This is a genomic window from Streptomyces sp. NPDC034086 (genome assembly GCF_055575515.1).
The window spans coordinates 288358-345201 of sequence record NZ_JBVISM010000004.1; the positions used below are offsets into that span (position 1 = coordinate 288358).

Genomic DNA, 56844 nt, shown 5'->3' on the forward strand with positions numbered 1-56844 from the left:
AGCGGTACCCCATGCCCGGTTCGGTGACGAAGTGCCGCGGGCGGGAGGGGTCCGCCTCCAGCTTGCGGCGCAGCTGGGCCATGTAGACCCGCAGGTAGTTGGTCTCCGTCCCGTAGGCGGGCCCCCAGACCTCCTGGAGGAGCTGCTTCTGGCTGACCAGCTTCCCGCGGTTGCGCACGAGCACTTCCAGCAGGTGCCACTCGGTGGGGGTGAGGCGTACGTCGCGCCCCTCGCGCACCGCCTTCTTGGCGGCGAGGTCCACCGTGAAGCCCTCGGTCGCGACGACCACCTCGTCCCCGCCCGTCCCGGCGGACGGCTCGGCCCGGCGGACGGCGGCGCGCAGCCGGGCCAGCAGCTCGTCCATGCCGAAGGGCTTGGTGACGTAGTCGTCGGCCCCGGCGTCGAGCGCCTCGACCTTCTCGTCGGAGCTGTGCCGGGCGGAGAGCACCAGGATCGGCACCCGCGTCCAGCCGCGCAGCCCCTTGATCACCTCGACGCCGTCCATGTCCGGCAGGCCGAGGTCGAGGACGACCACGTCGGGGTGGCGGGCGGCCGCGAGTTCCAGGGCGCCGGCCCCGTCGGCGGCCGCGTCGACCTCGTACTTGCGCGCCTTGAGGTTGATCACGAGGGCCCGGACGATCTGCGGTTCGTCGTCCACCACGAGCACCCGGGTCATCGGGGACCTGCTTTCTGTCGTCCGGGGAGGTCCCCGGCTCCGGTCGGTTCCTGCGCGTCGGGCCGTGCGCCGTCGGGCCGTGCTCCGGCGTGCGCGGCAGCGGTTCCGGCGGGGGCGGGCGGGCCGCCGCGGGGGGCCGCGCGCAGGGTGAGCACCATCGTGAGTCCGCCGCCGGGAGTGTCCTCGGCGGCGAGGGTGCCGTCCATGGCCTCGGCGAAGCCCCGGGCCACCGCGAGCCCCAGGCCCACGCCGGCCCCGCGCGGGGCGTCCCCGTGGCGCTGGAAGGGGGCGAATATGCGGTCCTTGGCCTCGTCGGGGACCCCGGGTCCGCGGTCGACGACGCGGACTTCGACCCGGTCCCCGAGGAAGCTGGCGGCGACCAGGACCCGCCGGCCCGGGGGGCTGTACTTGACGGCGTTCTCCACCACGTTGGCCACGGTCCGCTCCAGCAGCCCCGGGTCCACCGCCACCATCGGCAGGGTCTCCGGGACGTCGAGCAGCACGCTGTCCTCCGGTACGCCGCCCAGCGCCATCGGGACCACCTCGTCGAGGTCGACCTCCCGGATCAGGGGGGTCACGGTGCCGGTCCGGAGCCGGGACATGTCCAGCAGGTTGCCCACCAGGTGGTCGAGCCGGTCGGCGCCCTCCTCGATGCCGGCCAGCAGCTCGGCGCGGTCCTCCTCGGACCAGTCCACGTCCTCGGAGCGCAGGGAGCTGACGGAGGCCTTGATGGACGCCAGGGGCGTACGCAGGTCGTGGCTGACGGCGGCGAGCAGCGCGGTGCGGATGCGGTTGCCCTCGGCCAGCCGGCGGGCGCCCTCGGCCTCCCCCACGAGGCGCTGGCGGTCCAGCACGACGGCCGCCTGGGCGGCGAAGGCCCCGAGCACCCGGCGGTCCTCGGCGGGCAGCACCCGCCCGGACAGGGCGAGGGCCATGTGGTCGCCGATCGGCATGTCGACGTCGGCGTCCTCGGGCCGGGCCGCCGGGCTCGGGCCGACGCTGCCGGCCCGGGTCCAGGGCTCCACCTCGCCGGCCCGTTCCAGCAGGGCCACCGACTCCATGGCGAAGGTCTCGCGCACCCGCTCCAGCAGCGCGTCCAGGGCGGTCTCGCCGCGCAGCACGCTGCCGGCCAGGGTGGACAGGATCTCGGACTCGGCCCGCAGCCGCGCGGCCTGGTGCGTGCGCCGGGCGGCGAGGTCCACCACCGAGGCCACCGAGACGGCGACGCCGAAGAACACCGCGATGGCCGTGATGTTCTTGGGGTCGGAGACGGTGAACCGGTGCAGGGGCGGGGCGAAGAAGTAGTTCAGCAGCAGGGAGCCGAAGGCCGCCGAGGCCAGCGCCGGCCACAGGCCGCCCAGCAGCGCGGCCGTGACCGTGAGCGCCAGGAAGAGCAGCATGTCGTTGGCGAGGCCGGGATCGGCGTCGATGTGGGTCAGGAGGGCGCAGAGCAGTACGGGGAGGATCACGCCGGCCACCCAGCCGGCCACGAGCCGCGGCCGTCCGAGCCGGGCCGCCGAGCGGGCCACGGGCAGGCCGCGGCCGCGGGCCACCTCCTCGTGGGTGACGATGTGCACGTCGAGGTCGGGCCCCGAGTCGCGGGCCACGGTCGCGCCCACCCCGGGGCCCAGGACGTACTGCCAGGCCTTGCGGCGGCTGGAGCCCAGCACGATCTGGGTGGCGTTGACTCCGCGGGCGAAGGCGAGGAGCGCCTCGGGGACGTTGTCGCCGATCACATGGTGAAACGTTCCTCCTAGGTCTTCGACCAGGGTCCGCTGCACCGTGAGTTCCCTGGGCGAGGCCGAGGTCAGCCCGTCGCTGCGGGCGATGTAGACGGCGAGGACCTCGCTGCCGGAGCCCTTGGCGGCGATCCGTGCGGCCCGGCGGATGAGCGTGCGGCCCTCGGGTCCCCCGGTGAGTCCCACCACGATCCGCTCGCGGGCCTGCCAGGTCGAACGGATCCCGTGCTCGCCCCGGTAGCGCTGGAGGTGCTCGTCGGTCCGGTCGGCGACCCACAGCAGCGCCAGCTCGCGCAGCGCGGTGAGGTTGCCCGGCCGGAAGTAGTTGGAGAGGGCCGCGTCGACCTTGTCCGGCTGGTAGATGTTGCCGTGCGCCATCCGCCGGCGCAGTGCCTGCGGGGACATGTCGACCAGCTCGATCTCGTCGGCGCGCCGCACCACCTCGTCCGGCACGGTCTCGCGCTGGCGCACCCCGGTGATCGTCTCCACCACGTCGCCGAGGGATTCCAGGTGCTGGATGTTGACGGTGGTCACCACGTCGATCCCGGCGCGCAGCAGTTCCTCCACGTCCTGCCAGCGCTTCGCGTGGCGCGAGCCGGGGACGTTGGTGTGCGCGAGTTCGTCCACCAGGGCCACGGCGGGGCGGCGGGCGAGCACCGCGTCCACGTCCATCTCGGTGAAGGCGGCTCCCCGGTGGGACAGCTCGCGCCTGGGCACCTGTTCCAGCCCGTGCAGCATCGCCTCGGTGCGCGGCCGCCCGTGGTGCTCGACGAAGCCGACGACGCAGTCCGTGCCCCGCTCGGCCCGGCGGTGGCCCTCCGCGAGCATGGCGTACGTCTTGCCCACGCCGGGCGCCGCACCGAGGTGGATCCTGAGTCTGCCGCGTCCCATGCGCTCATTCTCGGGGACGTTCCCGCTGCTCACGTACCGGAAGGGCGTCTGCCGGACATCCCTGACGCGTTCCTGACGCGGACCCGCGGGTCCCGGGCGCGCGAAGGCCCGCCGGCCCCGCCCCCTGGGGGAACGGGACCGGCGGGCCGGAGAACGCCCTGGTCCGGACCCGGGTCAGCGGACCTCGGTGATCTCCGGGCCGCGCTCCAGCTGGCCCATGCCGCCGGAGAAGCGCGAACCCTCCTGGTCCTCGGCCGTCTGCACGCCGTCCGGCACCATCTGGGCGTCGTTCGGCAGCTTCAGGACGATCGGGTCGCGCGGGGCCATCGGGCCGTCGCCGCGGACGACGACGGTCTCCCGGAAGATCTGTTCCAGCACCCCGGCCGACTCGGGGCGCACCGCGCCCTGGCCGGAGATGACGCCGCGCAGGAACCAGCGCGGGCCGTCGACGCCGACGAAGCGCACCAGCTGGGCGCCGGTCTGGCCGTCGGGCAGCGGTACGGGGACCTGCGCGCGCAGCTCCCAGCCCAGCGGGCCGTCGACCTCGTCGATGATGCCGCCCTGCTGGGTGATGCCCGAGGCGATCTCGTCGCGGACCTCGCCCCAGATGCCCTCCTTCTTGGGGGCGGCGAAGGCCTGCAGCTGCACGGCGCTGTCGTTCAGGACCACGGTGGCGGCCACGATCGCGTCACCCGCGACCTCGACGCGCAGCTCCATGCCCTCGACGCCGGGTACGAGGATGCCGCCCAGGTCGACCCGGCCGTCCGCCGGGTTGCCGGGCACCTCGGAGATGTCCCACGGGCCGTCGGGCCGCGGGGCGGGGGGCAGGTTCAGCCGGCGCGGGGCGGCGGACTCGTCGCCGTTCCCCTCGTCGGCAGCCACGCCGTCCACGACCTGCTCGGCCGCGCCGCCGTCCTTGGCGGAGTCGTTCTTCTTGCGACGTCCGAACACGTCACTGTCCTTCCCGGTCGGATACGACCGAAGCGTAGCCATTCCCACCCTGCTGCTGACCAGCCCCGGATCCGGCCACGGCCGCATGACCGCCGGTGGAGCCGAACCCCCCGTCGGCCCGGGCCGAGCCGGGAAGTTCCGCCACCTCGTGGAAGCGCACCTTCTCGACCCGCTGGACAACCAGCTGGGCAATGCGGTCGAAGCGCTCGAACCGGACGCTCTCGCGCGGGTCGAGATTGACCACGATCACCTTGATCTCCCCACGGTACCCGGCATCCACCGTCCCCGGGGCATTCACGAGCGCGAGCCCGCAGCGAGCTGCCAGGCCGGAGCGCGGGTGCACGAAGGCCGCGTACCCGTCGGGCAGGGCGATGGAGACGCCGGTGGGCAGTACGGCCCGCTCCCCCGGCTCCAGCTCGGCGGCCACGGTGGTCACCAGGTCGCAGCCGGCGTCGCCGGGGTGTCCGTAGGCGGGAAGGGGCACCTCCGGGTCGACGCGGCGGATCAGCACGTCGACCTCGTGACGGGGTGCGCGGTTGTTCTGGGACATCAGGGGTTCACCTCGAAGGCGCGTGTGCGCCTGACCTGGTCCGGGTCGGACATCGCCGCCCGGATCTCCTCGGGCCGACCGTTGTCGATGAAGTGGTCGACCTTCACCTCGATGAAGAGCGCGTCGGCGCGGACGGCGACGGGGCCGTCCGCGCCGCCTATCCGGCCCACGGCCGTGGAGTAGATCTTCCGGCCGGCGACGGCGGTGACCTCGGCCTCCAGGTACAGCACGGTGCCCACGGGCACGGGCCGTACGAAGTCGGTCTCCAGCCGGCCGGTCACCGCGATGACGCGCAGCAGCCAGTTCAGGGAGCCCAGCGTCTCGTCGAGCGCGGTGGCCAGCACGCCGCCGTGGGCGAGACCGGGTGCGCCCTGGTGGGCGGACTTGACGGTGAACTCGGCGGTGACGCGCACGCCCTCGCCCGCGCGGGCCTCCAGATGGAGCCCGTGCGGCTGGCCCCCGCCGCAGCCGAAGCAGTGGGCGTAGTGCGCGCCGAGGGGCTCCCCGGGCGCGGGGGCATCGGGGTGCCGGACCGGTGCGGAGGCATCGGCCGGAGGTGTCAACGCTGTGTTTCGTCCACTCACAGCCGCTGACCTTACCCGCGCGGCTACCCACCGGTCGCCCCGTGGGAGGCTTGGTCCCATGCAGCTCTCTCCCGCGCACCACGACGAACGCCTCTCCGCTCCCCGCTCCTGGTGGGCCATCGCCGCGCTCACCGGTCTGGCGGGCGCGCTGATGCTGCTGCCGCTGGGCGTCCTGCCGTCGCTGGCGGGCCTGGTCGGCGGCGGCGCGGCGGCGGGGATGCTGGTGAGCGCGTACGGTTCCGCGCGCGTGCGCGTGGTGAACGGCGCGCTCGCCGCCGGCGACGCCCGGATCCCGGTGACGGCCCTGGGCGAGCCCGAGGTGCTGGAGGGCGAGGAGGCCCGCGCCTGGCGCACGTACAAGGCCGACACCCGGGCCTTCATGCTGCTGCGCGGCTACGTTCCCACGGCGGTCCGGATCGAGGTCACCGACCCGGCGGACCCGACGCCGTACGTGTACCTCTCCACGCGCGAGCCGCAGGCCCTCGCGGCGGCCGTCCGCGCGGCGAAGACCGCTGCCGCGGCCGCCTGACCGGCCGCGGCGGGCGCGGTCAGTCCCGGGCGTCCGGGCGGCGGCCCTCGAGTGCGGCTCTGGTGGCCTCGGGAAGGGTCCCGGAGGGGCGCTCCAGGGGCGGCAGGGCGGGGAGGGCGTCCCAGGGCACGGCGCGGCCGCGGAGGTCTCCACGGACCTTCTCCGCGAGTTTCCTGGTGTCCCTGCGGTTCATGACGGCTCCGACGGCCGCGCCGACCATGAACGGCATGAGGTTCGGCAGGTTGCGGATCATCCGCTTCATGATCTGCTGGCGCAGTTCGCGCTTCATCTGCCCGCCGAGCGCCGCGTTCAGCGTGGTCGGCTTGGTCAGGTCGATCCCGCGCTCCTGGGTCCAGGAGGTCAGGTAGGCGAGGCTGCGGTCCTTCATGCCGCCCGGCGGGCGCTGTCCGTACACCTCGTGCAGTTCGGCGATGAGCTTGATCTCGATCGCCGCGACCCCGGTGATCTCCGCGGCCAGCTCCGCCGGCATCGCGGGCGGGACGGGCAGCATGGCCGCGGCGCCGATGCCCGCGCCCACGGTGGAGGTGGCGTTGGCGGCCCCGGCGACCAGCTTGTCGGCCAGTTCATCGGGACCGAGGTCCGGGAACTGCGCCCGCAGGGCGGCGAGGTCCCGCACCGGGACGCGCGGGGCGTTCTCGATGATGAGGTCGGTGATGTACAGGGCGGCGGCCTTCGCGCTCTCGCCGCCCTTGCGCACACCGTTCTTGACGGCTTGCATCCGACGCGTCCCGGGCCTTCCCCGGGACTCCTCGTCCGCCACTGCGGCCGACGGCACCGCCGCGGCGGTGTCGGACGGCACCACAGTCGTCCCGGGGGCCCGGCCGCCGGCGTCCGCGGGACCCGTCTCCGGGCCCGTGGTCACCGCGCGCGCCTGCGCCTCCGGATCGCCAGATTTCCGGAAGCGTCGCTTCCGAAAGGGCGTCGAGCCGGTCACGGCCGTCCTCAGTCGCAGTCGCGGCAGATCGGCTGGCCGTTCTTCTCGCGCGCCAGCTGGCTGCGGTGGTGCACCAGGAAGCAGCTCATGCAGGTGAACTCGTCGGCCTGCTTGGGCAGCACCCGGACGGCCAGCTCCTCGTTGGAGAGGTCGGCCCCCGGGAGCTCCAGGCTCTCGGCGCCGTCGAAGTCCTCGATGTCGACGCTCGACGTGACCTTGTCACTGCGCCGGGCCTTGAGTTCTTCGATGCTGTCGTTGTCGACGTCGTCGTCGGTCTTGCGCGGAGTGTCGTAGTCCGTTGCCATTTTTTCGCTCTCCCCCTCTGGGATTTAGCGGTGTCTCAGCGCACGTAACGCGCGAGAGGCCGGACTTGTGCCCGACCTGAGGCGGAGATTTTGCCTCACATCAAGGTCTGTTACTCAATCGACACCCGGCCCCGCACCCGAAGGACTCCGTGGCCGGGATGTCGAGCGGGACCGTACACGGTCGGGGGGCCGTCCTGCACGAACGCCACCCCGTGTATTTCCCGCCATCCAGGGGGCCGGAAACCCGGACTTCCCGGGCTTTCCGGCCAGCTTGGGGTCACAGAACGCACATGACCCGACACCCGGCACTGTGATCGATCACACAGGAACCGCCCGTGAGAACGGCCGTTCCGTTGCGCCCAGGGCGAACAGAACCCGGGTGGATCAAAGGGGCAACGTGACACGCATCACGAGGCCACCGCCCTCGCGGGGGGTCGCGAGGATGCGGCCGCCGTGTGCGCGCGCCACGGAGCGCGCGATCGACAGACCGAGCCCCACACCCTTGTCACTGCCCGTCCGCTCCGTACGCAGCCGTCTGAAGGGCTCGAAGAGGCTGTCCACCTCGTACGCGGGAACAACGGGACCCGTGTTCGATACGACGAGCACCGCCTGGCCCGGCTGCGCCTCCGTCGTGACCTCCACCCAGCCGTCCGGCACGTTGTACCGGACGGCGTTCTGCACCAGGTTCAGGGCGATCCGCTCCAGCAGCACCCCGTTGCCCTGCACCACGGCCGGCGCCCGCCGGCCGCGGATCTCCACGCCCTTGGCGACCGCCTCGCCGCGGGCCTGGTCGAGGGCGCGCGAGGCGACCTCGGCGAGGTCGACCGGCTTGCGCTCCACGATCTGGTTCTCGCTGCGCGCCAGCAGCAGCAGGCCCTCGACCAGCTGCTCGCTGCGCTCGTTGGTGGCCAGCAGCGTCTTGCCCAGCTGCTGGAGTTCCACCGGGGCTCCGGGGTCGGAGAGGTGGACCTCGAGCAGCGTCCGGTTGATCGCCAGCGGGGTCCGCAGCTCGTGCGAGGCGTTGGCCACGAAGCGCTGCTGGGCCGTGAAGGCCCGCTCCAGGCGGTCGAGCATCTCGTCGAAGGTGTCGGCGAGCTCCTTCAGCTCGTCGTCCGGCCCGTCCAGCTCGATCCGGCGGGTCAGGTCGGACCCCACCACCCTGCGGGCGGTGCGGGTGACCTTGCCCAGCGGCGAGAGCACCCGGCCGGCCATCGCGTAGCCGAAGGCGAAGGCGATCACGCTGAGGCCCAGCAGGGCCATCAGGGACCGGCTGAGCAGGTCGTCCAGGGCGTGCCTGCGCTGCTCGAGGATGCACTGCGCGATCGCCGCGTTGAACTGGTCGATCGACTGGTCGATGCCCACGCCGGAGCAGGTGGTGCTCGAGACCTCGACCTTCTGGCCGCCTACGATCTTGAAGGGGAGCGCGTTGCCCTCCCTCAGGGCCTGGGCGGCCAGCAGGTAGATGATCGACAGCAGCAGGATCCCGGCGATCAGGAACATGCCGCCGTACAGCAGCGTGAGCCTTATCCGGATGGTCGGCCTCAGCCAAGGGAAAGGACCCTCGGGCTCGCCGGGGTCCCAGGTCGGTTTCGGTGGCGCCGCGGGAGGTGCCGGGGTCGAGGCCACCGGGTCAGATCCGGTATCCGGAACCGGGCACCGTCACGATGACGGGCGGCTCCCCGAGCTTGCGGCGCAGGGTCATGACGGTCACCCGGACCACGTTGGTGAACGGGTCCGTGTTCTCGTCCCAGGCCTTCTCCAGCAGCTGCTCGGCGGAGACCACGGTCCCCTCGCTGCGCATGAGCACCTCGAGCACCGCGAACTCCTTCGGCGCCAGCTGCACCTCGCGGCCCTCGCGGAACACCTCGCGCCGGTTCGGGTCCAGCTTGATGCCGGCCCGCTCCAGTACGGGCGGGAGCGCGACGGTGGTGCGCCGCCCGAGGGCGCGTACGCGGGCGGTCAGCTCGGTGAAGGCGAAGGGCTTGGGCAGGTAGTCGTCGGCCCCCAGCTCCAGGCCCTGGACGCGGTCGCTGACGTCGCCGGAGGCGGTGAGCATGAGCACGCGGGTGGGCATGCCCAGTTCGATGATCTTCCGGCAGACGTCGTCGCCGTGCACCAGCGGAAGGTCCCGGTCGAGCACGACCACGTCGTAGTCGTTCACCCCGACGCGCTCCAGCGCCGCGGCGCCGTCGTACACGACGTCCACGGCCATGGCCTCCCGGCGCAGGCCGGTGGCCACCGCATCGGCGAGCAGCTGCTCGTCCTCGACGACGAGTACGCGCACGTCGTTTCCTTCCTTCGAGCCCTCACGGGGCACACGTGTGTTGCGCCCCCATCCTGCCGCTTTCGGCCGTAAACCGGCTGTAAGGCGCCCCTGGGGCCCCTCCGGAGGCGGGCGCACGGGACGGAAGTGAGGATTCCCTCGCCTCACGAGGTTTCTGCGCCCAGGGTGCCGGGGAGGACGAGAGCACACCCCAACCACACCCTGACGCGGCGGACTGCTCCGTGCTCTCCCGCCGCCGACCCACGCAGAGGGGGCGCACCCACCATGGACGCATTCACCGCGGGTCTCCTGCAGCGCATCAAGGCCACGCAGTCGGACCTCAGCAAGGCCCGTGAGACGGGCGACGACTACCTCGCGGATGTGGAGCAGGCCGAGCTGGAGGACCTCCAGCGGCTCGCCGCGGAACACGGCGTGCCGGTCTCGGCCGCCTGACCGGAGGCACCTCCGGACTCACAGCGCACCCACCGGGCCCCGGCCGCCTCTCGGCGGCCGGGGCCCGGTGCTGTCGCCGTTCCCCCCGGCCGTGACGGGCCGGCTCCGGGGCCGCGTCAGTCGTGCCAGGCCCCGGCTTCCTCCAGCAGCGGCTGGAGCGACGCGAACACCGCCGGGGAGGCCGCCAGCACCAGTTCCCCGGAGGCCGGTTCCGAAGGCCGCCCGCCGGTCCGGGCACCCGCCTCACGGGCGATCAGTTCGCCCGCCGCGAGGTCCCAGGGGTTCAGCCCGCGCTCCCAGTACCCGTCCAGGCGCCCGGCCGCGACGTCGCACAGGTCGAGCGCCGCCGAGCCGCCGCGCCGGATGTCCCGCACCAGCGGGATGATCCGCGCGGCGACCTCGGCCTGGTGGGCCCGCCGCGTCTGGACGTACGCGAAGCCGGTGCCGATCAGCGCCTGGTCCAGGGGCGCGGCCGGCCGGCAGGCCAACGGGGTGGTGCCCGACCAGGCCCCGCGGCCCAGCACCGCGTGGTACGTCTCCCCGCGCATCGGCGCCGCCACCACGCCGACCACCGTCTCGCCCCGGTATGCGGCCGCGATGGACACGCCCCAGCTCGGAAGCCCGTAGAGGTAGTTCACGGTGCCGTCCAGCGGGTCGACGATCCAGCGCACCCCGCTCGTGCCGGGGCTGTCCGCGCCCTCCTCGCCCAGCAGCCCGTCCGCGGGCCGCCGCTCGGCGAGGACACCGGTGATCAGCTTCTCGGCGGCGATGTCCATCTCGGTCACCACGTCGATCGGGCTGCTCTTGGTCGCGGCCACCGCCAGATCGGCCGGCCGGCCGTCGCGCAGCAGCTCCCCGGCCCGCCGGGCGGCCTCCAGGGCCACGTCCAGCAGTTCGGTCTTCAGCTCTTCCGGGATCATGCTCTCCCCCTACGCGTACGGGCTGTCCGCGCCGGCGGCGGCCGGCCGGGGCGCGCGGGCCGGGCAGCAGCCCACCGCGCACAGGTCGTGGCTCTGGCCCAGCGTGCCCACCCAGCACTCCTGCGGGCGCTCCCCGCGCTCGCGGGCCGCCCGCTCCAGCACCAGTTCCCGTACCGCTGCGGCGAAGCGGGGGTCGGCGCCGACGGTCGCGGAGCGCCGGGCGGGCAGGGCCAGCTCGGCCGCCTTGGCGGTGGCCTCGGTGTCGAGGTCGTACAGGACCTCCATGTGGTCGGAGACGAAGCCGATCGGGACCATGACCACGGCGGGCGCGCCCTCGGCGTGCAGGGCCTCCAGGTGGTCGCAGATGTCCGGCTCCAGCCAGGGGACGTGCGGGGCGCCGCTGCGGGACTGGTAGACGAGCCGCCAGGGGTGCGCGGTGCCCGTCTCGACCGCGACGGCGTCCGCGATGACCCGCGCCACGTCGAGGTGCTGCTTGACGTAGGCCCCGCCCCCTCCGTCCTCGGTGTGGTCCTCGACCGGGCCTGAGGTGTCGGCCGCGGCGTTCGGGATGGAGTGGGTGGTGAAGGCCAGGTGCGCCCCGTCCCGGACCTCGGCGGGCAGGTCCTCGAGCGAGGCCAGCACCCCGTCGATCATGGGCTCCACGAAGCCGGGGTGGTTGAAGTAGTGCCGCAGCTTGTCCACGCGCGGCGGCTCCAGGCCCTCCTCCGCCAGGGTGGCGAGCGCGTCGGCGAGGTTCTCGCGGTACTGGCGGCAGCCGGAGTAGGAGGCGTAGGCGCTGGTGGCGAGGACGGCGACGCGCCGGCGCCCGTCGCGGACCATCTCCCGCATCACGTCGGTCAGGTACGGGGCCCAGTTCCGGTTGCCCCAGTAGACGGGCAGGTCCAGTCCGTGCCCGGCGAAGTCCCGGCGCAGGGCGTCCAGCAGTTCACGGTTCTGCGCGTTGATCGGACTGACCCCGCCGAAGCCGAAGTAGTGCTGCCCGACCTCCTTGAGCCGCTCGCGCGGGATGCCGCGGCCGCGCGTGACGTTCTCCAGGAACGGCACGACGTCGTCGGGTCCCTCGGGGCCGCCGAAGGAGAGCAGCAGCAGGGCGTCGTAGGGGGCGGCGAGGCCTTCGGCCACCGGCGCGGCGGGTGCACGGAGCTGGTCTGACATGCCTCGAATCCTGCCACTCGGGTTCCGCCGCGCAGAACCGGCCGGTCCGCATCCCGGACGGGGCGTAGGTAAGGTAACCCTAAGCCGATGCGCTGTTTTTTCCCCATGCGGGCGCCTCGCCGGCGGTCCTAACCTGTATGGGCCGATGACGTCCCTTACGGAGCGACCTTGCCCAGTCCCTACCGCGCGATCTTCGCGGCCCCCGGCACCAAGGGGTTCAGCGCGGCCGGCCTCATAGGCCGGCTGCCGATATCCATGGTGGGCGTCGGCATCCTCACGATGATCTCGGAGATGACCGGCCGCTACGCCATGGCCAGCGCCCTCACCGGCACCCTGGCCCTCGCCGCCGCGTTCGTCGGCCCCCTGGTCTCCCGGCTGGTGGACCAGTACGGCCAGCGCCGGGTGCTGCGCCCCGCGACCGTGGTCTCCGTCGCCGCCGTCACCGGCCTGGTGCTGGCCGCGGCGTACGGGCTCCCCGACTGGACGCTCTTCGTGTGCGCCGCCGTCGCGGGCTGCGTGCCGAGCGTCGGTTCGATGGTCCGGGCCCGGTGGACCGAGCTCTACCGGGACTCCCCCCGCGACCTGCACACCGCGTACTCCTTCGAGTCCGTGATCGACGAGGTGTGCTTCATCTTCGGCCCGATCCTCGCCATCGGCCTGTCCACCACCTGGTTCCCCGAGGCCGGACCGGTGATCGCGGCCGGCTGCCTGCTCGTCGGCGTCTGGCTGCTCACCGCGCAGCGCTCGACGGAGCCGGCCCCGCACCCGCGCGCCCCGGACACCGGGCGCGCCTCGGCCCTGCGCTCCCCCGGGCTCCAGGTGCTGACGGCCACCTTCGTGGCGACGGGCGCGATCTTCGGGTCCATCGACGTGTCCACGCTGGCCTTCGCCGACGAGCAGGGCAGCAAGTCCTCCGCCAGCTTCATCCTGGCGATCTGGGCGGCGGGGTCCTGTATCGCCGGAATCGTCTTCGGCCTGCTGCACCTCAAGGGCAAGGCCGAACGCCGCTGGGTCCTGGGCATCTGTGCGATGGCCGTGAGTATGATCCCCCTCCTACTGGCCGGGAACCTTCCGTTTCTGGCCGTGGCGCTCTTCGTCTCGGGCCTCGCCATCGCTCCCACGATGATCACCACGATGGCCCTGATCGAAGCGCACGTACCACGCGCGAAGCTCACCGAGGGCATGACCTGGATCAGCACCGGCCTGGCGGTCGGGGTGGCGGTCGGCTCCTCGGCGACCGGTCTGGTGATCGACGCGGCCGGAGCCCAGCGCGGGTTCGTGGTCTCGATCTCCTCGGGAGTGGCCGCGGCGGCGGTGGCGTTCGCGGGATACCGCCGGCTGACGAGGCCGGCGCAAGGGGAGGAGCCAGCCAGCGATGGCGACGTCGGGGACAGCAGCAGCGAAGAACGCACCGGCCGCGTGGCGTAACTGGGCGGGCAACGTCCGCTCCACGCCCGCGCGCGTGGTGACTCCGGCCTCGGTCGGCGAGCTCCAGGAGGCGGTCCGCCGGGCCGCCGCGGAGGGACTGCGGGTGAAGGCGGTCGGCACCGGCCACTCCTTCACCGCGGCGGCCGCGACCGACGGGGTGCTCGTACGGCCGCAGGCGCTCAGCGGGATCCTGTCGGTCGACCGGGCGGGCGGCACCGTCACCGTGGCGGCCGGCACCGCCCTCAAGGACCTGAACCGGGACCTGGCCCGGCAGGGCCTCTCGCTCACCAACATGGGCGACATCATGGAACAGACCGTCTCCGGCGCCACCAGCACCGGCACCCACGGCACCGGCCGCGACTCGGCCTCCATCGCCGCCCAGGTCCGCGCACTGGAGCTGGTGACGGCGGACGGCCGGCTGATGACCTGCTCCGAGAAGGAGAACCCCGAGGTCTTCGCCGCGGCCCGGATCGGCATCGGCGCCCTGGGCATCGTCACCTCGCTCACCTTCGCGGTGGAGCCGCTCTTCCTCCTGACCGCCCGTGAGGAGCCCATGCGCTTCGAGCAGGTCGCCCGCGAGTTCGACCAGCACGTCGCGGAGAACGAGCACTTCGAGTTCTACTGGTTCCCGCACACCGGCAACTGCAACACCAAGCGCAACAACCGCAGCCAGGGCCCCGCCGCCCCGCCCGGCGCGGTCAGCGCCTGGATCGAGGACGAGCTGCTCTCCAACGGCCTCTTCCAGGCCGTCAACTCCCTGGGCCGCGCGGTCCCGGCCGCCATCCCCTCGATCGCCCGCGTCGCCAGCCGGGCCCTGTCGGCGCGCACCTACACGGACATCCCGTACAAGGTGTTCACCAGCCCGCGCCGGGTCCGGTTCGTGGAGATGGAGTACGCCCTTCCGCGCGAGCGGGCGGTGGAGGCGCTGCGGGAGCTGAAGGCGATGGTCGAGCGCTCCCCGCTGCGGATCAGCTTCCCGGTGGAGGTGCGCACGGCCCCGGCGGACGACATCACGCTGTCCACCGCGTCCGGGCGGGACACGGCGTACATCGCGGTGCACATGTACCGGGGCACCCCGTACCAGGCCTACTTCACCGCCGCCGAGCGGATCTTCACCGCCCACGGGGGCCGGCCGCACTGGGGCAAGGTGCACACGCGGGACGCGGAGTACCTCGCCGCGGCCTATCCGCGCTTCGCCGAGTTCACCGCGCTGCGCGACCGGCTGGACCCGGACCGGCTGTTCGGCAACGACTACCTGAGGCGGGTCCTCGGGGACTGACCCCGGCTCAGGGGGCGCCGGGGACACGCTCCTCGGCGCCCCGGGCGAACGGGGAGTTCCGTTTCTGTGGATCCCGTGAAGCACGACGCCCGCGAACGGCCGTGTCCGCAGGTGGACCCGGCCGCGGACCCGATTCCGGGCAGGCCGGCTCCCACCGCCCGGGACAAGTTCGGCGGCGCGGCGGTCCACCCGGGTGGCCCGAATGGAGTACTGTGGCGAGCCCTGGGGCCGTCCTTCCTCGCGGATGTCCGGACCCGGGGGAGGGGGCCGGCTGATGGAGAAGCGGCACTCAAGACCGGTGATGCCGCGGTATCGCACGGGCTCCTGCTGCGCACAGTAACCATTCGGTCACTGTGCGTGCCCAACAGGTAACCGTGCCATAACGTCGATCAAGGGCGCATGCCCGACACGCCGGTTTAACTCGGCAAGGTTGTGGCAGGCTGCACCCGGGCAGGCCACACTCGACTAGCGGAAGCAGCGACGCACGTGACGTCGGCAGGCACCACCCGGGAGGTCCCCATGCCCGAACTGCGTGTCGTGGCCGTCTCGAATGACGGAACACGACTGGTGCTCAAGGCTGCGGACAGCACGGAGTACACGCTTCCGATCGACGAGCGGCTGCGGGCTGCCGTGCGCAATGACCGCGCGCGCCTGAACCAGATCGAGATCGAGGTGGAGAGCCACCTCCGCCCCCGCGACATCCAGGCCCGCATACGGGCCGGTGCCTCCGCGGAGGAGGTCGCGCAGCTCGCGGGCATCCCGGTCGACCGGGTGCGCCGCTTCGAGGGTCCGGTGCTGGCCGAGCGGGCCTTCATGGCCGAGCGGGCCCGCAAGACCCCCGTGCGCCGTCCCGGCGAGAACACCGGCCCGCAGCTCGGCGAGGCCGTTCAGGAACGCCTCACGCTGCGCGGGGCCGACAAGGATTCCGTGCTGTGGGACTCCTGGCGCCGGGACGACGGCACGTGGGAGGTGCTGCTGGTCTACCGGGTGGCGGGCGAGCCGCACTCGGCGAGCTGGTCCTACGACCCGCCGCGCCGGCTCGTCGTGGCGGTGGACGACGAGGCCCGCTCCCTGATCGGCGAGGCCGACGACCTGCCCTCCACCCCGGAGCCGAGCTTCCCCTTCGTGCCGAGGATCGCCCGGCTGCCCCGCGACCGGCCGCTGGACCGCGCCCTCGACCGGCAGCTGGAACGGCCCGAGAACCGGCCCTCCCCGCCGCCCGCGCCGGAGCCCGAGGAGGAACGGGACACCCTGACCAGCCTGCTGGAGGCGGTCCCGAGCTTCCGGGGCGACCTGGTGGTTCCCGACCGTACGGAGACGCCCGCCGAGGAGGCGGAGTCCGAGGAGCCGCCCGCCGCGGCGGCGTCCGCCGGCGCCGGCGCGGCGTACGCGGACGTGCTGATGCCGCGCACGGTGGCGGGCCACCGCGAGCGGCTGACCGGCACCACCGACCGGCAGGCCGAGGCCGACGGGGTCCGGCCGGGGCGCCGGGCGGCCGTGCCCAGCTGGGACGAGATCGTCTTCGGGACCCGGCGCAAGAAACAGGAGTAGCCCGGCGGCCGGTGGCGCCCCCGAGAGGGCGTCACCGGCCGCGGCACCCTCAGGGGTTGGGGCCGGTGGCCACGGGCCGCGCCGGGTCCGAGGACCACTGCGACCAGCTGCCCGCGTACAGGCTCGCCGCGATGCCGGCCACCTCCAGCGCGAGGACCTCGTGCGCCCCGGAGACCCCCGAACCGCAGTACACGCCCACGGCGGTGTCCCCCGCCGCGCCCAGCTCCGCGAACCGGGCGCGCAGCTCACCGGCCGGCAGGAACCGGCCGTCCGGGCCGACGTTCTCGGTGGTCGGGGCCGACACCGCGCCCGGGATGTGCCCGCCGACCCGGTCGATCGGCTCGACCTCGCCGCGGTAGCGCTCCCCCGCGCGGGCGTCGAGCAGCAGGCCCGTTCGGGCCAGCGTGGCCGCGTCGTCGGCCCCCAGCAGTCCGAACGCCCCCGGCGTTGGCTTGAAATCACCCTCGGCCGGTGTCGCCGTCTCCGCGGTCAGGGCGCCGCCCACCGCCGTCCACGCCGCCAGCCCGCCGTCAAGGACGCGCACGTTCGGGTGTCCCGTCCAGCGCAGCAGCCACCAGGCGCGGGCGGCCGCCCAGCCCAGACCGCCGTCGTACACGACCACCGGCCCGTCGGCGCGTACGCCGGCCCGGCGCATCGCGGCGCCGAAGTCCTCCGGGTCGGGGAGCGGGTGGCGGCCGCCCGCCCCCGGCGGACCTGCCAGTTCGCGGTCGAGGTCGACGTAGACGGCGCCGGGGATGTGCCCGGCTTCGTAGGCGGGGCGCTGGTCGGGGCCGCCCAGCTGCCAGCGGACGTCCAGGAGCACCGGTGGCCGGGGAGCCGCCAGCTCGCTCTTCAGTTCGGAGGCGGAGAGAATCGCAGTCATGGGCCCATCTTCCTCCCGGTCCTCGAACCCGTGTCACAAGCCGGACACCGACGGGCCGCAGTGATTCGGTCATCTCTGTTCTCGCCCCCGCTCGTGCGGCCGGTCGGGGCGCGCCGGATGCCGCGGAGTGGAAGCATCTGCGGGGACCAGGGACACGACGGCAGGAGACGGCTGACATGACGGAGGCATCGGGAGCTTCGCGGCGCGCGTCCGGCACACCGTGCTGGGTGAGTCTGATGGTGCACGGCCTCGGGAGCACGGAGGACTTCTACGCCGACCTGTTCGGCTGGGAGTACGAGCCCGGTCCCAGCCAGCTCGGCCCGTGCGTCCGGGCCTTCCTCGACGGCGAGGAGGTCGCCGGGATCGGCGAGATGCCCCCGGACCGCCATCTTCCGGTGGCGTGGACGACGTACTTCGCCACGGACGACGCCGACTGCACCGCCGAGTCCATCCGGTCGTGCGGCGGCACGGTGGCGGTGGGCCCGCTCGACGCGGGGGCCGCGGGACGGATGGCGATCTGCTCCGACCCGCTGGGCGCGATCTTCGGGATCTGGCAGACCGACGGGCTCCCCGGGCCCCGGCGGGCGGGGGCGCCCGGCACCCCGGTGTGGAACGAACTGCTCACGCAGGACACCTCGACGGTCGGCAAGTTCTACGAGCACGTCTTCGGCCACGACGCCGAACGGCACCCCGACCTGTCGGCCGACTTCGACTACCTGACCCTGCGCCTGGGCGGCCGTCCGGTCGCCGCCGTCCACGGGGTCGGCCGCGGGCTGCCGCACGACCGGGGGCCGCACTGGATGACGTACTTCGAGGTGGCCGACCCCGACGCGGCCGCCGCCCGGGTGACCGAGCTGGGCGGCCGGATCGTCGCACCGCCCCGGGACCGGATCACGGGCAGGCTGGCCATGGTCGCGGACCCGGAGGGGGCGGTCTTCGCCCTGGTGCGGACGGCTGCGCCCTAAGCCGTCTCTTCCGGATCTTGCCTGACCCGCGTCGCCCGGCACCGCACCTCGCCGCGTTGTCGAGGCACCCGGGGACGTCCGGTAATCGGGAGCCTCTCCGCCTTGCGATGCACGGCACCGGACGACCCGGGCTTGACCGGCAAGATCCGAAAGAGCCGGCCTAGGCGGCCCGAACGGGGAGCAGCCGCGGGCGCTTCGGGCCGCGGCCGTCGCCGGAGGAGGTGCCGCGCAGCCGGCGTACCAGCCAGGGGCCGAGGAACCCGGCCACCCAGGCCGCCTCGGCGGCGACCGCCCGGGTGCCGGAGCGCGGCGGCCGGGGCGGCAGCGGCTCCCTCCAGGTCCCGTCGCTGCCGGGCAGCTCCAGGGCCTCCGCCAGGGCCGCGGCGATACGGGCGTGGCCCAGGGGCCCGGCGTGCAGCCGGTCGGCGGTCCACAGGCGCGGATCGGTGGCCACGGCCGCCCGGGCGGTCTCGGCCACCACCACCCCGTGGCGGCCCGCGGCGGCGCGGACGCGGGTGTTCAGCTCGGCCACCCTCGGGCCCAGCGGCCGGGCCAGGGGCGCGAGGCGCGCCACGTCCGGGAAGGTCACGGTGGCCACCCGCGCACCGGCGGCCGTGAGCGCGGCGAACATCTCCTCCAGTTCCCCGGCCACCTCCGCGGCGTCGAAGCGCGGCCGGAGCAGGTCGTTGACGCCGGCGACGACGGTCGCGACGTCCGGCCGCAGCTCCAGGGCGGGCCCGAGCTGTTCCGCGCGGACCTGCCCGGCGAGCCGGCCCCGGACCGCGAGGTTCGCGTACAGCAGTCCGGGAGCGGCGGCTGCGAGGTGTCCCGCGAGCCGGTCGGCGAAGCCGCGCAGGCCCGTCGTGTCGTCGCCGTCCCCGAGCCCCTCGGTCTGGCTGTCGCCCAGGGCGACGTAGCGCGCGTACTCAGTCCTCCGCACGGTCGTTCCCCTCCCTCCGCCTGAGCACGTCCGCCGCGCGCAGGCACCAGTCCCGGTGGCCCTCCTCGAAGGCCACCCCGCGCAGGCAGGTCAGGTACCCGCCGATCCGCTCCCCCCGCAGCAGGTACGCGTCCTCGTCCATCCCGCCGCGCAGGGTGCGCAGCAGCGTGCGCAGCAGCTCGATCTTGGCCTCGGCGGCGGCGGCCCGCTGCTCCAGCTGCTCGATGACCGGGGCGGTGCCGATGCGGTCGGCGCTCTGCACCTTCACGAGGAGGTCGTCGCGGATCGAGGAGGGCTTGGAGGGGGCCCCGGCGAACCGCTCCAGCTCGGCCCGGCCGGCGTCCGTGACGCGGAACAGCCGCTTGTTGGGCCGGGACTCCTGCACCACCTCGCGGCCCGCGACCAGCCCGTCCGCCTCCAGCCTCGCCAGTTCGGCGTAGAGCTGCTGGGGCAGGGCGTGCCAGAAGTTCGCGACGCTGATGTCGAACGCCTTCGCCAGCTGATAGCCGCTGTACTCGCCGTCGAGCAGTGCCGCCAGTACCGCGTGCCGCAAGGCCATGTCCGGTATCCCTCTTCCCTTCCGGTACCCGTCACCGGCACCATACTCAAGAATATGACTACTCGCACCGTTGAGTAATCACCGATCGGAGGAGGGGCCATGGAGACCGCCGCACGATTCCGCGCCGCCGTGGAGAAGCGCGACCTCGCCGCGCTGGACGACCTGTTCGCGCAGGACATCCGGCTCTACAGCCCGGTGAAGTTCAAGCCGTTCGAGGGCAGGGCCGCCGTGCTGGGCCTCTTCGGCGTCCTGCTGCGCACCTTCGAGGACCTGCGCTACCTGGGGCGGCTGGAGGGCGCGGCGGAGACCTCCGCGGACGGCGAGGAGGCCCCGTCCGTGATCCTGCCCTTCCGGGCGATGGTGGAGGGCAAGCAGATCCACGGCATCGACCTGCTCCAGTTCGACGACGAGGGCCGGGTGAAGGAGTTCACGGTGATGGTCCGCCCCCAGTCGGCGGTCCACGCCCTGGGCCGGGCGGTCCTGGCCGGCCTGGTGGCCGACGGCCTCGTTCCGGAGGCCTGACGGCGTGTCGGCGCGGGTCCGCCGCGGCCCGGTACGAGGATGTGGCGGGCGTTCCCCGACCTGACGGAGCGCGCCCGCACGGCTACGCGACACCCCGGGAAGCCGCCCGCGAGTACTGTGGAAGGGCTTCCGGGGGCGCACCGGCGGATGGGGTACACCGTGTCGACATCGAGTCACGAAACGTTCGGCGCTCCCTGCTGGGTCAGCCTCATGGCCCGCGATCTCGGTGCGGCGAAGGAGTTCTACAGCGCGGTCCTCGGGTGGGAGTTCGGGCCCGCCCACCTCGGCGAGGCCTTCACCGTCGGCTTCGCCACCGGCATCCCGGTGGCCGGTCTCGGCGCCCTGCCCCCCGCCCTCAGCATCCCCGTCGCCTGGACCCCGTACTTCGCGGTGGACGACGCGGACGTCACGGCGGCACGCATCCGGGAGCGCAGCGGAACGGTGGCCGTCGGCCCCCTGTCCTTCGGCACCGGCCGGGCGGCGCTCGCCTCCGACCGCGACGGGGCGGTCTTCGGCATCTGGCAGGGCGAGGCCATCCCCGACTGGGGCATGGGCGGCGACGCGGCGCCGGCCTGGCTGGAGCTGCACACCAGGAACGCCTTCGACGCCGCCATCTTCTACGGCGAGGTCCTGGAGTGGGCCTGCGACCACGGGAACTGCTGCGAGGTCGCCTATGTCGCGGAGGACGACCGCATCCTGCTCCGCCGCGCCGGCCGGACCGTGGCCCGGCTGCACGGCGGAACGCTCGCGGAGACCCCCGACCCGCACCTGAGGCCGCGCTGGCGCGTCCACTTCCGGGTCCCCGACCTCGACGCCGCCGTGGAGGCGGCCACCGCGCTCGGCGGCAGCACCGTCCCCGCCGGAGACTCCGCCGCCTACCCCGACGAACGCACCCTGAGGGACCGCGACGGCGCCGTCTTCAGCATCGTCGGCCCGGCCTCCCCCGGCCGCTTCTGACGGCGGAGGGCGGCCCGGGGCGCACCGGGCTTCAGCGGGGCCGGTACTCGGCCCAGGTCTTGGGGGTCTCGGAGACCCTCACCGCCGCGAGCTCGGGGATCCGAATGCCCACCGGCATGAGTGCTTCGCGCGTCACCGACCGGCCTCGCCGTCTCCGAGAATGGCACGGTTGAGCGATACGCCTGCCAGGAAGCGTTCCCGCATCACCTGATCGGTGATCAGGTTCGCCTTGCGCAGGACCTCGCCGCGTGCACGGCCGAGCAGTGTCCGCGCCTCGTCCTCGGATCCGCGTGCCGCGAGGACGAGCGCCGAGTGGTAGAGGACCTCCTCCGTCCGCAGGGCGGGCATGTCCCCGACCTCGTCCAGGATGCGCAGGGCCTCCCGCGCGTGCTCCTCGGCTCCCTCCACGTCGCCCTTGCGCACCAGAATCCGGCTGCGCAGCGAGTGCGCGGCGATCTCGCTGCGCACCATGCCGCTGCGCCGCGTCTCGACACACGTGGCGACCGCCAGCCGTTCCGCGCCGTCGAGCTCCTCCCCGTACTCGCCCGCGTGGTCGAGCAGCACTTCCGCGTAGAGGTTCCGCACGATGGGGACCAGGTTGGCCAGCCAGGTCCGCTCGGTTTCCGCCCAGGCCTCGGTGATCAGCCGGCGGCTCTCGTCCCGGTCCTCGGAACGCTGCGAGACGATACGGGCCAGGAGCGCCGCGTTGTACGCGTGCCAGGCGCTGTCACCGCCACGGTCCGCCTCGAAATCGAGGGCTTCTCGCAGGGTCTCCTCCGCCTTCCCGTAGTCGCCGAGGCCCACGTGCACCTGGGCGAGGTAGTTGAGCGCCATGGGCAGCTCCGCCCGCAGCGGCTCGGCGCGCAACCGCGCGACACACCGGGTGAGCCTCGTCAGCGCCTCGGTCAGGTGCCCGCTGTCGAAGAGGGTGATCCCGAGCTGCATCTCCCCCAGGTTGCGGGCGTGCTGCAGGACCGGCTCACCGCTGCCGCCCAGGCGCGGGTCCGAGGCGTACATGCGTTCCGCTTCCCGGAGCTGTGCCAGGCCGTCGGCCAGCCTGCGCTTGGAGACCTGGCGGCCGTACTCGACACGGGCGACGAAGAGGGCGACGGGGTCCCCGTGCTCCTCGGCCAGCTCCACGGCCGCGGCCAGCTTCACCAGTGAGGGGCCGAGTCCCTGCGTGGCGAGCAGTGTCTTGCCGCGCAGCAGCGTCGCGCGGACGGCCAGTTCCGGCTCCCCGCACCGGGCCGCCGCCTCCTCCGCCTCAGCCGCCAGACCGTCGATGTCCGGTCCGCCCGCGGGCCGGCTCTGCCCCCGCCAGCGCACCTCGGTCAGCGAGAGCAGCAGCTCGACCGCCTGTACGAAGCGCCGATCCCGGCCCTCGGCGGCCGCGGGCAGCTCCCGGGTGGCCCTGATCACCTCTTCACAGTGCCGCTCGGCCTCAGCGAAGGACAGCCCTTCCGTGGCCGCGTCGCGCGCGAGTGCCAAATGGGCGTCGGCCGACGCCGCGAGACAGGCGGGGCCGCCCTCTCTCAGATGGCGCGCGATCTCCAGCCGCCGCTCCATCGAGGTGGTCTCCGGCCCCGTCTGGCCGAGCGCCACCGCGATCCGTGCGTGCCGCGAGCGCATCTGCTCGGCGCTCTGCTGTCCGTAGACGACCTTCCACAGCGCGCGGTGCTCGAAGCGGTAGCAGTCCGCCGCTTCCCAGCGCGCCCACGCGGGAGGCGCCTCGGGGACGATCAGGCGGTGGTCGCGCGCGATCAGCCGGAGCCGCTCCATCACCACGTCGTGCGCCACACCCGTGACCGCCGCGACCGTACCGGACAGGAACACCTCTCCTTGGGCGGCGCCGGTGGCGAGCAGGACACGGTCCTGCTCGGTCAGCGTGCGCAGCCGCTCCTCCACCACGCGCGCCAGGGTGGGCGGCAGGGCCACATGGGCCCCGTGGTCGGGGCTCCACTCGTCCAGGCAGAGCGTCACGAAGATGGCATGGCCGCCCGTCAGCTCCGCCAGCCGGTGAGAGAGGGCGGGCGGAGCCGCCGGATGCCGCTGTGCGACGAGTTCGGCGATCGCGTCCTGCGGCAGCCCCCTCATCGTCCTGCGGCGCAACAGCCCTTCGGTGGCCCAGCGGTGCAGCAGCGCCTCGACCTTGGACTCCCGGCCGTCCGCGTACGCTCCATCACTGGTGTGACCGAGCACGATGGCGAGCTGCTCCTGCGGCAGTCTGCGCATCAGCTGGTCGAGGACGAACTGGCTGCTCTCGTCGATGTGCTGGACGTCGTCGATCACGAGCGCGGTGGGCGGGCCCTGCCTGACCACCTCCAGCAGACCGTCGACGATCCTGAGCGCCGCCGCGTGCCGGAAGGGCAACAAGCTGTCGAAGGGCATCGATCCGGAGTCAAGCGAAGCCTCGGTGATCTCCCGGCCCAGCGTGAACACCGCGCCGAGCCCGGGAACGATCGCCGACAGCACCTCCGGCGCCGAGCGGACCATCCCCTGGCCGGTGACGCCGAGCATCCTCCTGAAGACACCGCGCCGCCGGGGCTCCTGGTCCTCACCGAGCCGGAGGAGCAGATCGAGCACCGGCCCGTACATCAGGTCCGGCCCGATGCCGGGCTGACACCTGGCGGACACGATGCGGCACCTCGCGGGGCCCGGCGACACGACCGCCTCGGCCTCGAACGCCCTCAGCAGCGCGGACTTGCCTATTCCCGACACGCCGTCGAAGACGACCGCCTGACCGCCCCGGCCCTCCGTGAGCCCGGCCAGGACCGCGCGCAGTTCCTCCATGTGCTCCACGCGATCGACGAATCCGATCGGCACGACACATCCCCCGTCCCACGGCTTTCGGCGCTTCACGGCCCACATCGGCACGCGCCGCCCACGGTAGGACATCCGCGTCCGGTCCGCCCGTGACTCTGCGAGATGCCCTCATCCGGACAGTGAGCGTCGGCAGGCTTGAAGTCGCTGGTCGATGAGCCGTCAGCAGCCCCGGCTCCCCAGCGCCAGCTCCGCCATTTCCTGCCGGCGGACCACATCCAGCACTCCGCGACCACGTAGTCGACCTTGCCGTGCCCGCGACCGGCACTCCACCACACGTGCGGAGAAGTCCAGCGCCGGGGTTGCCTCCAGGCTCACGGAGGCGGAGGGGAGGCTTTGCCAAGGGGGTCCGGGACCGGGTCGCCGGAGAGGCGGACCGTGCTGAGGATGCGCATGACCAGGTCGTCGCGGACGGCCCCCTGGACGCCCGACCGGCCGTAGAAGTCCCAGGCGACGAAGTCACCCTTGGAATTCTTGAAGCCGAAGGCGATCGCCCAGCCGTCCCCCGCGCACTTGTGGTCCTTCTTGGCGCCCTCGGTGCGGGCCTTCACGTAACTCCCCTTGACCCCGGCCTTGGTCGTGTAGGCCACCGGCTTGTCCCACTTGACGACCTCCTTGTCCGAAGCTGCGAACGCGGAGTACGCCCAGGCCGTCGCCGTCTTCTGGGCGACCTCGTCGGTGGTCTTCGCGCCGTCGGCGCCCTTGGTACCGGTGGACGCGAGCGCGATGTCGTTGACGTAGCCGTCGCCGTTGGCATCCAGACTGCACCACTTCTTCTTGAAGAAGGCGGGCGCGGTGTGCCCGATCACCGGCTTGTCGGGGTCTTTGTCGTCCGAGAAGCCGCTGAAGATCTGCGGCTCCAGGACCTCCCAGTCCGGCGGTACGTCGAAGGCGGTGCCGTGGGCCGGATTCACCACGACCTTCCAGCCCTTGACCGTCGACTTCACGGCGCCCGGGGCTCCCGGGGACGCGGAGCCGGACGGGGAACCGGGGGCGGGTGCAGAGGAAGCCGGCCCCCCGGCGCCGTCCGCCCCGTCGCCGTCCCGGGAGAGGACCACGGCGGTCGCCGCGACGGCCACCCCCAAAGCCACCGTCGCCGATATCGCCACGGCGGCCTTACGCCGGGGCGCGGAACGCGGCGCCGGCCCGGGAGGCGGACTCGGCGCGCCGGACGGGTGCTGCTGATGCGTACCGGGCGTGGTGCCCTGCCAAGGTTGGCCGAACACGCCAGGTCCGTAGGGGCCGGTCGGGGCGCCCTGCTGTGCGGGAGCCGGCTGCTGGTAAGGGTTCTGCCTGCTCTGGTCCCCATCGGGCGTCTGCTGTCCTGGCCACATGGCGCGCAACAATAGGGCGGTGGCCGCGGCTCGTCACGCTTCGGAGGCGGGAAGGGCGCGGATCCGGCCACCCTTCCCGCCCGGGTCCCGCGGCCTACTTCCCGAAGGACAGCAGGGAGTGGTCCACCTTCTTCGGCTCCGGGCCGCGTACGGATCCGTTGAGCAGGAAGACGCGTCCCTCGACCCAGGCCAGCCGGACGCTGGAGGTGTAGAAGGCGGATTCGGGCCCCTTGGCGGTCTTCGGGCTCTGCAGGAATATCTGAGGCCGGCCTCCGCCCGTCGGGATGGCCGCCATCGCCGCGGACAGGCCCTTGTCCGTGTCGACGTAGACGACGACCTTCCCCTCCTCGATGGCCAGCGGGAACATGACGCGGCCGTCGGGGCCCGTCGTTCGCCACTTCACCTGACCGGTGTTGAGGTCGACCGCGATCACCTCGTCGGGCTTGTCGACGTGCAGCGGGTACTTGGCGTCGGGGGTGCCGCCCGCGATGTAGAGGGTGTCCGCGTCGGCCACCGCCGCGTTGCAGTCGTGCAGGTCGCCGCTGCCGCTGCCCCAGCCGTTACACCGCTTGCTGACCCCGAAGGCGGCATTGGTCTGCGAGCGGACCTTGCCGTCGGCGGCGAAGGCCGTGAGGTTCCAGACCTTCTCCTGCGTGTTGTAGGTGCTGACGACGAGCGGGTCCACGGACAGGATCTGGCCGAGGTTCCAGCCCTTCGCGTACTGGTGGCTCCACTTGGCAGCGCCAGTCGCCGGGTCGATCTCCTCGATCACCGACTGCCGGCCGGCCGAGTCCTTGCCGAAGCAGTCGCGTACGAGCATCAGCCTGGCGGCGCCGCCGCCGACCGTCGCGGGGGTGCAGCCGCTGCTCGGTGTACCGAAGAGTTTGTGCCCGTCGGTGACCGAGAAACCGCTCACGACCGCGGCACGCGCCACCGCGACGGTGTCCCCCGAGATGGCCAGCCGCAGCTCCGGAGCCTGGTCGAAGGCCTTCTCCTTCGGTATCTCCACCTTCCAGCCCGCCTGGCCCGTGGCGAGGTCGACCTGCTGGAGGTGGGTGCACTGGGAGGTCGCGCTGTCCTTCTCCCGGACCCCGACGACGATCTTCCCGTTCGGGGCGGGACTCTCCGGGATCCCGCACAGCGGCGTGGCGAGGGGAAGCCTCCACTTCTCCTTGCCGTCGGTCGCGGTGTAGGCGGTGACCTCCTTGTACATCGCCTTGATCACGGAGTCCCCCACACGCCAGGGGCCGTGCTGCGAGGCGCCGGAGCCGGCCAGTTCGGTCCGGTTCGGCACCAGCCAGACCCGGCCCTCGCCCGGCTGGATCCCGGCGTTGGGGTCGAAGACGAACGGGGGGCCGCCGGGGCCCTGGCCGTCTCCCTGGTCCACGGACGCGGACGCGGCGGGAGCGGCGGGAGCGGCGGCGCCGCCGTCCCCGGCATCGCCGGAGCCGTCGCGCAGGAGGATGTACGAGCCGCCGCCGAGGGCGAGCAGGGCCGCGGCCAGGGCGCCGGCCAGCAGGCCGGTCCTGCCCCGCAGGCCGCGGCGGGGCGGGCGTACGAAGTCCGCCGCCTGCGCCGGGGGTTGCGCGTAGGGGTTGCCCGGCGCAGGCCCCGATCCGGGCTGTGGCGTCCGGTAAACCGAGCCGTAGCCCGGCTGGACTGCCTGCGGTTGCCGATCCGGGCCCGGCAGTTCGTCGAAGTCGCGACGGGTCATGGGGTCAGTGTGGCTGGCGGGACGGCCGAACTGGGATACGTTTTTAGACGTCTTCCCGTCATCGTGCCCGGTTCCGGCCCTGGTTCCCCGGCGCGAGTACCCGCCAGGTGCGGGCGGGCCCACCCACACCGCCGGCGTCTGTCTCGCGTACGCCGCGTTCGGACCAACCCTCTCAGGCGTGGTTGACCGGGAGGACGTCCGGGGAGAGGGCGCTCGCGTGGGCCGCGGCGCTCGTCATCCGCCTGCGGTGGTGGCGGCGGCACAGGACCTCGTAGCCGATCTCCTCCGCCGGGCGGTTCACGTCCCCGACCACCACCTGGGCGCCCTCCACCACCATCTCCCCGCCCACGGTCCGGGCGTTGTGCGTGGCGCGGGCGCCGCACCAGCACAGGGCCTCGACCTGGAGCTGCTCCAGGCGGTCCGCCAGCTCGATCAGGCGCTGGGAGCCGGGGAAGAGCTTGGTGCGGAAGTCCGTCGTGATGCCGAAGGCGAAGACGTCCATGTGGAGGTCGTCCACGATGCGCGCGAGCTGGTCGATCTGGCCGGGGGCAAGGAACTGCGCCTCGTCGACGATGACGTAGTCCGCCTTGCCGCCCCGGGAGAGCTCGGCGACGAGGTACGCGTAGAGGTCCATGCCCTCCGTCGCCTCGACCGCGTCGGTGACCAGCCCCAGGCGGGAGGACAGCTTGCCCTCGCCCGCGCGGTCGTCCCGCGTGAAGATCACGCCCACCAGGCCCCGCGCGGAGCGGTTGTGGGTGATTTGCAGAGCCAGCGTGCTCTTTCCGCAGTCCATCGTTCCGGAGAAGAACACCAGCTCGGGCATGGGAAGTACGGGACCTTTCGGGTCAGGGCGGCAGGAGGGCGGACAGGGGCCGGTCAGGTGCGGACTTCGAGCAGCGGGACCAGCTGCTCGGCCGGGGTCATGGAGCCGTGCATGCCGGTGAGCGCCGACTCGTTGGGCTCGTTGCGGGAGGCGGTGATCGCGGCGTCGGCCTGGGCCGCGGCGATCACGTCGCCGATCCGCCCGAGGACCCGCTCGTCGCATTCGCCCGGCGTCCCGAACCAGCCCAGTTCCAGGGCCTCTTCGCGGCTCGCCACCCAGAAGCGGTCCCCGAGCACCTCGCGCCACACGGTCAGTACGTCGGCCTCCGCGCCCGGCACCGCGTAGACGTGCCGGGCCCGGCCCTCGCCGCCGAGCAGGGCCACGCCCGCGCCCAGCTCCCAGTCCTCGTCGAAGTCGATGCGGGAGTCCTCGTCGAAGGGGACGTCGACCATGCCGTGGTCCGAGGTGACGTACAGCGCGGAGCGCGGCGGCAGCTGCTCCGCGAGGCGCTGCACGAGCCGGTCGACGTACATGAGCTGGCCGCGCCAGGCGTCGGAGTCGACGCCGTGCCGGTGGCCCGCCCCGTCGAGTTCGCTGAAGTACGTGTACACGAGCGAGCGCTCGCCCGCCGCGAGCTGGATCGCCGCGAGGTCCATGCGTTCCTCGCCGGTCATCCGGCCGTGGAAGGTGCCGCCGCTGAGCGCGATCTGGGTGAGCGGGGTGGTCTGGAAGTGCGGCGCGGACACCTGAGCGGTGTGCACCCCGGCCGCGTCCGCGAGCTGGAAGACGGTCGGGTACGGCTGCCAGGGCTTCGGCGCGGTCCAGGGCTGCCAGCGGAGCTGGTTCATCAGCTCGCCGGAGGCCGGGTTGCGCACGGCGTAGCCGGGCAGGCCGTGGCGGGCGGGCGGCAGGCCGGTGCCGACGGAGGCCAGTGAGGTGGCGGTGGTCGCCGGGAAACCGGACGTGATCGGCAGGCCCGTGCCGCCGCGCGAGCTCGCGAGCAGGGAGGTGAGGAACGGGGCCTCGGCCGGGTGCGCCCTGATCTGCTCCCAGCCCATGCCATCGACCAGGAACACGCAGTTCCGGTCGGCCGGGGCCAGCTCGGTGATCCCGGCGGCAAGGCCGGGTACGCCCTGGCCGGAGGCGAGGGTGGGCAGCAGGTCGGCGAGCGAGCCGGAGCCGTACTGCGGGACCGGGGCGCCCGCGAGGTCGAGCGGTTCCGGTTCGTCCTGCCAGTTCGGGGGCACGGAGTACGACATCAGCGGGCGGGACCGGAGGTCGCCGCCGTCGCCTCGCTGAGCGCCTGCGCGAAGACCAGCGCCTGGCGGACCGTCTCGGGGCCGTCGCCGGCCTCGCTGACGCGCAGGCTGAGGTCGTCGGCGGTGGAGTTGCCGGTGTAGCCGTGGTCGGAGTCGCAGTTGGGGTCGCCGCAGGCGGCGGGCTCGAGGTCGATGCGCGAGACCGCGCCCCAGCCGATGGTCAGGACGACCTCGCGGGGCAGCTGGCCGGGCGTGTACGACTCCGGGTTGGCCACGACGCGGCTGAGCACCACGGAGGAGATGCTGGAGAGCTTGACCGACTCGGTGGAGGTGGTCGCGTACGGGGACGGCGACCCGGCATCGGCGGCCTGCTCGTCGGTGTGGCTGACGATGAACCGGTTGCCGGTCAGGACCAGCACGGTGACGTGCCGGCGCACCTCGTTGGAGTCGAAGGTGGTCTCCTGGTGCACCAGGTACGACGAGATCGGCTCGCCGCCCACCGCGGCCTCCACCGCCTCGGCCACGAGGGCCGGGTAGTAGCCGCTGCGCTCGATGGCCGCGCGCAGCCCCTGGGTCGTCGTACCGGATTTCGCCATGAGGTCCATCCTAAGGCCCGTACGGGCTGCCCCTGCCTGCCGTGCGCTCAGTAGCTCGGCAGGGTGCGGGGCCCGAGGTCGGTCCGCGCGGGCGGGTGGGCCACGCGGACGGTGGCGCTGAGCACGGAGAGCCCCTCGGTGGCGACGACGACCGGCTCCAGCGACACCCCGGTCACCTCGGGGTGGTCGTCCACCAGCCGGGACAGCCGCAGCAGCAGCTCCTCCAGGGCGGGGGTGTCGACGGGGTCGCTGCCGCGCCAGCCGAAGAGCAGCGGCGCGGTGCGGATGGAGCGGATCAGGGCGGCGGCGGCCCGGTCGGTGGCGGGGATCAGGCCGTGCCCGGTGTCGCCGAGCAGCTCGGAGGCGACTCCGGCGAGCCCGAAGGACAGGACGGCTCCGGCGGCGGGGTCGACGGTGGCGCGGACGACGGTGTCCACCCCGCGCGGAGCCATCGTCTGCACCACGGGCTGGAGCTCGGCGGGCTTGCCGAGGGCGTCGGTGAGCTCCTCGTACGAGCGCCTGAGCTCGGCCTCGGTGGTGAGGTCGAGGCGTACGCCGCCCAGGTCGGCGCGGTGGCGCAGGTGCGGGGCGGTGGTCTTGAGGGCGACCGGGTAACCGAGGACCCGGGCCGCGCGGACGGCGGCGTCGGGGCTGGGGGCGGGGAGGGTGGGCAGGACGCGGATGCCGTAGCGGCCGAGCAGCTCGCGCGCGTCGTCCTCGCCCAGGGTCAGCGCGGTCCCCTCCTCGACGCCGGCCAGCAGGGTCGCGAGCCGGGCGGCGGCTCCGGCCTCGTCGATGTCCTCGTACTCGGGGACCTGCCCCGGGTCGGCGTTGTCCCGGCGCCAGCGGGCGTACCGCACGGCTTCGGCGACGGCCTTCACGGCGCGCTCGGCGGCGGGGTAGGCGGGGATGCGGCCGGCTCCCTCGAGGCCGGGCTCGTCGGCTCCGGGTCCGGCGGCGTCGGCCGCGGGCGAGCCGGCCGCGGGCCCGCCGGGCGGGGACCCGGCGGGCGGGAGGGGCGCCGCCGGGGGCTCGGCGGGGGGCGTGTCACCGGTGGCGGACAGGGCTTCGACGAGGTCGCCGAGTTCCACGTGCACGACGGCCACGGGTTTGCCCGGTACCTCGGCGACGGCCTGCCGCAGCGCCCGCGCGAGGTCGTCGGCCAGCTCGCGGTCGCTCACGGACGGGATGGCGGTGACGACGACGGCGTCGCAGTCGCCGGAGGCGAGGGCGGCGCACAGTGCCGCACGGAAGTCGGCGGGACCGGCGGCGGTGGTGAGGTCGAGCGGGGGCAGCGGGCGCAGCCCCTCGGTCAGGCAGGCGTCGTAGGTGAGCACGCCGAGGGACTCGGAGTTGCCGAGGATCGCCACCCTGGGCCCGGCCGGGAGCGGCTGGCCGGCCAGCAGCAGACCGACGTCGACCAGCTCGGTGATGGTGTCGACGCGGATGACGCCGGCCTGGCGGAGCAGCTCGGAGACGGTGGCCTCCGGGAGCCGGGTGCCGGGGACGACGTGTCCGGCGGGGGTGTGGCGGCCGCCCCGGGCGACGACCACCGGCTTGGCGGCGGCCGTGCGGCGGGCGAGGCGGGTGAACTTGCGGGGGTTGCCGAGGGTCTCCAGGTACATGAGGGCCACGTCGGTGGCCTCGTCCTCGTACCAGTACTGGAGGATGTCGTTGCCGGAGACGTCGGCCCGGTTCCCGGCCGACACGAAGGACGACAGTCCCTCTCCGCGCCGCAGCAGGGCCGACAGCAGGGCGATGCCGATGGCTCCGGACTGGGTGAACAGGCCGATCCTGCCGCGCGCGCCGGCGGGGACCGGGGCGAGCGAGGCGTTCAGCTCCACCTCCGGAGCGGTGTTGATCACGCCGAAGGCGTTGGGCCCGATGAGGCGCATCCCGTACGAACGGACCTGCCGCACCAGTTCCCGCTGGCGGGCGAGCCCGGCCGGGCCGCTCTCGCCGTATCCGGCGGACAGGACCACCAGCCCCTGCACCCCGTGCTCCCCGCAGGCGGCGACGGCGTCGGGGACGCGTGCGGCGGGGACGGCGATCACGGCGAGGTCGACGGGGGCTCCGATGTCGGCGAGGCCGCGGTAGGCGCGTACGCCTTCCAGGAGGTCGCCCTCCATACCGGGGGCGCGGGCCTCGTTGACGGCGTAGAGGTGTCCGCGGAAGCCGCCGTCGCGCAGGTTGCGCAGGGTGGTGGCGCCCACGCCCGCGCCGGAGCGGCTGACTCCGATCACCGCGACGGAGCCGGGGGCGAGGAGGCGCTGCACGGAGCGGGCCTCGGCGCGCTGTTCGCGGGCGCGCTGGACGGCGAGGGACTCGGCGGTGGGTTCGAGGTCGAGCGTGAGGTGGACGGAGCCGTCCTCGAAGCTGCGCTTCTGCTGGTAGCCGACGTCCGTGAACACCTTGATCATCTTGGTGTTGGCGGGGAGCACCTCGGCCGCGAACCTGCGGATGCCCCGCTCTCGGGCCACCGCGCCGATGTGCTCCAGGAGGGCGGAGGCGACCCCGCGGCCCTGGTGGGCGTCCTGGACGAGGAAGGCGACCTCGGCCTCGTCCGCGGGGGCGGAGGCGGGCCGTCCGTCGGGGCCGATGCGGTCGAAGCGGACGGTGCCGATGAACTCGCCGCCGATGGTCGCGGCCAGTCCGACGCGGTCCACGTAGTCGTGGTGCGTGAAGCGGCGGACGTCGCGGTCCGAGAGGCGGGGGTAGGGGGCGAAGAAGCGGTAGTACTTCGACTCGTCCGAGACCTGCTCGTAGAAGCTGACCAGGCGGCCCGCGTCCTCGGTGGTGATGGGGCGGATCCGGGCCGTGCCGCCGTCGCGCAGCACGACGTCCGCTTCCCAGTGGGCCGGGTACGAGGGGTCCGACGCGGTGGTCATGGGGTCACCTTAAGGGGCGGCCCGGGCCGGTGTACGGGTGCGGTGGACGGGCCGTCCGGCGAGGGCGCGGCGAATACGGCGGACCGGGGCGAACCAGTGCAAGCTGGGGAGGGTCGAACGGCGGTGGATCCGCGCCGAAGGGCGGCCCCGAGCATTCCGGACGGCGTGAGAGACTGGTCTAGACAACCGCAAGAACCTGAAGGGCATCACCATGGCAGAGCGCCGCGTCAACGTCGGTTGGGCCGAGGGCCTGCACGCTCGTCCCGCCTCGATCTTCGTCCGGGCGACGACCGCCTCCGGCGTCCCGGTGACCATCGCGAAGGCGGGCGGCGACCCCGTCAACGCCGCGTCGATGCTGGCGGTCCTGGGCCTGGGCGCCCAGGGCGGCGAGGAGATCGTCCTTGCTTCCGACGCCGAGGGCGCCGACGTCGCGCTCGACCGCCTCGCGAAGCTGGTCGCCGAGGGCCTCGAGGAGCTCCCCGAGACCGTCTGACCCCTTGGGTCCGGTAAGCCGGAAGCCGCGGTCCCCGCCCACCACGCCGGGGAACGCGGCTTCCGCGTTTTCCCGCGCCCCCGGCCACGTCGACGCGGCGGCGGCCGGCATGACGGCGGGGCCTTTTCCGTACCTCCGGGCAATTCCGAATTCGACGCGAGGGAACCGGAGCGCGGCGCACCAATACCGAAAGGGAAATCCGGGGAAATCCCGCATCGCACGGACCGCCCGGATATCCCTCCGTTGTATACGGGAAGTGTTAATGCGGAGCGCTCGCCGTGTTGACGGCAGGTTGCGGATTCCTCACCCTCGGCCGGTACGCCTCGGCCGTCCTCTGCGCGTGCAGCGCGGTCAGGGCGCCGGCCCGCTCCGCGTCCCCGCGCGCGACCGCGTCCACGATCGCGCCGTGCTCCGCCCAGCACTCCACGGGCTGCGCGGGGGCCTCCACCACGTACAGCCAGGCGATCTTGTGCCGGGTCTGCGTCAGCAGGGCGATCAGCCCCGGGCTGCCCGAGGCCTGGGCCAGCGTCTCGTGGAACCAGCTCCCCAGGGCGCGCAGGTCCTCCCCCCGGCCCCGGCCGGCCCGCTCCCGGCCCAGCCTGACCAGCCCGCGCAGCACCTTCAGGTGGCCGTCGGTGCGCCGCCGGGCGGCCCGGGAGGCGGCGAGCGGTTCCAGCAGCGTCCGCAGCTCCAGCAGGTCGGCGGCCTCCTGCTCGGTCGGTTCGGCCACGCAGGCCCCGGCGTGCCGCCGGGTGGTGACGAAGCCCTCGGACTCCAGGGTCCGCAGCGCCTCGCGGACCGGGACGCGCGACACCCCGTAGCGGCGGGCGAGCACCTCCTCGGTGAGCCGGCCGCCCGGCCCGAAGAATCCGGAGACGATGTCGTCGCGAATCGCTGTGCACACCGCGTGCGCCGGAATACGCAAGGCCGGACCTCCGCTGGGTTTCGGTTCGGTTTATCGTGGCCGTGCTGCGACTCTATTGCACCACGCGGTGATTTCCGAGCGGGCCCGGAAATCCGAAACGATCGATGCCCGGCCGGCGACGGCAGCGGCGGCGGCGGCGGAATAAGGGAACGACGAAGAAGGCCCCGGCTCGGTGAGCCGGGGCCTTCTTCGGTGAAGCGCTGCGGGTCAGATGCCCACGCCGTGGCTGCGCAGGTAGGCCAGCGGGTTGATGTCCGTGCCGTACGTGGCGCCGGTGCGGGCCTCGAAGTGCAGGTGCGGGCCGCTGGAGTTGCCCGTGGAGCCCGACAGGCCGATCTGCTGGCCCGGGGTGACCGTTTCGCCGGCGGAGACGCTCAGCGAGTTCAGGTGGCCGTACTGCGTGTACGTGCCGTCGTTGTGGCGGATCACGACGTTGTTGCCGTAGGCGCCGCCCCAGCCGGCCTCGACGACGGTGCCCGCGCCCACCGCGCGCACGGAGGTGCCGGAGTCCGCGTGGAAGTCGATGCCCGTGTGGCTGCCGGAGGACCACATGCCGCCGCCGGCGCCGTACTGGGTGCTGACGTACGAGCCTTCGATCGGGGAGACGAAGGTGTTGAGGCGCTTGCGGGCCTCTTCCCGGGCGGCCTTCTCGGCGGCCTCGCGCTCGGCCTTCTCCTTGGCCTCGGCGGCACGCTTGGCCTCGGCGGCCCGCTGCTTCGCCTCGGCCTCGGCCTGCGCCTGCGCGGCGACGGCCTCGGCGGCGCGCTGCTGGGACTCGGCCTGGACCTCGATGTCGTCCTGCAGACCGTCGGCGACGACGATCGAGTTCTGACCGGTGTCCTCCATGGACGGAGCACCGCTGTTGTCCGCCGCGAAGGCCGGAGCGGCCAGGGTGCCGACGACGCCCGTGGTGGCGAGGGCGGCGATGCCGGCGTAGCCGGCGGTCTTGCGGCTCAGACGGCTGGAACCACGGTGCTTGCCGGAGCCGGCGGCACGACTGCCAAACGCCATGAAGGGGGTGATCCTTTCCTTCCCTCTCGCCTACCGGGTTAGCTGACGGGTTCGGAGCAGGAAGGTCTCCTACGGGCCTCCTCTTGCGAGGGGGTCCGATTCACCCCAGGGACGCATGTGGGTCCCCGGCTCCCCAGGCTCGCGCCTGACGGGGACTCGGCGATCGCTGTCCGGTGCCGCGGTTGCGGCGGGTACGAACTGACGAACAGCACCGCCGACGCTAGGCGGATCATCAGTCAATCGCCAAACACACGAGCGCTTTTGTTGCGTACGCCACACCGCATACACGCAGCCACTCCACCAAACGGACAAAGGGGGCTTCGGCGGATGTTCCGCCGAAGCCCCCTGGAAACGGGGCCGGTCGCGGCCCGTCTCAGGCCGTGCGCCGCTCAGTTGGGAACGACGGTGACCTCGCCGATCCCGAGGGCCAGCACGGGCTCCTCGATCTGCGCGGCGTCGCCCACCAGGATGGTGACCAGACGGTCCACCGGGAAGGCGCTCACCACGGCCGAAGTGGCCTCCGCCGTACCGGTTTCGGCCAGCCGCGCGTACAGCCGCGCCTGGTAGTCGTCCGGCAGCTCCTGCTCCACCTGGTCGGCGAGCGTGCCGGCGACCGAGGCGGCCGTCTCGAACTTCAGCGGGGCCACGCCCACCAGGTTCTGCACCGCCACGTCCCGCTCGGCGTCGGTCAGTCCGCCCTCCGCGAGGGTGCGCAGCACCTTCCACAGGTCCTCCAGCGCGGGACCGGTGTTGGGCGTGTCCACCGAACCGCTGATGGCGAGCATCGAGGCGCCCTTGCCGTCGGCGGTCGAACGCAGCACCTGCCCGAAGGCCCGCACGCCGTACGTGTAGCCCTTCTCCTCGCGCAGCACCTTGTCCAGGCGGGAGGTGAGGGTGCCGCCGAGGCAGTAGGTGCCGAGCACCTGCGGCGCCCAGACGATGTCGTGCCGGTCCGGGCCGATCCGGCCGATCAGCAACTGCGTCTGGACGGCGCCCGGCCGGTCCACGATGACCACGCGGCCCCGGTCGTCGGCCGTCACCGGCGGGACGGGGCGGGGCGCGGCCGTGTCACCCGTCCACGTGCCCAGGGTGTCCGCCAGCAGGGCGTCCAGGTCGATGCCGCTCAGGTCGCCGACCACCACCGCGGTGGTGGTGGAGGGGCGTACGTGTGCCTCGTAGAAGGCGCGTACGGCCCCGGCGTCGATCCGCGCGACCGTCTCCTCGGTGCCCTGGCGCGGGCGGGACATGCGCAGCGTCGCGGGGAACAGCTCCTTGGAGAGCTCCTTGGCGGCGCGGCGCTGCGGGTTGGCCAGCTCGTGCGGGATCTCGTCGAGCCGGTTGCGCACCAGGCGGTCGACCTCGGCGTCGGCGAAGGCGGGCGCGCTCAGGGCCTCGGCGAGCAGCGCGAGCGCCTTGGGCAGCCGGGAGGCCGGGACCTCCAGTGAGACGCGCACGCCGGGGTGGTCGGCGTGCGCGTCGAGCGTGGCGCCGCAGCGCTCCAGCTCGGCGGCGAACTCCTCGGCGGAGTGCTTGTCGGTGCCTTCCGACAGGGCGCGGGCCATGATGGTGGCCACCCCGTCGAGGTTCTCGGGCTCGGCGTCCAGCGGGGCGGCGAGGTTGACCTCGACCGCCACCACCTGCTGGCCGGGGCGGTGGCAGCGCAGCAGGGTGAGGCCGTTGGGGAGCGTGGAGCGCTCGGGGGCCGGGAAGGCCCACGGCTTCGCCTCGCCGGCCTGCGGCCGCGGGTGGAAGGTCATCGTGACGGCTGCGGTGTCGCTCACTGCTCCGCCCCCTCGTTCTCGTCGTGCTGCTCGGTCTCGTGGGCCTCGGCGCCGGCCAGCGGCTCGTAGACCAGTACCGCGCGGTTGTCGGGGCGCAGCCGGGCCGCGGCCACGGCCTGCACCTCCTCGGCGGTGACGTCCAGCACCCGCTGGACGGCGGTCAGGGCCAGCTGCGGGTCGCCGAACAGCACCGCGAAGCGGCACAGTTCGTCGGCCCGTCCGGCCACGGTGCTCAGCCGGTCCAGCCACTCGCGCTCCAGCTGCGCCTGCGCCCGCTCCATCTCCTCGGCCGTCGGGCCCTCGGCGGCGAACCGCGCGAGCTCCTCGTCCACGGCCGCCTCGATGGCGGGCACCTCGACGCCGCTGGAGGTCTTGACGTCCAGCCAGCCCAGCGAGGGCGCGCCGGCCAGCCGCAGCATGCCGAAGCCGGCCGCGACGGCCGTCTGGTCGCGGCGCACCAGGCGGTTGTGCAGGCGGGAGGACTCGCCGCCGCCCAGCACGGTCAGGGCCACGTCGGCGGCGTCGCACTCGCGGGTGCCGTCGTGCGGCAGGCGGTAGGCGGCCATCAGCGCGCGCGCCGGGACCTCCTCGACGATCTCCTCGCGCAGCTGCCCGCCCATGATCTCGGGGAGCGTGCCGTCGCGCGGCGGCTGCTTGCCGTCGTGCGCCGGGATGGTGCCGAAGTACTTCTCGATCCAGGCGAGCGTCCGCTCGGGGTCGATGTCGCCCACGACCGACAGCACGGCGTTGTTGGGCGCGTAGTACGTACGGAAGAAGTTGCGCGCGTCCTCCAGGGAGGCGGCGTCCAGGTCGGCCATCGAGCCGATCGGGGTGTGGTGGTACGGGTGGCCCTCCGGGTAGGCGAGGGCGGTCAGCTTCTCGAACGCGGTGCCGTACGGAACGTTGTCGTAGCGCTGGCGGCGCTCGTTCTTGACGACGTCGCGCTGGTTCTCCATGGACTCCTCGTCCAGGGCGGCCAGCAGCGAGCCCATGCGGTCCGCCTCCAGCCACAGGGCGAGTTCCAGCTGGTGCGCCGGCATGGTCTCGAAGTAATTGGTGCGCTCGAAGCTGGTGGTGCCGTTGAGGGAGCCGCCGGCGCCCTGGACGAGCTCGAAGTGGCCGTTGCCCGGTACGCTCGCCGAACCCTGGAACATCAGGTGCTCGAAGAGGTGAGCCAGACCGGTCCGCCCCTTGACTTCATGGCGCGAGCCGACGTCGTACCAGAGGCAGACGGCGGCGACCGGAGTGAGGTGGTCCTCGGACAGCACCACGCGCAGGCCGTTGGCCAGCCGGTGCTCGGTCGCTGTCAGGCCGCCGGAGCCGGCCTGAGCTGTGGCCGTGTGACCCATGGGCATGTGGTCCCTTCGATCGCGATGCAGAGATTTCTGTCAGACCTGCCACTGTATGCAAGCGCACCGACGGCCGGAGAAGTTCCCGGGTCACTCCCCCGACTCCGTAAGGGGGACCCCCGGGGTCGGAGTCCGCGTTGTCGGTGCGTCGGGCCACAATGGTCCGCGTCAACCCCGCCAGATCCACCCAGTACACCCGAACCTTGGTTAAGGAGCCGCGCAGCGATGGCCCGCCGCAGCACGAAGACCCCGCCGCCGGAGGACTTCGAGGAGAGGATCCTCGACATCGACGTCGTCGATGAGATGCAGGGCTCCTTCCTTGAGTACGCCTACTCCGTGATCTACTCCCGCGCCCTGCCGGACGCCCGGGACGGGATGAAGCCGGTGCACCGGCGCATCGTCTACCAGATGAACGAGATGGGCCTGCGGCCCGACCGCGGGTACGTGAAGTGCGCCCGCGTCGTCGGCGAGGTCATGGGCAAGCTGCACCCGCACGGCGACGCGTCGATCTACGACGCCCTCGTGCGCATGGCCCAGCCCTTCTCGATGCGGCTGCCGCTGGTCGACGGCCACGGCAACTTCGGCTCGCTCGGCAACGACGACCCGCCGGCCGCGATGCGTTACACCGAGTGCCGGATGGCCGACGCCACGTCGCTGATGACGGAGTCGATCGACGAGGACACGGTCGACTTCACCGCCAACTACGACGGTCAGGAGCGCGAGCCCGTCGCGCTGCCCGCCGCCTACCCGAACCTGCTGGTCAACGGCGCGTCCGGGATCGCGGTCGGCATGGCCACGAACATGCCCCCGCACAATCTGGGCGAGGTCATCGCGGCCGCCCGCCACCTGATCCGCCACCCGCAGGCGGACCTGGAGGCGCTCATGCGCTTCGTGCCGGGGCCGGACCTGCCGACGGGCGGCCGGATCGTGGGGCTCTCCGGGATCAAGGACGCGTACGAGAACGGCCGCGGCACGTTCAAGATCCGCGCGACGGTGTCCGTGGAGAACGTGACGGCGCGCCGCAAGGGCCTGGTCGTCACCGAACTGCCCTTCACGGTGGGCCCCGAGAAGGTCATCGCGAAGATCAAGGACCTGGTGGGCTCGAAGAAGCTCCAGGGCATCGCGGACGTCAAGGACCTCACCGACCGCTCGCACGGCCTGCGCCTGGTCATCGAGATCAAGAACGGCTTCCACCCGGAGGCGGTGCTGGAGCAGCTCTACAAGCTGACGCCGATGGAGGAGTCCTTCGGCATCAACAACGTGGCCCTGGTGGACGGGCAGCCGCTGACGCTCGGCCTCAAGGAGCTGCTCGAGGTCTACCTCGACCACCGCTTCGAGGTCGTCCGGCGCCGCAGCGAGTTCCGCCGCACCAAGCGCCGCGACCGCCTGCACCTGGTCGAGGGCCTGCTGGTCGCGCTCATCGACATCGACGAGGTCATCCGGCTCATCCGGGACAGCGAGAACTCGGCGCAGGCCAAGGCCCGGCTGATGGAGCGGTTCTCGCTCAGCGAGATCCAGACCCAGTACATCCTGGACACCCCGCTGCGCCGGCTCACCAAGTTCGACCGGATCGAGCTGGAGTCCGAGCGCGACCGGCTGACCGGCGAGATCGACGAGCTGACCGGGATCCTGGAGTCCGACAGCGAGCTGCGCAAGCTGGTCTCCACCGAACTGGCCGCGGTCGCGAAGAAGTTCGGCACCGAGCGCCGTACGGTCCTGCTGGAGTCGGCGGCCACGGCGGTCGGCTCGGTTCCGCTGGAGGTCGCGGACGACCCGTGCCGGGTGCTGCTGTCCTCGACGGGCCTGCTGGCGCGGACCGTGACGGGCGAGCCGCTTCCCGAGCAGGAGGGCGGGCCCCGGGCCAAGCACGACGTGATCGTGTCGCAGGTCGCGGCGACCGCCCGGGCCGAGGTGGGCGTGGTCACCTCGTACGGGCGGCTGCTGCGCCTCCCGGTGATCGACCTGCCGCAGCTGCCGGACACGCACGCCGCGCCGAACCTGGCGGGCGGCGCCCCGGTCGCGGAGTTCCTCTCCGGGCTGGAGGCCGACGAGACGGTCATCTGCCTGCTCTCGCTGGACGAGTCCTCGCAGGGCCTGGCCCTGGGCACCGAACAGGGCGTGGTCAAGCGGGTCGTGCCCGACTACCCGGCGAACAAGGACGAGCTGGAGGTCATCACCCTCAAGGAGGGCGACCGCGTCGTCGGCGCGGTCGAGCTGCGCACGGGTGAGGAGGACCTGGTCTTCATCACCGACGACGCCCAGCTGCTGCGCTACCCGGCGAGCCAGGTCCGCCCCCAGGGGCGCCCGGCGGGCGGTATGGCGGGCATCAAGCTGTCGGAGAACGCCAAGGTGATCCACTTCTCGGCGGTGGACCCGGCCCGGGACGCCCTGGTGTTCACCGTGGCGGGCTCGCACGGCACGCTGGACGACTCGGTGCGCTCCGGCAAGCTGACCCCCTTCGACCAGTACCCGCGCAAGGGCCGGGCCACCGGCGGCGTGCGCTGCCAGCGCTTCCTGAAGGGCGAGGACACGCTGACGCTGGCCTGGGCGGGCAACGCCCCGGTCCGGGCGGCCTCGAAGAACGGCTCTCCGGCCGCCCTGCCGGCCCCGGACCCGCGTCGCGACGGCTCGGGGACGGCGCTTCCGGCCGACGTCGAGTCGCTGGCGGGCGCCGCGCTGTAGCCGTGTGACGGGGGCGGGCGGAGCGGGTGGACGTCGGCGTTCGCCGGGCCGCCCGCCCCGCCCGCCCACTACTGTTTTCCCGGTACACGCGGGTGGGGGGAGAGCGGAGCCGATGAGTCGTCGGTCCAGCGGGATGATCGGGGTCTGGGCCGAGGCCCAGCGACAGCAGCAGCAGACGCAGCTGATCCAGATGCGGGAGGCGGAGCGCCGGCAGCGGGCGTACGAGCGTGAGGCGGCCCGGGACCGGCGCGAGCAGCAGGCCGCCCACCGGCAGCACCGTGAGGCCGAGGCGCGGCGTCGTACCGAGCAGCTGGACGCGCGGGTGGAGGCGCTGCGGGGGCTGCTGGCCTCGGGCTGCCGGGCACCGGCGTTCCGGATGGCCTCCCTGGTGCGGGCCGAGCAGCTCCCGCCCTTCGACCCCGGCGCCCTCGCGCACCCCGTACCCATGCCGCAGCTGGCGCAGTTCCAGCAGCAGGGCGGCGGCTGGACCCTCGGCTCTCGCGGCCGGGCCCAGGCGGAGCGGGAGGCCCACGACCGGTACACGCGGGCCTGGCAGGCCGCGCACGCCGCCGAACAGGACCGCTTGCGCCGGCTGGCGGCGTACCGGCAGCAGTACGACCGGTGGGCGGCGGAGCAGCTCGCCGGCATCCGCCGGCACAACGACGGCCTCACCGAACTGGCCGGCGCCCTGCGCGCGGGAGAGCCCGACGCGGTGGTGGAGTACTTCTCGGCGGCCCTGTACGCCTCGACCGCGTGGCCCGGGGAGCTGCCCCGCCAGGTGTCGGCGGCGTACGACCCCGCGGCGCGCCAGCTGGTCCTGGACTGGGAGCTGCCCCGGTACGAGGTGGTGCCCGAGGTGAAGTCCGTGCGGTACGTGCCGAGCACGGACCAGGACAGGGAGACGGCCCGTCCGGCGACGCAGCGCCGGGCGCTGTACCGGGACGTGCTGGCCCAGTGCCTGCTGCTGGTACCGCGCGAGCTGTACGCGGCGGACGAGTTCGGCGCCCTGGACTCGGTGGTGGTCAACGGCTTCGTGGACGACCACGACCCGGTGACGGGCCGGGAGGCCCGGATCGTCCTGGGGGCCGTGCAGGCGGCGCGCACCGCCTTCTCCGGGCTGCGGCTGGAGCAGGTGAGCGCGGTGGACTGTCTGACCGAGGGGCTGCGGGGGCAGTTGTCGGCGCGGCCGGACCAGCTGACGGCCGTCCGGGCGGGCCGCCGGCCGGACGAGGTCGGCGGGGGCGTCGTCAGCCACGGCGGGCACACCGGGGGCGGCGAGGAGGAACCCGACCTCTTCCTGATGGACCCGATCGCCTTCGAGAACCTGGTCGCCGAACTCTTCCGGGCGATGGGCATGGAGGCGGTGACCACACAGCGGTCCGGCGACGGCGGTGTGGACGTCGAGGCGCTGGACCCGGCCCCGATCCGGGGCGGGCGGATCGTGGTGCAGGTCAAGCGCTATCGCAACACCGTGCCGCCGGCGGCGGTACGGGACCTGTACGGCACGGTCCAGGACGCGGGGGCGAACAAGGGGGTGCTGGTCACCACCTCGTCCTTCGGACCCGGGTCGTACACCTTCGCCAACGGCAAGCCGCTGGAGTTGGTTCCCGGCGCGGACCTGGTGGAGCTGCTGCACCGGTACGGCCTGCGGGGGCGCCTCGGCGGCGGCTCCGTCCCGGCCCAGCGGAGCGCCGCTTCCCCGCCGCGGGCCGCTGCCGAGGGGCCGGCCGGTTCCCCGGGGCCGACCGCCACGCCCGCCGCGGCCGGGCTGCCTCCCGTCCCCGCGGACCGCAACCTGCTGGGCATGACCTGGTCGGGCGGTGTGGCCCTGGACGTGTGCGCGCTGGTCTGCGAGGGCGGCCGGGTGCTGAGCGAGGACCACTTCGTCTTCTTCAACAATCCCCGCACCCCGGACGGTTCGGTGCGCTCACGCCCGCATTCCGCCCCGGACAAGGCGGCCGTGGAGGTCGGCTTCGACGCCCTCCCGCAGCGCGCCGACCGCCTGGTGCTGGTGGCCGCGGTCGACCCCCAGGTGAATCCGGACGCGGACCTGGCCGGCTTCACCGACGCCCGGATCCGGCTGCTGGACGCGTCGGGCGCGGAGATCGACCAGCTGGAGGTCTCCGACGGCCGGGCGGGCGAGACGGCCCTGGTGCTGGGCTCCTTCCGGCGCCGCCCCAACGGCGACTGGAAGTTCGTCATCGGCGGCAAGGGCTACCGGGGCGGCCTCGCGGACCTGCTGCGGGAGTACGGCGTCGAGGTGGCCTGAAGCGGGGGGCCCGGGCCCGGCACTCACTGCTCCCGCGCGGAGGAGTCCCCGTCCGGCGCGGAGGGGTCCCCGTCCGGCGCGAACGGGTCCTCGCAGCCGAACGGGTCCTCCGGCGCGAAGCCGTCCTCCGGCGCGAAGGGGTCCGAGGGCTCGGCCGGCGCCGGCCGGGGGACGTAGCGCAGGACCGCCCACATGCTCTCGGGGCGGGCCTCGTGCGGGGCCGGTTCGCGGCAGGCCTCCAGCTCGCGCAGCAGGCCCGGCCCGTCGATGCCGGCGCCGATCAGGACGAGCTGCGTGCGGCGCGGTTCCCCCCGCCCCCAGGGGCCGGGGCCGAACCGCAGGAAGCGGCCGACCGCGTGGACCTCGTACCGTTCCTCGTGGCCGGGCACGCCGAACCAGACGAACCCCTTGATCCGGTAGAGGCCGGCCGGGCGCCGGTCGAGGAAGTCGATGAGCCGGCGCGGGGAGAGGGCCTGGTCGGAGGTGAACTCGACGCTCTCGTAGCGGGCGTGCGCGTGCCCGGCGTGGGCGTCGTCATCGCCGTCGTGGTCCTGGGCCGCCTCCGCGATCAGGTCCTCGAAGGAGAGCTGCCCGCGCGTCTCGGCCCACGGACGGCGGTCGAACAGCATCTCCGGGTCGACGCGCCCGTGGTCGACGCCGACCACGGGCGTCCCCGGGGCGCAGAGCGCGGCGAGTTCCCCCTCGATCCGGGAACGTTCGGCGGGGTCCACCCGGTCGGTCTTGTTGAGCACCACCAGGTCGGCGACGGCGAGGTGACGGTCGGTCTCGGGGTGCGCGGCCCGGGTCCGGTCGAACTCCGCCGCGTCGACGACCTGCACCAGACCGCCGTAGCGGATCGCCGGGTTCTCGTTGGCGATCAGCATCCGGATCATCTCCTGGGGCTCGGCGAGCCCGCTGGCCTCGATGACGATCACGTCGATCCGGTGGACGGGCGCCGCCAGCTTGTCCAGGTACGCGTCCAGTTCGCTGCCGTCGACCGCACAGCACAGGCAGCCGCCGCCGAGGGAGACCATCGAGTCGCCGACCTGTCCGGCCACCGACATCGCGTCGATCTCGATCGAGCCGAAGTCGTTCACGACGACCCCGATGCGGGTGCCGCCCCGGTTGCCGAGGAGGTGGTTGAGGAGGGTGGTCTTGCCGGAGCCGAGGAATCCGGCGAGGACCACGACGGGGATGGGCTGGACGCTGTTCATCCGGACGATCGTAGCCAGCCCGGGCCGGCCTCAGGCGGGTACGGGTACCGGCTGCGGCGGGGTCGGGCCGGTGTAGTGCGCCGCCGGGCGGATGATCTTCGAGTCGGCGGCCTGCTCCAGGACGTGGGCGCTCCAGCCGATCACCCTCGCCGCGCAGAAGGTCGGCGTGAACATCTCGCGCGGCAGCCCGCACAGCTCCATGACCACGCCCGCGTAGAACTCCACGTTGGTGTGCAGTTCACGGCCCGGCTTGAGTTCGGCGAGGATCTCCTCCACCTGCCGCTCGACCTCCACGGCGAAGTCGACGAGCCGCCCGCCGAACTGCCGGGCGATCTCCCGCAGCATCCGCGAGCGCGGGTCCTCGGTGCGGTACACGGGGTGGCCGAAGCCCATGATCCGGTCCCCGGCCAGGACCCGCTCCCGGATCCAGGGACCGATGCGCTCCACGGTGCCGATGGCGTCCAGGGTGTCCAGGGCCCGGCTGGGCGCGCCGCCGTGCAGGGGGCCGGAGAGCGCGCCGATCGCGCCGGTGAGGCAGGCCGCGACATCGGCACCGGTGGAGGCGATGACGCGGGCCGTGAAGGTGGAGGCGTTGAAGCCGTGGTCGACGGTGGAGACCAGGTACCGCTCCACGGCGCGCGCCCGGACCGGGTCGGGTTCGGTGCCGGTGAGCATCCACAGGTAGTTGGCGGCGTACGGGAGGTCGTCGCGCGGTCCGACGGGTTCCAGGCCCCGGCCCAGCCGGTACAGGGCGGTGAGCAGGGTGGGTACGGCGGCGCAGGCGGCGAGGGCGTCGGCGGCGCGGCGGGCGGGGTCGAGGTCGTAGACCGGCCGGAAGCCGGAGCGGGCGCCGAGCAGCGAGAGCGCGGTGCGCAGTCCGGAGAGCGGCCCGGAGGCGGCGGTGGCACGGGCGAGGGCGGGGAGGGCGTCCCGCACCTCGGCGGGCAGGTGGCGCAGCGGGGCGGTCTCGGCGGCGAAGGCGGCCCGCTCGGCGAGGTCCGCGGGGAGCGCGCCGCGGAACATCAGGTGCCACACGTCCTCGAAGGTGCGGCTCGCGGCGAGGTCGACGGCCGAGTACTGCCGGTAGTGGTAGAAGCCCTCACGGCCCCGGACGTCACCGAGCTGGGTCCCGGTGACCACGACTCCCGCGAGACCGCGAGGTACTTCGACGGTGGTGTTCATGGATCGACCATCCATCCTTGACTGGATCGATGTCAATATTGATCTGATCAACCTATGTAGGGTGGGTGTCATGAGCGACGACCGAGGCGACGCCCCTCCCGCCGCGACCGGCACCGAGCGACGGCTGACCACCCGCGAGGCGGCACAGCTCCTCGGAGTGAAGCCCGCGACCGTGTACGCGTACGTCAGCCGCGGCCAGCTCGGCAGCCGGCGCGACGCGGTCGGGCGGGGCAGCACCTTCGACGCCCGCGAGGTGGAGGCCCTGGCGAGGCGCAGCCGGCGGGAGGCGGCGGTCCCCGCCGGGGAGCTCGCCGTGCGCACCTCGCTGACCCTCATCGAGGACGACCGGTACTTCTTCCGGGGCGTCGACGCCGTGGAACTGGCCTCCGCCTACCCCTTCGAGGAGGTCGCCGAGTGGCTCTGGACGGGCGCCCTGCCGCGGGGCGCCCGGTTCACCGCTCCCCCGGAGGCGCTCGCCGCCGCCCGGCGGGCGGTGGCCGCGCTGCCCGGGCACAGCGGGCCCCTCGACCGGCTGAGGGTCGCGGTCGCCGCCGCCGCGGTGGTGGACCCGCTGCGCTTCGACCTGTCCGAGGAGGCGGTACTGGGCTCCGCGCGCTGCCTGATCCCGACGCTGGTCGGCGCCCTGCCCGGGCCGTCGCCCCGGGAGGCCGGCCGGGACGCCGACGGGCGGCTCGCCCGCGCCCTGTGGCCGCGCCTGACCGGGCGGGAGCCGGATCCGGCGGCGGTCGACGCCCTGGACCTGGCCCTGGCCCTGCTGGTCGACCACGACCTGGCCGCCTCCACCCTGGCGGTACGGGTGGCCGCCTCGGCGCGGGCCCATCCGTACGCGGTCGTCTCGGCCGGGCTCGGCGCGCTGGAGGGCCCCCTGCACGGGGCGGCCGGGCGGCTCGCCCACCGGATGCTGGCCGAGGTGCTGGAGCGCGGCGGCGCCGCGCCGGTGGTGGCGGAGCACCTGCGCGCCGGTCGCCCGGTGCCCGGGCTCGGCCACCGGCTCTACCGGGGCGAGGACCCGAGGGCCCGGGCCCTGTTCGGGCGCCTGGAAGCGCTCCCCCAGGCCGCCCCGGCGCTCGGCGCGGCACGTGACGTGGCGGCGGTGATGGCCCGGCACGGGCTGCACGCCAACGTCGACCTGGCTCTGGCGGTACTGACGGTGTCCTGCGGGATGACCCCCGAGGCGGGGGAGACGGTCTTCGCGGTCGCGCGGACGGCGGGCTGGATCGCGCACGCGCTGGAGGAGTACCGGGAACGCCCCCTGCGCATGCGCCCGAGCGGGCACTACACGGGCCCCCGCCCGCCCCGCCCGCTGCCCTGACGCCCGCGGCGCCGCCCTCGGGACGCCGCCGGGCCGGGGGCACCGTCCGGCCGACCGCGCCCCCGGCCCGGGGATCGCGAGGACGCGCCGCCTCCGGGTGGGCCTTCTCATAGACCGGGGAAATTCCGCTTCCTCCCCCGCCCGCCTACCGTGCTAGTCATGCGGTTCCTCCCCACGGGCTCTCGGCGCCTCGGGCTGCCCAGACGGGCCGTCTCACAGATCCTGCTGACCCAGCTGGCCATCGCGGCGGGGGTCGCCGTCCTGGCGACCGGCCTCTTCCTGGCCCCGCTGGGCCGCCAGCTGGACGACCAGGCGATGCGGCGGGCCCTGGCCATCGCCCAGAGCGCGGCGGCGGACCCGTCCCTGGCCGCCGACCTCCTGCGGTCGCGGCCCTCGCCGGACAGCCCCGTGCAGTCCGCCGCCGAACGGATCCGCACGGCGACGGGGGCCGAGTACGTCGTCGTCATCGACCTCGACGGCATCCGCCGCTCGCACCCCAGCGCCGACCGCATCGGACGCCCCGTCTCCACCGACCCCGGCGACGCCCTCGCGGGCCACGAGGTGATGGAGATCGACGAGGGCACCCTGGGCCGCTCCGCCCGCGGCAAGGTCCCCCTCGTCGCCGCCGACGGGGAGGTCGTCGGCGCCGTCTCCGTCGGCATCGCCTACGACAGCGTCCGCGACCGGCTGCTCGGCGCCATCCCCGGACTCCTCGCCCACGCGGGCGGCGCCCTGGCCGCCGGCGCGCTGGCCGCCTACCTGCTCTCCCGCCGGATCCAGCGGCAGACCCGCGACCTGGCCTTCTCCGATATCGCGGGCCTCCTCGCGGAGCGCGAGGCCATGCTGCACTCCATCCGGGAAGGAGTGATCGCCCTCGATCCGGACGACCGGGTGCGCCTCGTCAACGACGAGGCCGCCCGGCTGCTGGGCCTCCCCGAGGACAGCGCGGACACCCTCGCCGGCCGGCCGCTGGACGAGGTGCTGGGCGCGGGCCGCACCAGCGACGTCCTGACCGGCCGCGTCACCGGCCGTGACCTGCTGACCGTCCAGGGCCCGCGCGTCCTGGTCGCCAACCGCATGCCCACCGCGGACGGCGGAGCCGTCGCCACCCTGCGCGACCGCACCGAGGTGGAGCGTCTGGGCCGCGAACTGGACTCCACCAAGGGCCTGATCGAGGCCCTGCGCGCACAGGACCACGAACACGCCAACCGTCTCCACACCCTCCTCGGCCTGCTCGAACTGGAACTGCACGAGGAAGCCGTCGCCTTCGTCACCGAGGTCGTCGGCGTGCACCGCACCACGGCCGAGCAGGTCACCGAGAAGGTCCACGACCCCCTGCTCGCCGCCCTGCTGGTGGGCAAGGCCACCGTCGCCGCCGAACGCGGCGTCGCGCTGCGCCTCGCCCCGGCCGCCCTCCTCCCCGACCGCCTGGTGGACCCCGGCGGCCTCGTCACGATCCTCGGCAATCTCGTGGACAACGCCATGGACGCGGCGGCCGGCTCGGCCGCGCCCCTGGTCGAGGTCGACATCCGCGCGGAGGGACGCACCGCCGTCCTGCGGGTGCGCGACAGCGGTCCCGGGATCCCCGCCGGCCGGCGCGAGGACGTCTTCACCGAGGGCTGGTCGACCAAGCAGCCCAGGGCCCACCGCGAGCGCGGGCTGGGGCTGGCCCTCGTACGCCGCCTCGCGGAGCGGCAGGGCGGCAGCGCCCGGGCCGGTGAAGCAGCGGACGGAGGGGCGGAGTTCTCCGTCGTACTCCCGGAGGCCCTGCGATGAACGAGACCCCGATCCACGTATTGGTCGTCGACGACGACATGCGTGTTGCCAGGATCAACGCGGCGTACGTGGCGAAGGTTCCCGGTTTCCAGGTGTCAGGCGAGGTGCATTCGGCGGCCGAGGCCCTCGGCTTCCTCACCGCCCGCCCGGTCGACCTGGTTCTCCTCGACCACTACCTCCCCGACGGGAACGGCCTCGACCTGGTGCGCCGACTGCGCCAGCTGGGCCACCACACCGACGTGATCATGGTCACGGCCGCGCGGGACCTGGCCACCGTCCAGGCGGCCATGCGGCTCGGCGCCCTCCAGTACCTGGTCAAGCCGTTCACCTACGCCGGCCTGCGCGCCAAGCTGGAGGCCTACGCCTCCCTGCGCCGCTCCCTCTCCGGCGGCGGCGAGGCCGAACAGGCGGAGGTCGACCGGATCTTCGGCGCCCTCGCCGCGGCCGACACCCCCAACGAACTGCCCAAGGGCCACTCCCCCACCACCGCGGAGCTGGTCCGGCAGGTGCTGCGCGCCGCCGAAGGCCCCCTGTCCACCCAGCAGATCGCCGACCGCGCCGGCGTCAGCCGGCAGACCGCGCAGCGCTACCTGAAGCTGCTGGACCGTGCCGGCCGCGTCACCCTGGCCCTGCGCTACGGCGAGACCGGCCGCCCCGAACACCGTTACGCCTGGCGCCCGCCGGACACCGCTTAGGGCACGGGCGGCTCACACCGCACCGGCCCCCGTCAGGGAGCGGACCTCCGTCTCCGCGTGCTTGCGCTCGTCCGCCTCCTCCGCGGAGGTGACGGTGCCCAGCCAGCCGGCCAGGAACCCGAGCGGGATCGAGACGATCCCCGGGTTCTGCAGCGGGAAGTACTGGAAGTCGACGCCCGGGAACAGGGATTCGGGGCTTCCGGAGACGACGGGTGACAGGACGACCAGCAGCACCGCCGGAACCAGTCCGCCGTACACCGACCAGACCGCCCCCCGCGTGGTGAAGCCCCGCCAGAACAGCGAGTACAGCAGCACCGGGAGGTTGGCGGAGGCCGCCACGGCGAAGGCGAGCCCCACCAGGAAGGCCACGTTCAGGTCCTGCGCCAGCAGGCCCAGGGCGATCGCCACCGCCCCGATCCCCACGGCCGCGACCCGGGCCACGGCCACCTCGCTGCGCTGCCTGGCGTGCCGGCGCCTGAGGGAGGCGTACAGATCGTGCGCGACGGAGGCCGACGAGGCCAGGGTGATCCCGGCGACCACGGCGAGGATGGTCGCGAAGGCGATGGCCGACACGATCGCGAACAGCACAGCGCCCCCGGTGGACCCGGCGCCGCCGCCGAGGAAGGCCGCCAGCAGCGGCACGGCCGTGTTGCCGGAGGCGTTCGAGGCCCGCACCTCGTCCGGACCCACCAGTGCGGCCGCCCCGAAACCGAGGACGACGGTCATCAGGTAGAAACCGCCGATCAGCGCGATCGCCCACACCACCGACCGGCGGGCGGCCCGCGCGGTCGGCACGGTGTAGAAGCGCGACAGGATGTGGGGCAGCCCGGCCGTGCCCAGGACCAGGGCGAGACCGAGGCTCATGAAGTCGATCCGGGCGGTCCAGTCCCCTCCGTACTTCAGGCCGGGACTCAGGAAGCGCGCCCCGTGCCCGCTGCGCTCCGCGGCTCCGGTGAGGAGCTGGTCGACGTTCCCGTGGAAGCGGAGCAGGACGAGCACGGTCAGGGCGAGGGCCCCGCCCATCAGGAGCACCGCCTTGACGATCTGGATCCAGGTGGTCGCCCGCATCCCGCCGAAGGTCACGTAGACCACCATCAGCGCGCCCACCCCGATCACGGTGAGGGTCCGGGCGGCGGGGCCCGCGTCCGAGAGCAGCAGGCCCACCAAAGTGCCCGCTCCGACCATCTGCGCGACCAGGTACAGCACGGAGACGACCACCGAGGAGGTCCCGGCGGCGATCCGGACGGGCCGCTCGCTCATCCGCGCGGCGACCACGTCGGCGAGGGTGAAGCGGCCGCAGTTGCGGACCAGTTCGGCGACCAGGAACAGGACCACCAGCCAGGCGACGAGGAAGCCGACGGAGTAGAGGAGGCCGTCGTATCCGAAGAGGGCGATCAGCCCGGAGATCCCGAGGAAGGAGGCGGCCGACATGTAGTCGCCCGCGATGGCGAAACCGTTCTCCAGGGGGGAGAAGAGCCGCCCGCCCGCGTAGAACTCCTCGGCCGAGCCGTGCCGGTTGCGGCTGACCCAGGTGGTGATGCCGAGGGTGACCGCGATGAAGGCGCTGAAGAGGATCAGCGCGAGGGTCTGGTGCTCGGTGCTCACGCGTCCTCCTCCTCATGGCCGGTCGCCGTCCGCGGCCGCCCGTGCTCCCGCTCGCGCGCGGGAGCCCGTCCCCGCGCGCGCTCCTGGTCCCGTTCCTGTGCGCGTTCCTGTACGCGCTCCTGCTCGAAGACGGTCCAGCGCAGGTCGAGCGCCGCCCGGTCGCGGCGCAGCCGCGCGTGCCGGGCGTAGGCCCAGGTCAGCAGGAAGGTGCTGAGGAACTGTCCGAGGCCGGCCAGCAGGGCCACGTTGACCGCGCCGGCCACGGGCCGGGCCATGAACCCGGGTGCCGCGGTGGCGGCGACCACGTAGGCGACGTACCAGAGGAAGAAGCCGGCGGTCGCGGGGACGACGAACCCGCGGTAGCGGCCGCGGACCTCCTGGAAGGCGGCGCTGCGCTGCACTTCCAGGTAGATGTCGGACGCGCCGGGCGCGGCCCGGTCTCCGGGAGGCGGGGGAACCTGGGCCGGGACCGTGTCCGATCCCTCGCCCCAGCCCACGGCCAGCGCGTCGTACCAGGGGTCGTCCAGCCGGATCGTTCCGGCATCACGGCCTTCGTGCTTGTCCACCGAACTCTCCTTGTCCGCCGCCGCATTGGCCGCGTGCCCACAAGGATGTGCCGGTTGGTCGGTTTCCGGACTGATGTACCGGTGCTCTTCACCCCTTCAGGTGATGGGGCGAGGGGCACCGGTGTGCCGGAACGCCGTTTGCGCCTGCGCGGTACCGGCCGCCGCCGGCCGGTACCGCGCAGGGGTCAGGCGTCGATGCGCGAGCGGTCCAGGGTCGCCGCGGAGCCGGTGATGAACTCCTTGCGCGGGGCCACCTCGTTGCCCATGAGCAGGTCGAAGACCTGCTCGGCGGAGTCCAGGTCGCCGATGTTGATGCGCCGCAGGGTGCGGTGGCGGGGATCCATCGTGGTCTCCGCCAGCTGGTCCGCGTCCATCTCGCCGAGGCCCTTGTAGCGCTGGATGGCGTCCTTGTACCGGATGTTCTTGCGCTGGTACTCCAGCAGGGTCTGGCGCAGCTCGTTGTCCGAATACGTGTAGACGTACTTGTCCTGGCCCTTCTTGGGCTGGACGAGCTCGATCCGGTGCAGCGGCGGCACGGCCGCGAAGACGCGTCCCGCCTCGACCATCGGGCGCATGTACCGCTGGAAGAGCGTGAGCAGCAGGCAGCGGATGTGCGCGCCGTCCACGTCGGCGTCGACGAGGAGGACGATCTTGCCGTAGCGGGCGGCGTCGATGTCGAAGGTGCGGCCGGAGCCGGCTCCTATGACCTGGATGATCGCTCCGCACTCGGCGTTCTTGAGCATGTCCGAGACCGAGGACTTCTGGACGTTGAGGATCTTGCCCCGGATCGGCAGCAGCGCCTGGAACTCGGAGTTCCGCGCGAGCTTGGCCGTACCGAGCGCGGAGTCGCCCTCGACGATGAAGAGCTCGCTGCGTTCCACGTCGTCGCTGCGGCAGTCGGCCAGCTTGGCGGGGAGCGAGGAGGACTCCAGCGCGGTCTTGCGGCGCTGGGCCTCCTTGTGCTGGCGGGCCGCGATGCGGGTCCGGGCGGCCGCGACGATCTTCTCCATCACGGCGCGGGCCTGCTGCTTGTCGTCGCGCTTGGTCGAGGTCAGGAAGGCCTTGAGCTCCTTGGCGACGACGGCTGCGACGATCCGGGTGGCCGCGGAGGTGCCGAGCACCTCCTTGGTCTGGCCCTCGAACTGCGGCTCGGCGAGCCGGACGGTGACGACCGCCGTCATGCCCTCCATGGCGTCGTCCTTGACCACGTCGTCCTCGGCGACGCGCAGCAGCTTCGCGGAGCGCAGGACCTCGTTCACGGTCTTGGTGACCGAGCGTTCGAAGCCGGAGACGTGGGTGCCGCCCTTGGGGGTGGCGATGATGTTCACGAAGGACTTGACGTTGGTCTCGTACCCCGTGCCCCAGCGCAGGGCGATGTCCACGCCGAGCTCGCGGGTGACCTCGGTGGGGGTCATGTGGCCGCGGTCGTCGAGGACCGGGACGGTCTCCTTGAAGGTGCCCGAGCCGGTCAGGCGCAGCACGTCGCAGACGGCCTTGTCCTGGGCGAGGTAGTCGCAGAACTCGCTGATGCCCCCGTCGAAGCGGAAGGTCTCCTCGGTCTTGCCCGCGCCGTCGAGGCCCCGCTCGTCGCGGACGACGATGGTCAGGCCGGGCACGAGGAAGGCGGTCTGGCGTGCGCGCTGGTAGAGGGTCTCCAGGGAGAGCCGGGCGTCCTTGAGGAAGATCTGGCGGTCGGCCCAGTAGCGGACCCGGGTGCCCGTCCTGCCCTTGGGGATCCGCTTGACCTTGCGCAGCCCGCTCGCCGGGTCGAAGGCGCTGTCGGGGCCCTGGTCCGCGAAGAGCCCGGGGACGCCGCGGCGGAAGCTGATGGCGTGGGTGGAGCTGCCCCGGTCGACCTCGACGTCCAGGCGGGACGACAGGGCGTTGACCACGGAGGCGCCGACGCCGTGCAGGCCGCCGGAGGCCGCGTACGAGCCCCCGCCGAACTTGCCGCCGGCGTGCAGCTTGGTCATGACGACCTCGACCCCGGAGAGGCCGGTCTTGGGCTCGACGTCGACCGGGATGCCGCGGCCGTTGTCGCGGACCTCGACGGAGGCGTCGTGGTGGAGGATCACCTCGATGTGGTCGCAGTAGCCGCCCAGGGCCTCGTCGACGGAATTGTCGATGATCTCCCAGAGGCAGTGCATCAGGCCTCGGCTGTCGGTGGAGCCGATATACATACCGGGGCGCTTGCGGACGGCCTCGAGGCCTTCGAGGACGAGCAGGTGCCGCGCGGTGTAGTTGGAGCCGTCCCGGTCTGCTCCGGACAGCAGCGCGCTGGAAGGCACGGACGTGTCGGCGGTCACGCAGTTCGCTCCTCGCTGAATTTCTTTTCTGGCCCGGTCGGGCGCAGGGATGGCTCGGTCGCCGGTCGAAGGGTACCGAGGCCTGGTAGAGCCGATGCAACGCCACCCTCGTGGCTTCCACAGCGTAGTGCAGATCCGCACGGATGTTCGATCCCCCGTGGGGGTGAAGCAAACATCACGTTCCCTTCGACGCATGAACCATTTAGGGTTCGGGCACGTCCTCATGCACAACCGGCACTCACGCCGGGAGGACGAGAACTGCTACAAGCGAACGACTGACAACGCGAAACCGTAAAGCAACGCAATACGGCTCCTTCGCCGCCAACCGGCAGCAGCCGGCCAGCTTCGGAAGGAAGTTTCGAGGAAAAGCCGCGAGCGGGAACGTTTTCGGCCTGGTTGGATGTTGACCCTGGTACGACAGCTCGTCGAGCTAGAGAAGAGGCGACGTGACTACTGTTCTGACACCCGCGACCCCGCTGACGGCCGCTGACCGATGCGACCGTTGCGGCGCCCAGGCATATCTGCGCGTCGTCCTCCTGAGCGGTGGTGAACTGCTCTTCTGCGCCCACCACGGGCGCAAGTTCGAGCCGGAACTCAAGAAGATCGCCGCGGAAATACAGGATGAGACCGAGCGGCTTACGTCCGCTCCGGCCGCCGCCAGCGCGGCCGACGAGGACCGCTGACACAAGCCTGAACCTCGCATCCGACGAGCCAGGACCGGCCAGGCCGGTCGACGGGCGGCATCTCTGAGACCCAGGGATGGCCGCCCGTCCTCATGTCCGGGACCGCCCGGACCACCCCGCTTCCGGTCCAGGCACCCCTTCAGGGGCCGCAGGGGCCCGCTGGAGCCCCTCCGCGGCCTCCGGCGGTGTTCCTAGAGCGCTCCCGGCTGTACGTCTGCCTCGGAGTCGCTCACGAAGCCGACCAGCGGGGCGATCCGGGTGTACACCCCCGGGCTGTCCGCGCGCCCGCAGCCCCGGCCCCAGGACACCAGCCCGATGAGCCGCCCCTGGGCCACCAGCGGCCCTCCGCTGTCGCCCTGGCAGGCGTCCTTCCCGCCGGAGCGGTCACCCGCGCACACCATGGAGTCCTCCTGGTAGCGCCCGTCCGAGTCCCCCGGGTACGCCCGGCGGCAGACCTCGTCCGCCAGGACCGTGACCCGCGCCGCCCGCAGCCCGTACGCGTAGTCGCCGAAGCCGCTGGTGTCACCCCACCCGTACACCACCGCCTCGGTGCCCGCTCCGTAGGCGGGGTGGCCGGCCCCGGCCATGGGGAGGACGTGGTCCGCCGGCACCGCCTCGGCCAGCTCCAGCACGGCGAGGTCCCCGGCGTTGGTCCCGGGGTCGTAGGCCGGGTTCACCCGGGCCCCCAGCACCGCGATCTCGCGGCCCTCGGGCGCCCGGAGTTCCGTACGTCCGGTGATCACGCGGAAATCGGGGACGGACTCGACCGGCCCGCCCAGCACCTGGCGGCCGAGGCAGTGCGCCGCCGTCACCACGGTGGTGGGGGCCACGACGACACCCCCGCAGAACTGCCCGTCGCGGATACCCCCGAACCGGTCACGGCTGGCGAGGGCCACGACCCACGGGCTGTCGGCGACCCGCGCCGGGCTCCCGCCTATGACGATGCTGTCCGCGGCCACCGTGGGCGCCTGGGCCAGCGGCGCCGCGGCCGCTCCCGCCACGAGGGTCAGAGCGCCCACCAGGACACGGGCGAAGGGACGACGCATGAGGCCTCCTGACTCTGAGTGTGCTCGAATACACCCAGAGTGGGATGACCCGGTGACATGCGCACCTGCTGCACCCGGGCGGTGCCGGGGGCCCGCCGGAGCGCTCGACGGCATGCCGGAACCCGCCCGGCAGCCGCTCGACACCGGCTGGGGATCCGGCCGGGCCCGGGGCTGCGCCCGGCCGGCCCTCGGCGCGGCTCAGTCCAGATAGTCGCGCAGCACCTGCGAACGCGACGGGTGGCGCAGCTTCGACATCGTCTTCGACTCGATCTGGCGGATGCGCTCACGGGTGACCCCGTAGACCTTGCCGATCTCGTCGAGGGTCTTGGGCTGCCCGTCGGTCAGTCCGAAGCGCATCGAGACCACGCCGGCCTCGCGCTCGCTCAGCGTGTCGAGGACCGAGTGGAGCTGCTCCTGCAGGAGCGTGAAGCTCACGGCGTCGGCCGGGACGACCGCCTCGGAGTCCTCGATGAGGTCACCGAACTCGCTGTCGCCGTCCTCGCCGAGCGGGGTGTGCAGGGAGATCGGCTCGCGGCCGTACTTCTGGACCTCGATGACCTTCTCGGGGGTCATGTCGAGTTCCTTGGCGAGCTCCTCCGGGGTGGGCTCGCGGCCCAGGTCCTGGAGCATCTGGCGCTGCACGCGGGCGAGCTTGTTGATCACTTCGACCATGTGCACCGGGATGCGGATGGTGCGGGCCTGGTCGGCCATGGCCCGGGTGATCGCCTGCCGGATCCACCAGGTGGCGTACGTGGAGAACTTGTAGCCCTTGGTGTAGTCGAACTTCTCGACCGCGCGGATGAGGCCCAGGTTGCCTTCCTGGATCAGGTCGAGGAAGAGCATGCCGCGGCCGGTGTAGCGCTTGGCCAGCGAGACGACGAGACGGAGGTTGGCCTCCAGCAGGTGGTTCTTGGCGCGGCGGCCGTCCTCGGCGATGATCTCCAGCTCGCGCTTGAGCTTGGGGGCCAGCTTGTCGGAGTTCGCCAGCTTGTCCTCGGCGAACAGGCCCGCCTCGATGCGCTTGGCGAGCTCGACCTCCTGCTCGGCGTTGAGGAGGGGGACCTTGCCGATCTGCTTGAGGTAGTCCTTGACGGGGTCGGCGGTGGCGCCCGCCACGACGACCTGCTGGGCGGGGGCGTCGTCCTCGTCGTCGGAGATGACGAAGCCCTTGTTCTCGCCGCCCTCGTCCTCTTCCTCGGCCTCCGCCTTCACCGCCTCGGGACCCTCTTCCAGGGTCTCCTCTTCGCCCTCGTCGGCGGTCTTCTTGGCGGCCGTCTTCTTCGCCGCCGTCTTCTTGGCGGCGGTCTTCTTGGCGGTGGCCTTCTTCGCGGCGGTCTTCTTCGCCGCCGTCTTCTTCGCGGCGGGCTCGGCCGAGGGCTCCCCGGCGAGCGCGTCGGCGGTGTCGGGGTCCGTCGTCC

At 73.1% G+C, this 56844-nt stretch carries 47 protein-coding genes and 1 riboswitch (2 of these 48 cut by a window edge); of the genes, 15 read left to right on the plus strand and 32 right to left on the minus strand.

Translation table 11 applies throughout. The annotated features are described in order from the left end of the window. From ACZ514_RS14030 to ACZ514_RS14050, 5 genes are all read right to left on the minus strand, one after another. Positions 1-676: the 5' portion of a response regulator gene (locus tag ACZ514_RS14030; RefSeq protein ID WP_468170884.1), read on the minus strand. Its footprint begins 11 nt before the window's first position; only the first 676 of its 687 coding nucleotides appear in the window; the start codon lies at positions 674-676; its stop codon lies off the left edge, out of view. Continuing rightward, positions 673-3306, minus strand: coding sequence for a DUF4118 domain-containing protein (locus tag ACZ514_RS14035; protein WP_469124798.1), 2634 nt, complete (start codon positions 3304-3306; stop codon positions 673-675). Before ACZ514_RS14035 ends, ACZ514_RS14030 begins: the two co-directional genes overlap by 4 nt. 174 nt (positions 3307-3480) lie before the next feature. Next, entirely contained in the window at positions 3481-4257 is a 777-nt protein-coding gene (locus ACZ514_RS14040) for a DUF3710 domain-containing protein (protein ID WP_468170878.1), read from the minus strand. Position 4258: 1 nt separating this feature from the next. Next, positions 4259-4807, minus strand: coding sequence for a dUTP diphosphatase (dut, locus tag ACZ514_RS14045; RefSeq protein ID WP_388938358.1), 549 nt, complete (start codon positions 4805-4807; stop codon positions 4259-4261). After that, positions 4807-5391: a PaaI family thioesterase gene (locus ACZ514_RS14050; RefSeq protein WP_469124799.1), complete on the minus strand. Its 585-nt coding sequence runs from the start codon at positions 5389-5391 to the stop codon at positions 4807-4809. The genes dut and ACZ514_RS14050 overlap by 1 nt, the downstream gene beginning before the upstream one ends. A gap of 58 nt (positions 5392-5449) precedes the next feature. On the opposite strand from ACZ514_RS14050, the gene ACZ514_RS14055 reads away from it, so the two are divergent. Next, a complete protein-coding gene (locus ACZ514_RS14055) occupies positions 5450-5920 on the plus strand; it encodes a DUF3093 domain-containing protein (RefSeq protein ID WP_468170872.1) in 471 nt (156 codons plus the stop codon). Between the two features lie 19 nt (positions 5921-5939). On the opposite strand, the gene ACZ514_RS14060 is transcribed toward ACZ514_RS14055, so the two are convergent. From ACZ514_RS14060 to ACZ514_RS14075, 4 genes are all read right to left on the minus strand, one after another. Then, the gene (locus tag ACZ514_RS14060) at positions 5940-6875 is read right to left on the minus strand and encodes a hypothetical protein (RefSeq protein WP_469124800.1); all 936 of its coding nucleotides are present in this window, start codon (positions 6873-6875) and stop codon (positions 5940-5942) included. A gap of 8 nt (positions 6876-6883) precedes the next feature. Further along, a complete protein-coding gene (locus tag ACZ514_RS14065; protein ID WP_007267048.1) occupies positions 6884-7180 on the minus strand; it encodes a DUF4193 domain-containing protein in 297 nt (98 codons plus the stop codon). A 384-nt stretch (positions 7181-7564) separates the two neighbouring features. Continuing rightward, a complete protein-coding gene (locus tag ACZ514_RS14070; protein ID WP_468170866.1) occupies positions 7565-8806 on the minus strand; it encodes a sensor histidine kinase in 1242 nt (413 codons plus the stop codon). A 4-nt stretch (positions 8807-8810) separates the two neighbouring features. Next, the gene (locus ACZ514_RS14075; protein ID WP_388938348.1) at positions 8811-9464 is read right to left on the minus strand and encodes a response regulator transcription factor; all 654 of its coding nucleotides are present in this window, start codon (positions 9462-9464) and stop codon (positions 8811-8813) included. A 264-nt stretch (positions 9465-9728) separates the two neighbouring features. Here ACZ514_RS14075 and ACZ514_RS14080 point away from each other — a divergent pair, with 264 nt between their 5' ends. Continuing rightward, positions 9729-9896: a hypothetical protein gene (locus ACZ514_RS14080; protein ID WP_164720975.1), complete on the plus strand. Its 168-nt coding sequence runs from the start codon at positions 9729-9731 to the stop codon at positions 9894-9896. A gap of 116 nt (positions 9897-10012) precedes the next feature. On the opposite strand, the gene ACZ514_RS14085 is transcribed toward ACZ514_RS14080, so the two are convergent. Continuing rightward, a complete protein-coding gene (locus ACZ514_RS14085; protein ID WP_468170863.1) occupies positions 10013-10816 on the minus strand; it encodes an inositol monophosphatase family protein in 804 nt (267 codons plus the stop codon). 9 nt (positions 10817-10825) lie between these two features. After that, positions 10826-11992, minus strand: a complete 1167-nt coding sequence (locus tag ACZ514_RS14090; RefSeq protein WP_468170860.1) for a ferrochelatase — start codon at positions 11990-11992, stop codon at positions 10826-10828. 168 nt (positions 11993-12160) lie between these two features. On the opposite strand from ACZ514_RS14090, the gene ACZ514_RS14095 reads away from it, so the two are divergent. The 3 genes from ACZ514_RS14095 to sepH all read left to right on the plus strand — a co-directional run bounded on the left by ACZ514_RS14095 (position 12161) and on the right by sepH (position 16250). Beyond that, on the plus strand, positions 12161-13420 hold the full coding sequence (locus ACZ514_RS14095) for an MFS transporter (RefSeq protein ID WP_468170857.1): 1260 nt from the start codon (positions 12161-12163) through the stop codon (positions 13418-13420). Further along, positions 13368-14699, plus strand: a complete 1332-nt coding sequence (locus ACZ514_RS14100; RefSeq protein ID WP_468170854.1) for a D-arabinono-1,4-lactone oxidase — start codon at positions 13368-13370, stop codon at positions 14697-14699. Before ACZ514_RS14095 ends, ACZ514_RS14100 begins: the two co-directional genes overlap by 53 nt. Before the next feature lie 486 nt (positions 14700-15185). Further along, positions 15186-16250 carry a septation protein SepH gene (gene sepH, locus ACZ514_RS14105; protein WP_468170851.1) on the plus strand — a complete coding sequence of 355 codons (1065 nt, stop codon included), beginning with the start codon at positions 15186-15188 and terminating at the stop codon, positions 16248-16250. A gap of 49 nt (positions 16251-16299) precedes the next feature. Here the strand turns inward: sepH and ACZ514_RS14110 are convergent, their stop codons facing one another. Continuing rightward, complete coding sequence (locus ACZ514_RS14110; RefSeq protein ID WP_469124801.1) at positions 16300-17133, minus strand: sulfurtransferase; 834 nt, start codon at positions 17131-17133, stop codon at positions 16300-16302. A 176-nt stretch (positions 17134-17309) separates the two neighbouring features. Here ACZ514_RS14110 and ACZ514_RS14115 point away from each other — a divergent pair, with 176 nt between their 5' ends. Further along, positions 17310-18098: a VOC family protein gene (locus tag ACZ514_RS14115; RefSeq protein ID WP_468170845.1), complete on the plus strand. Its 789-nt coding sequence runs from the start codon at positions 17310-17312 to the stop codon at positions 18096-18098. Positions 18099-18258: 160 nt separating this feature from the next. On the opposite strand, the gene ACZ514_RS14120 is transcribed toward ACZ514_RS14115, so the two are convergent. Continuing rightward, positions 18259-19038, minus strand: coding sequence for an SGNH/GDSL hydrolase family protein (locus ACZ514_RS14120; RefSeq protein WP_468170842.1), 780 nt, complete (start codon positions 19036-19038; stop codon positions 18259-18261). Next, a complete protein-coding gene (locus tag ACZ514_RS14125) occupies positions 19025-19597 on the minus strand; it encodes a PadR family transcriptional regulator (RefSeq protein ID WP_468170839.1) in 573 nt (190 codons plus the stop codon). Before ACZ514_RS14125 ends, ACZ514_RS14120 begins: the two co-directional genes overlap by 14 nt. 99 nt (positions 19598-19696) lie before the next feature. Between ACZ514_RS14125 and ACZ514_RS14130 the strand changes: the two genes are divergently transcribed. Together ACZ514_RS14130 and ACZ514_RS14135 are read left to right on the plus strand one after the other, a co-directional pair. Continuing rightward, positions 19697-20119: a nuclear transport factor 2 family protein gene (locus tag ACZ514_RS14130; protein ID WP_468170836.1), complete on the plus strand. Its 423-nt coding sequence runs from the start codon at positions 19697-19699 to the stop codon at positions 20117-20119. A gap of 210 nt (positions 20120-20329) precedes the next feature. After that, the gene (locus ACZ514_RS14135) at positions 20330-21076 is read left to right on the plus strand and encodes a VOC family protein (RefSeq protein ID WP_468697430.1); all 747 of its coding nucleotides are present in this window, start codon (positions 20330-20332) and stop codon (positions 21074-21076) included. 132 nt (positions 21077-21208) lie between these two features. Here the strand turns inward: ACZ514_RS14135 and ACZ514_RS14140 are convergent, their stop codons facing one another. The 7 genes from ACZ514_RS14140 to ACZ514_RS14170 all read right to left on the minus strand — a co-directional run bounded on the left by ACZ514_RS14140 (position 21209) and on the right by ACZ514_RS14170 (position 32510). Next, the gene (locus ACZ514_RS14140; RefSeq protein ID WP_469124802.1) at positions 21209-23899 is read right to left on the minus strand and encodes an AAA family ATPase; all 2691 of its coding nucleotides are present in this window, start codon (positions 23897-23899) and stop codon (positions 21209-21211) included. Positions 23900-24210: 311 nt separating this feature from the next. Beyond that, positions 24211-24843, minus strand: coding sequence for a DUF8017 domain-containing protein (locus tag ACZ514_RS14145; protein ID WP_469124803.1), 633 nt, complete (start codon positions 24841-24843; stop codon positions 24211-24213). Between the two features lie 481 nt (positions 24844-25324). After that, on the minus strand, positions 25325-26944 hold the full coding sequence (locus ACZ514_RS14150) for an outer membrane protein assembly factor BamB family protein (protein ID WP_469124804.1): 1620 nt from the start codon (positions 26942-26944) through the stop codon (positions 25325-25327). 172 nt (positions 26945-27116) lie between these two features. Continuing rightward, positions 27117-27767 (minus strand): thymidine kinase, encoded by a 651-nt coding sequence (locus tag ACZ514_RS14155; RefSeq protein ID WP_468696990.1) that lies wholly within the window; start codon positions 27765-27767, stop codon positions 27117-27119. A 53-nt stretch (positions 27768-27820) separates the two neighbouring features. Further along, positions 27821-29026: an alkaline phosphatase family protein gene (locus tag ACZ514_RS14160; protein WP_468170818.1), complete on the minus strand. Its 1206-nt coding sequence runs from the start codon at positions 29024-29026 to the stop codon at positions 27821-27823. After that, positions 29026-29622, minus strand: a complete 597-nt coding sequence (locus ACZ514_RS14165) for a DUF5998 family protein (RefSeq protein WP_388938311.1) — start codon at positions 29620-29622, stop codon at positions 29026-29028. The genes ACZ514_RS14160 and ACZ514_RS14165 overlap by 1 nt, the downstream gene beginning before the upstream one ends. Positions 29623-29669: 47 nt before the next feature. Next, on the minus strand, positions 29670-32510 hold the full coding sequence (locus ACZ514_RS14170) for a bifunctional acetate--CoA ligase family protein/GNAT family N-acetyltransferase (protein ID WP_468170815.1): 2841 nt from the start codon (positions 32508-32510) through the stop codon (positions 29670-29672). A 211-nt stretch (positions 32511-32721) separates the two neighbouring features. Here ACZ514_RS14170 and ACZ514_RS14175 point away from each other — a divergent pair, with 211 nt between their 5' ends. Then, positions 32722-33003 carry an HPr family phosphocarrier protein gene (locus tag ACZ514_RS14175; RefSeq protein ID WP_361598842.1) on the plus strand — a complete coding sequence of 94 codons (282 nt, stop codon included), beginning with the start codon at positions 32722-32724 and terminating at the stop codon, positions 33001-33003. 259 nt (positions 33004-33262) lie between these two features. On the opposite strand, the gene ACZ514_RS14180 is transcribed toward ACZ514_RS14175, so the two are convergent. The 4 genes from ACZ514_RS14180 to ACZ514_RS14195 form a co-directional block, all read right to left on the minus strand. Further along, on the minus strand, positions 33263-33928 hold the full coding sequence (locus ACZ514_RS14180) for a GntR family transcriptional regulator (RefSeq protein WP_469124805.1): 666 nt from the start codon (positions 33926-33928) through the stop codon (positions 33263-33265). Positions 33929-34135: 207 nt separating this feature from the next. Next, entirely contained in the window at positions 34136-34939 is an 804-nt protein-coding gene (locus tag ACZ514_RS14185) for a M23 family metallopeptidase (protein WP_468170809.1), read from the minus strand. 12 nt (positions 34940-34951) lie between these two features. Further along, positions 34952-35111, minus strand: a riboswitch (cyclic di-AMP (ydaO/yuaA leader). Between the two features lie 217 nt (positions 35112-35328). Continuing rightward, on the minus strand, positions 35329-36696 hold the full coding sequence (locus ACZ514_RS14190; protein WP_468171031.1) for a M16 family metallopeptidase: 1368 nt from the start codon (positions 36694-36696) through the stop codon (positions 35329-35331). Positions 36697-36716: 20 nt separating this feature from the next. Further along, a complete protein-coding gene (locus ACZ514_RS14195) occupies positions 36717-38069 on the minus strand; it encodes a M16 family metallopeptidase (RefSeq protein WP_467892838.1) in 1353 nt (450 codons plus the stop codon). Positions 38070-38294: 225 nt separating this feature from the next. Here ACZ514_RS14195 and ACZ514_RS14200 point away from each other — a divergent pair, with 225 nt between their 5' ends. Together ACZ514_RS14200 and ACZ514_RS14205 are read left to right on the plus strand one after the other, a co-directional pair. Beyond that, the gene (locus ACZ514_RS14200) at positions 38295-40751 is read left to right on the plus strand and encodes a DNA gyrase/topoisomerase IV subunit A (protein ID WP_469124806.1); all 2457 of its coding nucleotides are present in this window, start codon (positions 38295-38297) and stop codon (positions 40749-40751) included. A gap of 112 nt (positions 40752-40863) precedes the next feature. Then, on the plus strand, positions 40864-43020 hold the full coding sequence (locus ACZ514_RS14205) for a restriction endonuclease (RefSeq protein WP_469124807.1): 2157 nt from the start codon (positions 40864-40866) through the stop codon (positions 43018-43020). Between the two features lie 23 nt (positions 43021-43043). Here the strand turns inward: ACZ514_RS14205 and ACZ514_RS14210 are convergent, their stop codons facing one another. Beyond that, positions 43044-44234 (minus strand): CobW family GTP-binding protein, encoded by a 1191-nt coding sequence (locus tag ACZ514_RS14210; protein ID WP_469124808.1) that lies wholly within the window; start codon positions 44232-44234, stop codon positions 43044-43046. A 30-nt stretch (positions 44235-44264) separates the two neighbouring features. Continuing rightward, the gene (locus tag ACZ514_RS14215; RefSeq protein WP_469124809.1) at positions 44265-45431 is read right to left on the minus strand and encodes a citrate synthase/methylcitrate synthase; all 1167 of its coding nucleotides are present in this window, start codon (positions 45429-45431) and stop codon (positions 44265-44267) included. A 55-nt stretch (positions 45432-45486) separates the two neighbouring features. Here ACZ514_RS14215 and ACZ514_RS14220 point away from each other — a divergent pair, with 55 nt between their 5' ends. From ACZ514_RS14220 to ACZ514_RS14230, 3 genes are all read left to right on the plus strand, one after another. Beyond that, positions 45487-46749, plus strand: coding sequence for a citrate synthase (locus ACZ514_RS14220; protein WP_469124810.1), 1263 nt, complete (start codon positions 45487-45489; stop codon positions 46747-46749). A 159-nt stretch (positions 46750-46908) separates the two neighbouring features. Next, positions 46909-48525, plus strand: a complete 1617-nt coding sequence (locus ACZ514_RS14225) for a sensor histidine kinase (RefSeq protein WP_468170791.1) — start codon at positions 46909-46911, stop codon at positions 48523-48525. Next, positions 48522-49220 carry a DUF7342 family protein gene (locus ACZ514_RS14230; RefSeq protein ID WP_468170788.1) on the plus strand — a complete coding sequence of 233 codons (699 nt, stop codon included), beginning with the start codon at positions 48522-48524 and terminating at the stop codon, positions 49218-49220. Before ACZ514_RS14225 ends, ACZ514_RS14230 begins: the two co-directional genes overlap by 4 nt. 12 nt (positions 49221-49232) lie before the next feature. Here the strand turns inward: ACZ514_RS14230 and ACZ514_RS14235 are convergent, their stop codons facing one another. The 3 genes from ACZ514_RS14235 to ACZ514_RS14245 form a co-directional block, all read right to left on the minus strand. Continuing rightward, positions 49233-50825: a solute symporter family protein gene (locus ACZ514_RS14235; protein WP_469124811.1), complete on the minus strand. Its 1593-nt coding sequence runs from the start codon at positions 50823-50825 to the stop codon at positions 49233-49235. After that, positions 50822-51391: a DUF485 domain-containing protein gene (locus tag ACZ514_RS14240; protein ID WP_469124812.1), complete on the minus strand. Its 570-nt coding sequence runs from the start codon at positions 51389-51391 to the stop codon at positions 50822-50824. The genes ACZ514_RS14235 and ACZ514_RS14240 overlap by 4 nt, the downstream gene beginning before the upstream one ends. A gap of 185 nt (positions 51392-51576) precedes the next feature. Continuing rightward, positions 51577-53697 (minus strand): DNA gyrase/topoisomerase IV subunit B, encoded by a 2121-nt coding sequence (locus ACZ514_RS14245; protein WP_469124813.1) that lies wholly within the window; start codon positions 53695-53697, stop codon positions 51577-51579. Between the two features lie 446 nt (positions 53698-54143). Here ACZ514_RS14245 and ACZ514_RS14250 point away from each other — a divergent pair, with 446 nt between their 5' ends. Then, the gene (locus ACZ514_RS14250; RefSeq protein WP_125816943.1) at positions 54144-54380 is read left to right on the plus strand and encodes a DUF7455 domain-containing protein; all 237 of its coding nucleotides are present in this window, start codon (positions 54144-54146) and stop codon (positions 54378-54380) included. Positions 54381-54571: 191 nt separating this feature from the next. Here the strand turns inward: ACZ514_RS14250 and ACZ514_RS14255 are convergent, their stop codons facing one another. Together ACZ514_RS14255 and ACZ514_RS14260 are read right to left on the minus strand one after the other, a co-directional pair. After that, on the minus strand, positions 54572-55426 hold the full coding sequence (locus tag ACZ514_RS14255; protein ID WP_469124814.1) for a serine protease: 855 nt from the start codon (positions 55424-55426) through the stop codon (positions 54572-54574). Between the two features lie 198 nt (positions 55427-55624). Further along, positions 55625-56844: the 3' portion of an RNA polymerase sigma factor gene (locus ACZ514_RS14260; protein WP_468170772.1), read on the minus strand. The gene runs 349 nt beyond the window's last position; the window shows 1220 of its 1569 coding nt (coding positions 350-1569); the start codon falls outside the window, past its right edge; the stop codon is at positions 55625-55627.

Bases quoted from the DNA above. Each gene is read 5' to 3' on its own strand.
- ACZ514_RS14090 (WP_468170860.1), bottom strand. From the start codon at position 11,992: ATGTCAGACCAGCTCCGTGCACCCGCCGCGCCGGTGGCCGAAGGCCTC.
- ACZ514_RS14230 (WP_468170788.1), top strand. From the start codon at position 48,522: ATGAACGAGACCCCGATCCACGTATTGGTCGTCGACGACGACATGCGT.
- ACZ514_RS14195 (WP_467892838.1), bottom strand. From the start codon at position 38,069: ATGGGTCACACGGCCACAGCTCAGGCCGGCTCCGGCGGCCTGACAGCG.
- ACZ514_RS14210 (WP_469124808.1), bottom strand. From the start codon at position 44,234: ATGAACAGCGTCCAGCCCATCCCCGTCGTGGTCCTCGCCGGATTCCTC.
- ACZ514_RS14255 (WP_469124814.1), bottom strand. From the start codon at position 55,426: ATGCGTCGTCCCTTCGCCCGTGTCCTGGTGGGCGCTCTGACCCTCGTG.
- ACZ514_RS14215 (WP_469124809.1), bottom strand. From the start codon at position 45,431: ATGGATGGTCGATCCATGAACACCACCGTCGAAGTACCTCGCGGTCTC.
- ACZ514_RS14135 (WP_468697430.1), top strand. From the start codon at position 20,330: ATGGCCCGCGATCTCGGTGCGGCGAAGGAGTTCTACAGCGCGGTCCTC.
- ACZ514_RS14065 (WP_007267048.1), bottom strand. From the start codon at position 7,180: ATGGCAACGGACTACGACACTCCGCGCAAGACCGACGACGACGTCGAC.
- ACZ514_RS14035 (WP_469124798.1), bottom strand. From the start codon at position 3,306: ATGGGACGCGGCAGACTCAGGATCCACCTCGGTGCGGCGCCCGGCGTG.
- ACZ514_RS14055 (WP_468170872.1), top strand. From the start codon at position 5,450: ATGCAGCTCTCTCCCGCGCACCACGACGAACGCCTCTCCGCTCCCCGC.
- ACZ514_RS14080 (WP_164720975.1), top strand. From the start codon at position 9,729: ATGGACGCATTCACCGCGGGTCTCCTGCAGCGCATCAAGGCCACGCAG.
- dut (WP_388938358.1), bottom strand. From the start codon at position 4,807: ATGTCCCAGAACAACCGCGCACCCCGTCACGAGGTCGACGTGCTGATC.
- ACZ514_RS14220 (WP_469124810.1), top strand. From the start codon at position 45,487: ATGAGCGACGACCGAGGCGACGCCCCTCCCGCCGCGACCGGCACCGAG.
- ACZ514_RS14130 (WP_468170836.1), top strand. From the start codon at position 19,697: ATGGAGACCGCCGCACGATTCCGCGCCGCCGTGGAGAAGCGCGACCTC.
- ACZ514_RS14200 (WP_469124806.1), top strand. From the start codon at position 38,295: ATGGCCCGCCGCAGCACGAAGACCCCGCCGCCGGAGGACTTCGAGGAG.
- ACZ514_RS14085 (WP_468170863.1), bottom strand. From the start codon at position 10,816: ATGATCCCGGAAGAGCTGAAGACCGAACTGCTGGACGTGGCCCTGGAG.
- ACZ514_RS14175 (WP_361598842.1), top strand. From the start codon at position 32,722: ATGGCAGAGCGCCGCGTCAACGTCGGTTGGGCCGAGGGCCTGCACGCT.
- ACZ514_RS14190 (WP_468171031.1), bottom strand. From the start codon at position 36,696: ATGACCTTCCACCCGCGGCCGCAGGCCGGCGAGGCGAAGCCGTGGGCC.
- ACZ514_RS14160 (WP_468170818.1), bottom strand. From the start codon at position 29,026: ATGTCGTACTCCGTGCCCCCGAACTGGCAGGACGAACCGGAACCGCTC.
- ACZ514_RS14170 (WP_468170815.1), bottom strand. From the start codon at position 32,510: ATGACCACCGCGTCGGACCCCTCGTACCCGGCCCACTGGGAAGCGGAC.
- ACZ514_RS14225 (WP_468170791.1), top strand. From the start codon at position 46,909: ATGCGGTTCCTCCCCACGGGCTCTCGGCGCCTCGGGCTGCCCAGACGG.
- ACZ514_RS14165 (WP_388938311.1), bottom strand. From the start codon at position 29,622: ATGGCGAAATCCGGTACGACGACCCAGGGGCTGCGCGCGGCCATCGAG.
- ACZ514_RS14150 (WP_469124804.1), bottom strand. From the start codon at position 26,944: ATGACCCGTCGCGACTTCGACGAACTGCCGGGCCCGGATCGGCAACCG.
- ACZ514_RS14205 (WP_469124807.1), top strand. From the start codon at position 40,864: ATGAGTCGTCGGTCCAGCGGGATGATCGGGGTCTGGGCCGAGGCCCAG.
- ACZ514_RS14125 (WP_468170839.1), bottom strand. From the start codon at position 19,597: ATGGCCTTGCGGCACGCGGTACTGGCGGCACTGCTCGACGGCGAGTAC.
- ACZ514_RS14100 (WP_468170854.1), top strand. From the start codon at position 13,368: ATGGCGACGTCGGGGACAGCAGCAGCGAAGAACGCACCGGCCGCGTGG.
- ACZ514_RS14115 (WP_468170845.1), top strand. From the start codon at position 17,310: ATGACGGAGGCATCGGGAGCTTCGCGGCGCGCGTCCGGCACACCGTGC.
- ACZ514_RS14110 (WP_469124801.1), bottom strand. From the start codon at position 17,133: ATGACTGCGATTCTCTCCGCCTCCGAACTGAAGAGCGAGCTGGCGGCT.
- ACZ514_RS14185 (WP_468170809.1), bottom strand. From the start codon at position 34,939: ATGGCGTTTGGCAGTCGTGCCGCCGGCTCCGGCAAGCACCGTGGTTCC.
- ACZ514_RS14155 (WP_468696990.1), bottom strand. From the start codon at position 27,767: ATGCCCGAGCTGGTGTTCTTCTCCGGAACGATGGACTGCGGAAAGAGC.